This is a genomic window from Nocardiopsis alba DSM 43377, assembly GCF_000341225.1.
Taxonomy (GTDB): Bacteria; Actinomycetota; Actinomycetes; order Streptosporangiales; family Streptosporangiaceae; genus Nocardiopsis; species Nocardiopsis alba.
In genome coordinates this window covers 57672-114317 of sequence record NZ_ANAC01000015.1, presented here as the reverse complement: position 1 = coordinate 114317, position 56646 = coordinate 57672, and the positions used below count along the sequence as shown (strand labels likewise).

51 protein-coding genes, 1 tRNA gene and 1 other RNA gene (2 of these 53 running past the window's edge) are annotated in these 56646 nt (G+C 71.4%); 29 read left to right on the top strand and 24 right to left on the bottom strand.

Annotated elements, in window-relative coordinates:
- On the bottom strand, positions 1–2168 hold the 5' portion of the coding sequence (locus D451_RS0117450; RefSeq protein ID WP_017535394.1) for a hypothetical protein. It extends 169 nt beyond the left edge of the window; the window shows 2168 of its 2337 coding nt (coding positions 1–2168); it begins with the start codon at positions 2166–2168; the stop codon falls past the left edge of the window.
- A 700-nt stretch (positions 2169–2868) separates the two neighbouring features.
- Between D451_RS0117450 and D451_RS0117440 the strand changes: the two genes are divergently transcribed.
- Entirely contained in the window at positions 2869–3810 is a 942-nt protein-coding gene (locus D451_RS0117440; protein ID WP_051067474.1) for an SGNH/GDSL hydrolase family protein, read from the top strand.
- Between the two features lie 81 nt (positions 3811–3891).
- On the opposite strand, the gene D451_RS0117435 is transcribed toward D451_RS0117440, so the two are convergent.
- The 5 genes from D451_RS0117435 to D451_RS0117415 form a co-directional block, all read right to left on the bottom strand.
- The gene (locus D451_RS0117435; RefSeq protein ID WP_036568310.1) at positions 3892–5055 is read right to left on the bottom strand and encodes an EAL domain-containing protein; all 1164 of its coding nucleotides are present in this window, start codon (positions 5053–5055) and stop codon (positions 3892–3894) included.
- 177 nt (positions 5056–5232) lie between these two features.
- Positions 5233–6471 (bottom strand): beta-ketoacyl-ACP synthase II, encoded by a 1239-nt coding sequence (gene fabF, locus D451_RS0117430; RefSeq protein ID WP_014908356.1) that lies wholly within the window; start codon positions 6469–6471, stop codon positions 5233–5235.
- A gap of 125 nt (positions 6472–6596) precedes the next feature.
- Positions 6597–6842 (bottom strand): acyl carrier protein, encoded by a 246-nt coding sequence (locus tag D451_RS0117425; RefSeq protein WP_026125152.1) that lies wholly within the window; start codon positions 6840–6842, stop codon positions 6597–6599.
- Between the two features lie 74 nt (positions 6843–6916).
- On the bottom strand, positions 6917–7873 hold the full coding sequence (locus D451_RS0117420; RefSeq protein WP_017535390.1) for a beta-ketoacyl-ACP synthase III: 957 nt from the start codon (positions 7871–7873) through the stop codon (positions 6917–6919).
- Positions 7874–7875: 2 nt separating this feature from the next.
- A complete protein-coding gene (locus D451_RS0117415) occupies positions 7876–8760 on the bottom strand; it encodes an ACP S-malonyltransferase (RefSeq protein ID WP_026125151.1) in 885 nt (294 codons plus the stop codon).
- 329 nt (positions 8761–9089) lie between these two features.
- Here D451_RS0117415 and D451_RS0117410 point away from each other — a divergent pair, with 329 nt between their 5' ends.
- Together D451_RS0117410 and D451_RS0117405 are read left to right on the top strand one after the other, a co-directional pair.
- Complete coding sequence (locus D451_RS0117410; protein WP_017535388.1) at positions 9090–10343, top strand: PucR family transcriptional regulator; 1254 nt, start codon at positions 9090–9092, stop codon at positions 10341–10343.
- Between the two features lie 303 nt (positions 10344–10646).
- Positions 10647–11603 carry a hypothetical protein gene (locus tag D451_RS0117405; protein WP_026125150.1) on the top strand — a complete coding sequence of 319 codons (957 nt, stop codon included), beginning with the start codon at positions 10647–10649 and terminating at the stop codon, positions 11601–11603.
- 92 nt (positions 11604–11695) lie between these two features.
- Here the strand turns inward: D451_RS0117405 and D451_RS0117400 are convergent, their stop codons facing one another.
- Positions 11696–13369, bottom strand: coding sequence for an alkaline phosphatase D family protein (locus D451_RS0117400; protein WP_017535386.1), 1674 nt, complete (start codon positions 13367–13369; stop codon positions 11696–11698).
- Positions 13370–13499: 130 nt separating this feature from the next.
- Between D451_RS0117400 and D451_RS0117395 the strand changes: the two genes are divergently transcribed.
- The 3 genes from D451_RS0117395 to D451_RS0117385 all read left to right on the top strand — a co-directional run bounded on the left by D451_RS0117395 (position 13500) and on the right by D451_RS0117385 (position 15117).
- Entirely contained in the window at positions 13500–13910 is a 411-nt protein-coding gene (locus tag D451_RS0117395; RefSeq protein ID WP_014913142.1) for a secondary thiamine-phosphate synthase enzyme YjbQ, read from the top strand.
- Positions 13911–14104: 194 nt separating this feature from the next.
- Positions 14105–14530 carry a DUF3052 domain-containing protein gene (locus D451_RS0117390; RefSeq protein WP_014913212.1) on the top strand — a complete coding sequence of 142 codons (426 nt, stop codon included), beginning with the start codon at positions 14105–14107 and terminating at the stop codon, positions 14528–14530.
- Between the two features lie 122 nt (positions 14531–14652).
- Positions 14653–15117: a peroxiredoxin gene (locus tag D451_RS0117385; protein ID WP_017535385.1), complete on the top strand. Its 465-nt coding sequence runs from the start codon at positions 14653–14655 to the stop codon at positions 15115–15117.
- Between the two features lie 70 nt (positions 15118–15187).
- On the opposite strand, the gene D451_RS0117380 is transcribed toward D451_RS0117385, so the two are convergent.
- Both D451_RS0117380 and D451_RS0117375 read right to left on the bottom strand, forming a co-directional pair.
- On the bottom strand, positions 15188–17608 hold the full coding sequence (locus tag D451_RS0117380) for a M14 family metallopeptidase (RefSeq protein WP_017535384.1): 2421 nt from the start codon (positions 17606–17608) through the stop codon (positions 15188–15190).
- 311 nt (positions 17609–17919) lie between these two features.
- A complete protein-coding gene (locus D451_RS0117375) occupies positions 17920–18543 on the bottom strand; it encodes a DUF998 domain-containing protein (RefSeq protein ID WP_017535383.1) in 624 nt (207 codons plus the stop codon).
- Positions 18544–18697: 154 nt separating this feature from the next.
- On the opposite strand from D451_RS0117375, the gene D451_RS0117370 reads away from it, so the two are divergent.
- Positions 18698–18771 (top strand) — tRNA-Val (locus D451_RS0117370).
- Between the two features lie 57 nt (positions 18772–18828).
- On the opposite strand, the gene D451_RS0117365 is transcribed toward D451_RS0117370, so the two are convergent.
- Together D451_RS0117365 and D451_RS0117360 are read right to left on the bottom strand one after the other, a co-directional pair.
- The gene (locus D451_RS0117365; protein ID WP_017535382.1) at positions 18829–19467 is read right to left on the bottom strand and encodes a methylated-DNA--[protein]-cysteine S-methyltransferase; all 639 of its coding nucleotides are present in this window, start codon (positions 19465–19467) and stop codon (positions 18829–18831) included.
- The gene (locus tag D451_RS0117360; protein ID WP_036568307.1) at positions 19464–19961 is read right to left on the bottom strand and encodes an RNA polymerase sigma factor; all 498 of its coding nucleotides are present in this window, start codon (positions 19959–19961) and stop codon (positions 19464–19466) included. Before D451_RS0117360 ends, D451_RS0117365 begins: the two co-directional genes overlap by 4 nt.
- Positions 19962–20140: 179 nt before the next feature.
- Between D451_RS0117360 and D451_RS0117355 the strand changes: the two genes are divergently transcribed.
- The 4 genes from D451_RS0117355 to D451_RS0117340 all read left to right on the top strand — a co-directional run bounded on the left by D451_RS0117355 (position 20141) and on the right by D451_RS0117340 (position 24374).
- The gene (locus tag D451_RS0117355; RefSeq protein ID WP_017535380.1) at positions 20141–21214 is read left to right on the top strand and encodes an ArsO family NAD(P)H-dependent flavin-containing monooxygenase; all 1074 of its coding nucleotides are present in this window, start codon (positions 20141–20143) and stop codon (positions 21212–21214) included.
- An 87-nt stretch (positions 21215–21301) separates the two neighbouring features.
- Complete coding sequence (locus tag D451_RS0117350; RefSeq protein ID WP_017535379.1) at positions 21302–21898, top strand: dihydrofolate reductase family protein; 597 nt, start codon at positions 21302–21304, stop codon at positions 21896–21898.
- Positions 21899–22001: 103 nt separating this feature from the next.
- Positions 22002–23060 carry a TetR/AcrR family transcriptional regulator gene (locus D451_RS0117345; protein ID WP_017535378.1) on the top strand — a complete coding sequence of 353 codons (1059 nt, stop codon included), beginning with the start codon at positions 22002–22004 and terminating at the stop codon, positions 23058–23060.
- 99 nt (positions 23061–23159) lie between these two features.
- Positions 23160–24374 (top strand): PP2C family protein-serine/threonine phosphatase, encoded by a 1215-nt coding sequence (locus D451_RS0117340; RefSeq protein ID WP_017535377.1) that lies wholly within the window; start codon positions 23160–23162, stop codon positions 24372–24374.
- Positions 24375–24419: 45 nt separating this feature from the next.
- Here D451_RS0117340 and D451_RS0117335 read toward each other — a convergent pair whose 3' ends face one another.
- Positions 24420–25220: a cyclase family protein gene (locus D451_RS0117335; protein WP_017535376.1), complete on the bottom strand. Its 801-nt coding sequence runs from the start codon at positions 25218–25220 to the stop codon at positions 24420–24422.
- Positions 25221–25273: 53 nt separating this feature from the next.
- Positions 25274–26605 (bottom strand): MFS transporter, encoded by a 1332-nt coding sequence (locus tag D451_RS0117330; protein WP_017535375.1) that lies wholly within the window; start codon positions 26603–26605, stop codon positions 25274–25276.
- A 180-nt stretch (positions 26606–26785) separates the two neighbouring features.
- On the opposite strand from D451_RS0117330, the gene D451_RS0117325 reads away from it, so the two are divergent.
- The 7 genes from D451_RS0117325 (at position 26786) to D451_RS0117295 (ending at position 34738) form a co-directional block, all read left to right on the top strand.
- The gene (locus tag D451_RS0117325) at positions 26786–28459 is read left to right on the top strand and encodes a glycoside hydrolase family 13 protein (protein ID WP_017535374.1); all 1674 of its coding nucleotides are present in this window, start codon (positions 26786–26788) and stop codon (positions 28457–28459) included.
- A gap of 121 nt (positions 28460–28580) precedes the next feature.
- The gene (locus tag D451_RS0117320) at positions 28581–29729 is read left to right on the top strand and encodes an FAD-dependent monooxygenase (RefSeq protein WP_026125149.1); all 1149 of its coding nucleotides are present in this window, start codon (positions 28581–28583) and stop codon (positions 29727–29729) included.
- Between the two features lie 274 nt (positions 29730–30003).
- On the top strand, positions 30004–31029 hold the full coding sequence (locus D451_RS0117315; protein ID WP_014908721.1) for an iron-siderophore ABC transporter substrate-binding protein: 1026 nt from the start codon (positions 30004–30006) through the stop codon (positions 31027–31029).
- A 62-nt stretch (positions 31030–31091) separates the two neighbouring features.
- Positions 31092–32057 carry a FecCD family ABC transporter permease gene (locus D451_RS0117310; protein ID WP_187294612.1) on the top strand — a complete coding sequence of 322 codons (966 nt, stop codon included), beginning with the start codon at positions 31092–31094 and terminating at the stop codon, positions 32055–32057.
- The gene (locus D451_RS0117305) at positions 32054–33148 is read left to right on the top strand and encodes a FecCD family ABC transporter permease (RefSeq protein ID WP_014910462.1); all 1095 of its coding nucleotides are present in this window, start codon (positions 32054–32056) and stop codon (positions 33146–33148) included. The genes D451_RS0117310 and D451_RS0117305 overlap by 4 nt, the downstream gene beginning before the upstream one ends.
- Positions 33127–34005, top strand: a complete 879-nt coding sequence (locus tag D451_RS0117300) for an ABC transporter ATP-binding protein (RefSeq protein WP_051067473.1) — start codon at positions 33127–33129, stop codon at positions 34003–34005. The genes D451_RS0117305 and D451_RS0117300 overlap by 22 nt, the downstream gene beginning before the upstream one ends.
- Before the next feature lie 172 nt (positions 34006–34177).
- Entirely contained in the window at positions 34178–34738 is a 561-nt protein-coding gene (locus D451_RS0117295) for a TetR/AcrR family transcriptional regulator (RefSeq protein WP_014913263.1), read from the top strand.
- 55 nt (positions 34739–34793) lie between these two features.
- On the opposite strand, the gene D451_RS0117290 is transcribed toward D451_RS0117295, so the two are convergent.
- The 3 genes from D451_RS0117290 to D451_RS0117280 all read right to left on the bottom strand — a co-directional run bounded on the left by D451_RS0117290 (position 34794) and on the right by D451_RS0117280 (position 37877).
- On the bottom strand, positions 34794–36005 hold the full coding sequence (locus D451_RS0117290; RefSeq protein WP_017535371.1) for an acyl-CoA dehydrogenase family protein: 1212 nt from the start codon (positions 36003–36005) through the stop codon (positions 34794–34796).
- 2 nt (positions 36006–36007) lie between these two features.
- Positions 36008–37021, bottom strand: coding sequence for a phosphotransferase family protein (locus D451_RS0117285; RefSeq protein ID WP_017535370.1), 1014 nt, complete (start codon positions 37019–37021; stop codon positions 36008–36010).
- Between the two features lie 100 nt (positions 37022–37121).
- Complete coding sequence (locus D451_RS0117280) at positions 37122–37877, bottom strand: SDR family oxidoreductase (RefSeq protein WP_014908622.1); 756 nt, start codon at positions 37875–37877, stop codon at positions 37122–37124.
- A 141-nt stretch (positions 37878–38018) separates the two neighbouring features.
- On the opposite strand from D451_RS0117280, the gene D451_RS0117275 reads away from it, so the two are divergent.
- Together D451_RS0117275 and D451_RS0117270 are read left to right on the top strand one after the other, a co-directional pair.
- Positions 38019–38312: a GNAT family N-acetyltransferase gene (locus D451_RS0117275; protein WP_014911861.1), complete on the top strand. Its 294-nt coding sequence runs from the start codon at positions 38019–38021 to the stop codon at positions 38310–38312.
- Positions 38313–38369: 57 nt separating this feature from the next.
- The gene (locus tag D451_RS0117270) at positions 38370–39269 is read left to right on the top strand and encodes an LLM class flavin-dependent oxidoreductase (protein ID WP_152472909.1); all 900 of its coding nucleotides are present in this window, start codon (positions 38370–38372) and stop codon (positions 39267–39269) included.
- A gap of 152 nt (positions 39270–39421) precedes the next feature.
- Here the strand turns inward: D451_RS0117270 and D451_RS0117265 are convergent, their stop codons facing one another.
- On the bottom strand, positions 39422–40825 hold the full coding sequence (locus tag D451_RS0117265) for an LURP-one-related/scramblase family protein (RefSeq protein WP_017535368.1): 1404 nt from the start codon (positions 40823–40825) through the stop codon (positions 39422–39424).
- A 425-nt stretch (positions 40826–41250) separates the two neighbouring features.
- On the opposite strand from D451_RS0117265, the gene D451_RS0117260 reads away from it, so the two are divergent.
- Entirely contained in the window at positions 41251–41934 is a 684-nt protein-coding gene (locus D451_RS0117260) for a GTP pyrophosphokinase (protein ID WP_081536586.1), read from the top strand.
- 19 nt (positions 41935–41953) lie between these two features.
- On the opposite strand, the gene D451_RS0117255 is transcribed toward D451_RS0117260, so the two are convergent.
- From D451_RS0117255 to D451_RS0117245, 3 genes are all read right to left on the bottom strand, one after another.
- A complete protein-coding gene (locus D451_RS0117255) occupies positions 41954–42688 on the bottom strand; it encodes a hypothetical protein (protein ID WP_234305840.1) in 735 nt (244 codons plus the stop codon).
- A 115-nt stretch (positions 42689–42803) separates the two neighbouring features.
- Entirely contained in the window at positions 42804–45188 is a 2385-nt protein-coding gene (locus D451_RS0117250) for a Tex family protein (RefSeq protein WP_026125145.1), read from the bottom strand.
- A 148-nt stretch (positions 45189–45336) separates the two neighbouring features.
- Positions 45337–45681: a hypothetical protein gene (locus D451_RS0117245; protein WP_014910924.1), complete on the bottom strand. Its 345-nt coding sequence runs from the start codon at positions 45679–45681 to the stop codon at positions 45337–45339.
- Between the two features lie 179 nt (positions 45682–45860).
- On the opposite strand from D451_RS0117245, the gene D451_RS0117240 reads away from it, so the two are divergent.
- Positions 45861–46520 carry an ArsR/SmtB family transcription factor gene (locus D451_RS0117240; RefSeq protein ID WP_014910607.1) on the top strand — a complete coding sequence of 220 codons (660 nt, stop codon included), beginning with the start codon at positions 45861–45863 and terminating at the stop codon, positions 46518–46520.
- 34 nt (positions 46521–46554) lie between these two features.
- Positions 46555–47895: an MFS transporter gene (locus D451_RS26615; protein ID WP_394296798.1), complete on the top strand. Its 1341-nt coding sequence runs from the start codon at positions 46555–46557 to the stop codon at positions 47893–47895.
- Here D451_RS26615 and D451_RS0117230 read toward each other — a convergent pair.
- A complete protein-coding gene (locus D451_RS0117230) occupies positions 47870–48733 on the bottom strand; it encodes a deoxyribonuclease IV (RefSeq protein WP_017535364.1) in 864 nt (287 codons plus the stop codon). The genes D451_RS26615 and D451_RS0117230 overlap by 26 nt on opposite strands.
- A gap of 80 nt (positions 48734–48813) precedes the next feature.
- On the bottom strand, positions 48814–50211 hold the full coding sequence (locus D451_RS0117225; protein ID WP_017535363.1) for an FAD-binding oxidoreductase: 1398 nt from the start codon (positions 50209–50211) through the stop codon (positions 48814–48816).
- A 62-nt stretch (positions 50212–50273) separates the two neighbouring features.
- Here D451_RS0117225 and D451_RS0117220 point away from each other — a divergent pair, with 62 nt between their 5' ends.
- From D451_RS0117220 to rnpB, 5 genes are all read left to right on the top strand, one after another.
- On the top strand, positions 50274–51254 hold the full coding sequence (locus D451_RS0117220; RefSeq protein WP_026125144.1) for a helix-turn-helix transcriptional regulator: 981 nt from the start codon (positions 50274–50276) through the stop codon (positions 51252–51254).
- Positions 51255–51292: 38 nt separating this feature from the next.
- Complete coding sequence (locus tag D451_RS0117215; protein WP_014912365.1) at positions 51293–52165, top strand: Nif3-like dinuclear metal center hexameric protein; 873 nt, start codon at positions 51293–51295, stop codon at positions 52163–52165.
- A gap of 81 nt (positions 52166–52246) precedes the next feature.
- Complete coding sequence (locus D451_RS0117210; protein ID WP_014912588.1) at positions 52247–53008, top strand: zinc ribbon domain-containing protein; 762 nt, start codon at positions 52247–52249, stop codon at positions 53006–53008.
- Positions 53005–53652: a histidine phosphatase family protein gene (locus tag D451_RS0117205; RefSeq protein WP_017535361.1), complete on the top strand. Its 648-nt coding sequence runs from the start codon at positions 53005–53007 to the stop codon at positions 53650–53652. The genes D451_RS0117210 and D451_RS0117205 overlap by 4 nt, the downstream gene beginning before the upstream one ends.
- A gap of 10 nt (positions 53653–53662) precedes the next feature.
- An RNA gene (gene rnpB / locus D451_RS27050) (RNase P RNA component class A) lies at positions 53663–54046 on the top strand.
- A 93-nt stretch (positions 54047–54139) separates the two neighbouring features.
- Here the strand turns inward: rnpB and D451_RS0117200 are convergent.
- Positions 54140–55114 carry a peptidoglycan DD-metalloendopeptidase family protein gene (locus tag D451_RS0117200; protein WP_017535360.1) on the bottom strand — a complete coding sequence of 325 codons (975 nt, stop codon included), beginning with the start codon at positions 55112–55114 and terminating at the stop codon, positions 54140–54142.
- 368 nt (positions 55115–55482) lie between these two features.
- On the opposite strand from D451_RS0117200, the gene D451_RS28305 reads away from it, so the two are divergent.
- Positions 55483–55632 (top strand): hypothetical protein, encoded by a 150-nt coding sequence (locus tag D451_RS28305; protein ID WP_017535359.1) that lies wholly within the window; start codon positions 55483–55485, stop codon positions 55630–55632.
- Here D451_RS28305 and D451_RS0117190 read toward each other — a convergent pair.
- Positions 55581–56646 carry the 3' end of a SulP family inorganic anion transporter gene (locus tag D451_RS0117190; protein ID WP_017535358.1) on the bottom strand. The gene runs 1286 nt beyond the window's last position, so the window shows 1066 of its 2352 coding nt (coding positions 1287–2352); its start codon lies off the right edge, out of view; it ends in the stop codon at positions 55581–55583. The two genes, D451_RS28305 and D451_RS0117190, sit on opposite strands and share 52 nt — an antisense overlap.

Below are 56646 nucleotides of genomic sequence, written 5' to 3'. Positions count from 1 at the left end.
TAGCCGATCAGGTGCAGGGCCCGGGCGGCGGGGGAGTGGCCGCTCAGATCGCTCACCGGCAGCTTGCGCGCGTCCAACCGATCCCCGGTCACCGTGATGAAGATACGGTCGCCGGGCTGGGCCGCCTGCCGACGCAGGAGCGGACGCAACGAGTCGAAGGCCGGTTGGTCGCGCCAGACCAGCACCAACAGATCGGCGCCCGGGGCGGTCAGACACAGCAGACGACCCGGCTGGAGACCCAGGTGGGTGGCGTACCCGGGGGGCACCGCCACCGGGGCCCCGTTGAGGTGATCGGCGGTGATGTCGATGCGGTGCCACCAACGCCCGTCCGGGGCGCGGAAACAGCGGGCCGACAGGGCCGGTTCACTGGCTCCGCGCGGCGGCGGGTCGTGGACGAGCCCCACCGGAGGGACCGGAGCGGGCGGGGCCATCGTGTTCGCGCGCAGCGGCGGGGCCGTCCCCTGGATCTGGTCGGGTCTTTGCGGGGGCCCGGTCCGTACGGGCGGAGGGAAAGCGGGCTCGGGGGCCGGGGCCTCCGGGCGGCGGCGGATCGGCAGCCCGTTCTCGGTGGTGGCCCCGGACCCGTCCGGGGAGTGGTCGCCACCGGGGGCCTCCACGGGCACGGAGGTGTCCACGTGTACACGGCCCTCGCGCAGGCTCACCCCCGGCGTGCTCAACAGCCAGGCGCGCAGCTCCTGTTGGCGGACACCGATCCGACCCAACCGGATACCGGCCTCGGTGAGGTCGGGGGCGTCCCCCAACAGCTCACGGGTCTGAAGGCGCAGACGGTTGGGGTCGTCGGCGATGAGCCACCCGTTGTGCATCCGCCGATCGGTGAACAGGGTGATGATCACGCGCCACAACGGGGTGTGCAGCGTGGGCACGTCCACCGGATGATCGGGGTGGGCGTTGATGAGCCGGTCGATGGTGGTGGCGGCGCCCAACTGTTCGGACAACTCGCGCAGGTGTTTGGTGATGGCCGCGCCCTCGGGAGAGGCGAGCCAGCGCAACAGCCGCTCCTCCACCTTGCGCTGGGCGCCGCGGATCTCGGTGACGTCCACCGAGATCTGCTCGGACAGGACGCGGATGCTGATGGGGTCGGTGGCGAAGAGCCGTTCGGCCGCCACCGTCCGCTCCAACTCGGGCCAGGAACGGACCATCTCCTCGACCAGGTCCACCAGTGGGTGGCGTCCCAGGACGGGTGCGGGCGGCTGTTCCTCGGGCTGGTCGCGCATGGCCTTGGGCGGGCCGAAGCTGGGCCGGCGCAGGGTGCGTCCGGGGCCGAGCAGGGAGCTGCGGAACTGGGAGCGCAGGTCGCCCAGGCCCGAACCGGAGGGCTTCTCGGGTTCGGGTGCCGGGGTGGTGCCGGGGATCATCGCCGCCGAGCTCACCATGCCGCCGCCGACCCGATTCGGGGAGGGCGGAACGGTGTCGCTCGAGGAGGGCATGGTCTCGGCCGCGGAGCCGGACACCTCCTCGGGGGACCGCTCCCGCTCGCGCTGGTCGCGATGGGCCCGGAGCGCGCGAAGGGTGCGGATCGCCCGGGTGGCCGGGCTCTGCGGCGGGTTCGACCCCTCCGCGCCCTCCTCGGGCGAGTCCGGGACACCGCTCGCCCCGGTGGCCGCGTCGAGGTAGTCGAGGGCGCTGCGCACGTGTTCGGGCGCGGTGTCGGGGAGCCAGTTCGAGATGGTGCGCACGGCCTCCAGCATCAGGGCGGGAGAGGGCGTGGGGCCGCTCGGCAGTTCACAGCAGGGTTGGAGGGCACGCCAGGCGACGGTGCTGACGATGTCGAGGACACCGCATTCGTCCAGAGACCAGCCGGAGATCTCCTGAGGGGTGGCGGAGATCAGGTGGTCCCAGTCGCCGGCGGTGGCCACGACCGCGCCGCGTACGGGTTCGGAGAGTTCGGAGCAGTCCACGGGTCTGCTGCGCAGACTCGGGAGGAACTCCTCTAGGGGGACGTGCTCCCACTGCTCGACGGCGAGCCTGGCCAGGCCGTGGGCCAACCAGGGAGGACCGGCGATGTCCAGGACGCGGGTGACCGGAAGGGAGCGCCACCAACCGTCGATGAGCCGGTCGTGTCGGAGCAGGGGTGCCACGTCCGGCGACCTCGACCAGCGCAGTGCCGGAGCGAGGTCGACGAGGCAGATCGGAGAGACGGCGTTCATCCGCTGGGGACCTCGACCTCCTGGTGTCTGCACGTGAATTGGGGAGGAACCGCACGGGCCTTCGGTTCGATGCACCACAGTACGCGCCCTGAGCCCTGAGGGGGGACGGGCCGGTGAGTGCTCCGAGCGGGTCGCGTGGGGGAACAGCGGGTCGGAGTCGACGGTGCCGTGAGTGCTTCACGAGATCGTACGTGCCCGGGACGCACATGGGTAGTCCCGGGGGACCCGGTCGACGGAAGATGGATCGTGACCACGGTGTGCGGTCTCCGTGACGGAGGGGATCCACGATGAGAGCTCAACGAAATGTCGAAAAGGTATGTGAGCTACCCCATAGGCGTCCTGAGGCTCTTCACGTGTCCTTCGTCCGTTGCCCGTACAGAGAGACCCCGCTTCTCCGACACGACGCCCGGAACGAGTACGGGCGCGTGCCGAGAACCAGGGCGAACAGGGCGGTCCAGTGGTCTCCGACACGCACGAATCCGGCTCGCCGATGTCGAGCGAGGGTATGCTGGATGGGCACTTTCCTCGCCCGAGCGCCGTTCGGTTCCGGTGTCCACGGCCGGTCCCGGACCGACGGCGCTCGGACACGCACGGGGCAGCGGCAGACCGCGACCCGCCACGACTTCCGCTCCCTCGCCCCGGTGCTCGACAGGCGTGGGGCGGTCGATCCGGATGATTGGTTGACGTGACAGACCTTGAGATGAATCCCCCCGCTGCCGGTGCCGTGGACAGACCGCAGGTCATTCGGTCCTACGTCGCCATCGGCGACAGCCTCACCGAGGGGATGGAGGACGACAGCGGACCGGGCGGCGAGTACCGGGGTTTCGCGGACCGTCTCGCCGAGCACCTCGGCACCCTGACCCCGGATTTCCGTTACGCGAACCTGGGCGTACGCGGCCGGCGGATGCGCCACATCTTCGGCGAACAGCTCGAACAGACCCTGGAGTGGAAGCCCGACCTGGTCACCGTGCTGGCCGGGGGCAACGACGTCCTGCGGCCCGGCAACGACCTGGACGAATTGGCCGAACAGTTCGAGCAGGGCGTACGCCGTCTGCGCGACGCGGGGATCCGTGTCGTGATCCTGGCCGGACACGACACCGGTTGGATCCCCGTCCTGCGCCTGTACCGGGGGCGTATCGCGGTCTTCAGCATGCACATGCGCGCGGTCGCCGAACGCACCGGCACCGAGATCGTCGACCTGTGGGCCCTCAACGCCCTCAACGACCCTCGTGCCTGGGGCGACGACCGCCTGCACCCCAACGGCGCCGGCCATCAGATCGTCGCCGCCCGGGTCGCCGACCTGCTCGGACACCCGATGGGACCGCGCGAGTCCTGGACCGACCCCTGGGCCACGCCGCCCCGCCAGCTTCCGCGCATCCTGCGTCGTCGGGAGAACCGCCGCTGGGCACGCCAGTACCTGGTGCCGTGGTTGCGTCGTCGCGCCATGGGCCGCTCCTCCGGAGACGGTCTGCTTCCCCGCCGCCCCGAGCTGGACTACCTCTACGACGAGGAGACCCGCGAGCGACTGCGCCGGGAGCTGGAGCGGGCCGAGGCCCTTCCCCGACAGGACGATCGCACCGTCGAGGACGCGCGGCCCACGATCAGCCCCTCGGGGGTCAAGGGGCCCGAACCCCTGCGCTGAACGCCTCACCACGGCCGACCGACGGGTCCCGTGTCCCACCGGGCACGGGACCCGCGCGCGGTCGTGGGTCGGAGCGGCCGTTCAACGTCGGGACAGGGACTGGATGAGGTCGCTGACGTGCACGACCCCCAGGCACTGGCCGTAGGGGTTGGTCACGATCAGGTCGTCGTAGACACGCTCACGGTCCTGGCCCGCCACCCGGAGGGCGGCGATCGCCGAGGTCCAGGCGGGAACGGTCCGAGGGGACTCGGCCAGACGCAGGGCCGGGCGCTTGGCGTGCAGCGCGTGGCCGTACCGTCCGGTCACCGACAGCAGGAACCGCGTCCGGTCGATCACCCCGATCGGTTTGTCCTGGTGGTCGATCAGCACCACGCTGTTGAGCGCGGTGTCGCCGGTGAAGGCCTCCAACACCTGCCCACCGGTGGACTCGGCGTCGAAGTCGACCGGGGGGACCATGAACTCGGTGACCCGGGGCCCGGCGTCGGAGTCGTCCAGGGCGGCGGCCGTCGGCTCGGGCACCGGCGTCACCTTCTCGCCGGGGCGCCAACCCGGATCGGCGAAGAAGTCGCCGCTCCCCAAGCGGACCCCGCACGCGCGCAGACGCACGACCTCCTCGCTCCGGGACACCTCGGCGGCCAGGGCGTACACTCCGCCACTGCGGCCGATCCGGGTCAGCCCCTCCACGATCCCGCCGTTGCGCTGATCGCCGTCGATCCCCGACACGAGTCGCGGGTCCAACCGGATCAGGAAGGGAGCGGCCTCCACCACCAGATCCGGCCGAGCCATCGCGGTGCCGAAACCGCACCGGAACCCCCGGGCGCGCAGCCCGACGACCCCGGCCAGGATCCGTCCACGGGGCAGGTCGACCAGGTCGGGTGTGAGCATCAGGGTGACGTCGCGCGGACGACGACCGGCCCGGCGCAACGCGCTCTCGGCCAGGGAGGGCAGATCGGCCCGGTCGGCGAGGGCCGCCGAGGGCAACGGCAGGATCAGCGGGAGGGGACTCTCGGCCCCGACACCGGATCTGACCAGGGAGGAGAGCCATTCGGCCGAGAGCGAGGCCACGCGCCCGCTCCCGTCGGCCCGTTCCAACCCTCGCGGTACGGGGACCACGATCTCCACCGCCACGACGGCGCCGGAGTCCAGATCCACGATGGGGCGGAAGGAAGGGCCGCGGCCGGACCCCGCTCCGCGTTCCACGGCGTCGGGCCCCGGGCGTGTGTGCTGGTTGCGCAGGGTGGACACACCACCATCGTGGCCCGAGGACGGCACCGACCTGAAGCCCTGTTCGCGGCTGTTCAACGGTTCTTGGCCCGCGGGGCCACACCCGTTCACCGCCCGAGGGGAGGACCGGTGGGATACGACGATGGGCGCCACCGGTGAGGGTGACGCCCATCGGGTCGCCGTGGATCGCGCGCGGGGTCAGGCGCGGCGGAAGGCCAGGGCGATGTTGTGTCCACCGAATCCGAAGGACTCGTTGACGGCGGCCACGTCGCCGCCGGGCATCTCCCGGGGCTTGTCGCGGACGATGTCCACGACCACCTCGGGGTCGAGTTCGGAGATGTTGATCGTCGGCGGGATCAGACCGTCGTGCAGGGCCAGGATCGTGGCGATCGACTCCACCGCGCCCGCGCCGCCCAGCAGGTGGCCGGTCATGGACTTGGTGGAGGTCACCGAGACCCGGTCCGCCACGGAGTCGCCCAGGGCCGCGCGGATCGCGCGGGTCTCACCGACGTCGCCGGCCGGGGTGGACGTGGCGTGCGCGTTGACGTGCACGATGTCCTCGGCCTTGAGGTCGGCGTCGGCGAGCGCCTGGGTGATGGCCCGGGCCTGACCGGCGCCCTCGGGGTCGGGCTGGACGATGTCGAACGCGTCGTCGGTGTACCCGACACCGGCGGCGTGCGCGTAGACGCGGGCACCGCGCTTGGCCGCGTGCTCGGCCGACTCCAGGACCAGGATGCCGGCGCCCTCGCCCATGACGAAGCCGTCGCGGTCCTTGTCCCAGGGGCGGGACGCGGTCTGCGGGTCGTCGTTGCGCGTGGACAGCGCCCGCATGGAGGCGAAGGAGGCGATGTTCAGCGGGTGGATCGCCGCCTCGGTGCCGCCCGCGATGACGATGTCGGCCCGCCCGGCGCGGATCATGTCCACGGCGTTGCCGATGGCCTCGGCGCTGGAGGCGCAGGCGCTGACCGGGGCGTGGGCGCCGGCGCGCGCGGTGAACTCCAGGGCCACGGCGGCCGAGGGGCTGTTGGGCATGAGCATGGGCACGGTGAACGGGGAGACCCGCTTCCAGCCCTTCTCGCGGAAGGTGTCGTACTGCTCCAGGATGGTGAGGATCCCACCGATACCGCTGGAGACCACCACACCCAGACGCAGAGGGTCCACCTCGGGGGCGCCCGCGTCGTCCCAGGCCTCCTGGGCGGCGATGAGGGCGAACTGCTGGGTACGGTCGAGTCGACGCAGCCGGGGGCGCGGGAGCTTCTCGGAGGGCTCCTGCGCGATCTGCCCGGCGAAGTGCACCGGAAGCTTCTCGTGCCACTCCTCCGGCAGCGAGCTGATACCGGACCGGCCGTCGAGGAGCGCGGACCATGTGGTCGAGACGTCACCCCCGAGGGGGGTGGTGGCGCCGAGGCCGGTGACGACGACATCGGTCTTTGGCATGATCCGATCGCCCTTCTCGTGGGTCGTTCCCGGGCGGGGCCGGGAGTCGTGGCGGATGAGGTCGCCCCGGGTCGGGGCTGTGGGGCCGCCGTGACCCGGTAGGGGTCGGCGGCGGCCCGGACAGGCTACTTCTGGATGAAGGTGACGACGTCCTGGACCGTCTTGAGGTCCTTGAGCTGGTCGTCGGGGATCTCGACGTCGAACTTGTCCTGGGCGGCGACGGCGATCTCCACCATGGACAGCGAGTCGATGTCCAGGTCGTCGACGAAGTTCTTCTCCGGGGTGACCTCGGAGGCCTCGGTGCCGACGATCTCCTCGATGATCTCGCCGAGGCCCTTGAGGATGTCCTGCTCGCTGTATTCGGTGGCCATGTCTTGTTCTCCTTGCTTGACGAGTTCGATGTCGGGAACGGGCCCGTGCGCCACGGGGACCCCGTTTCCTCGGGTCAGGGGACGCGAATCACCTGAGCGGCGTAGACCAGGCCCGCGCCGAAGCCGAGGGTGAGCACGATGCTCCCCGACGGCAGCTCTCCACGCTCGACCATGCGCGAGAGCGCGAGAGGGATCGACGCGGAGGAGGTGTTGCCAGCGGTGACGATATCGCGGGCCACGAGTGCTCGGGGCGCGCCCAGCTTGCGGGCGATGGACTCGACGATCCGCAGGTTGGCCTGATGGGGGACGAAGGCGGTGAGCTCGGAGGGCTCCACGCCCGCCCGCTCCAGGGCCTCCAGGGCGACCTTGTACAACTCGGTGGTGGTCCACCGGAAGACGGCCTGCCCCTCCTGGTAGAGGTACTTGCCCTCGCGCAGGAAGATCTTGTCGGCGCGCTCGCCGGACGAGCCCCACACCACCGGCCCGATCCCGTGCTCCTCGGAGGCCGAGACCACCGCGGCGCCGGCGCCGTCGGCGAAGATCACACAGGTGGAGCGGTCGTCCCAGTCCACCCACTCGCTGAGCTTCTCGGAACCGATGACCAGGACGTTGCGGGCGCTGCCCGCCCGAACCGCGTCGGAGGCCAGCCCCAGCGCGTAGCAGAAGCCCGCGCAGGCGGCGTTGACGTCGAAGGCGCCCGGGGCGGAGATGCCCAGCGCGGCGGCGACGGTGGCCGCGGTGTTGGGGATCTGGTCCTGGACGGTGCAGGTGGCGACGATCACCAGGTCGATGTCCTCGGGGGACATCCCGCCGGTGGCCAGGGCCTTGCCGCCGGCGGCGATCGCCATGCTCGCCACGGTGTCGTCGGGGCCGGCGATCCGGCGTTCCCTGATACCCACGCGGCTCTGGATCCACTCGTCGCTGGTCTCGACGCGCTTCTCCAGGTCGGCGTTGGTCACCACGTTGGAGGGCTGGTACTCGCCGAAGGCGCGGATCGAGGCGCCGCCCGGGGTGCTCGGGACGTGGAACATGGTCAGCCTTCCTGGGTGGTGCCCGCGGCGGGGGCGCCCGCGTGCTCCTTGATGAGGGCGCCGGCGCGCTCGAGGTCGTCGGGCGTCTTCACCGCGAGGAGCTCGATGCCGCGCAGCGCGCGCTTGGCCAGACCGGTGAGCGTGCCGGCGGGGGTGAGCTCGATGAGCGCGGTCACCCCGAGGTCGGACAGCGTCCGCGTGCACGCGTCCCAACGCACCGGAGAGGAGATCTGGGAGACCAGCCGGTCCAGGTACTCGGCCCCGCTGTCGACCACGGCGCCGTCGGCGTTGGAGAGCAGCCGGACGGTGGGGTCGGAGGGCGTCGTCGCCTCGGCGGCGCTTCGCACCCGCTCCACGGCCGGGGCCATGTGCTCGGTGTGGAAGGCGCCGGCGACGGACAGGGGGCGCAGGCGGGCCCTGGCGGGCGGGTTCTGGGCGAACGCGGCCAGTCGCTCGGCGGTGCCGGCCGCCACGATCTGGCCGGAACCGTTGTCGTTGGCGGGGGTCAGCCCGGCGGCCTCGATGGCGGCCAGGACCTCCTCGCGGTCGCCGCCCAGGATCGCGGTCATACCGGTCTCGGTACGGGCGGCGGCGTCGGCCATGCCTTGACCGCGCTCGGCGACCAGGGACAGCGCCTCCTCGGGGGAGAGGACACCGGCGAGGGCCGCGGCGGTGAACTCGCCCACACTGTGGCCGGCGGTGGCGTCCACCTGGTGGGGGGCGGCGGGCAGGGATCCGAGCAGGGCGGAGGCCGCGGCGAGGCCGGCGCCGACCAACAGGGGCTGGGCGACGGCGGTGTCGCGGATCTCGTCCGCGTCCGCGGTGGTGCCGTAGCGCACCAGGTCCAGACCGGTCACCTCCGACCAGGAGGCGAACGTCTCGGTCATGCCGGGAAGTTCGAGCCACGGGGAGAGGAAGCCGGGCACCTGGGCGCCTTGGCCGGGAGCAACGATTACAAGCACGACATCAACCTTGCCCTGTAGGAGATCACCAGTTGGATGGGGAGGGACACGAAGTTCGCACGACCCCGTTTGTAGAGGATCCACAAAACATGGTCATGAGCCGGTTCGTTCCCTCGAAACCGGTGGAAGAGGTCACTTCTCGACGTTACGCCCCCCGCGCGGGTCCCGATGGAGTCCTCGCGCCCGACGCGGGTGACGGTCGACACGTACGGAGGGGGAGGAGGCGGGACCTCGAGGGATGCGAACCTAGGACGGTGAACACCGAATCCGAACAGCCCGAGGCCCGTGGGCCCGAGGACGGGGCGGACGAGCCGGTCGGGGGAGCCCCCGAGGACGAGATCCGCGCGGAGACCGTACGCCGTCTGGAACGCTCCATGGGGACTCTGGGCACCGCCGCCGTCGCCCGTATGGAGGAACGGCTCTCCTGGTTCCGACGGATGTCGGCCCAGGACCGGTCCTGGATCGGGTTGGTGGCCCAGTCCGGTGTGGCGGCCTTCGTGGACTGGTTCCGCGACCCGAGCCGGGGGCGTCCCGCGATCACCGTGGAGGTGTTCGGCACCGCCCCCCGCGAACTCACCCGGTCGGTCTCCCTTCAACAGACCGTCGACATGATCAGGGTGGTCATCGAGGTCGTGGAGGGTCAGGTCGACGATCTGGCCGCCCCGGGGGGCGCGCAACAGCTCCGTGAGGCCATGCTGCGCTATACCCGGGAGGTGGCGTTCAGCTCCGCGAAGGTCTACGCCCGCGCGGCCGAGGCCCGGGGTGCCTGGGACGCCCGGCTGGAGGCGTTGATCGTCGACGCGCTCCTGCACGGGGACCGTGAGGACGGTCTCCAGACCTGGGGGTCGGCCCTGGGGTGGTCGCACACGCCCGTGATCGCGATGGCCGGCGACATCGGCGACGAGGACGGGAACAAGGTCCTGGACGACCTGCGCGCCGCCGCCCGACGCCTGGGGCACGACGTGCTCGCCGGACTCCAGGGACGCCGTGTGGTCATGGTGGTGGGGGTGGGGGACCGCTATCCGGCCGAGGACCTGCCCGCGGCCGCCGCCGAGCCGCTGGCGGGGCTCTTCGGGCCCGGGGCGGTGGTGGTCGGGCCGGCCGTGGCCGACCTGCGTTCGGCGGGCACCTCGGTCAGCGCGGCCGTCAACGGGTTGCGCTCCGCGGTGGCCTGGCCGGACGCGCCCAGGCCGGTCCTGGCCGACGACCTGTTGCCCGAACGCGCTCTGGAGGGGGACGTCGAGGCCCGGCGCCAGTTGGTGGAGGAGGTCTATCTGCCGTTGCGGGGGGCCGGCTCTCCACTGTTGGACACGCTCTCGGTGTACCTGGAGCACGCCTCCTCGCTGGAGGCCACCGCGCGGATGCTCTTCGTCCACCCCAACACGGTGCGCTATCGCCTCAGCCGCATCGCCGAGCTCACGGGGCACCCGCCCTCGGACGGTCGGGGGTCCTTCGTGCTCCGCGTCGCGGTGGCGCTCGGGAGGTTGTCCGAAACCCGCAATGAATGACTCGAATGACCGATATCAGCCAAAAGCGCGACAACCGAAAAGATCCGTCGTAACCTGATCGTTGTCTGTCAGAACAGCGCCCTTGAGGAAGTTTCACCGGCGTCGGGTATGTCTGTGACTGCCCGTGTGCGCCCGGGGACTACGCGAAAAGGGATAGCTTTGATACAGGCGGGTCGCAGGAGGAGCCGCGGAGACGACGAGGATACTCGGGCGCCGCTCCCCTCCCCGCTTCGTCACGACGTTCTTGGGGGGTCCAACGCTGTGGTCGAGCGACCGAGGAAGAGGTTCCGGGTACTGCGCCCGGTGATCGATTACGTTCTTCAGCCCACTCAGGAGGGGGAGCTCCGCAGAAGGGTCCTGTTCTGGATCCCGGCGCCGCTCCCGGTGGTCGGGCTGGTCTACTTCCTGGTGGGCGGTGACCTCTCCGCCCCCGGATGGACGATACTGCTCGCCGGAAGCGTGGGCGTGGGGACCCTGGTCATGGCCATGGTCGTTCCCCCCACACCGCTGCCGGAGGGGCTGGCCCCGCCGGTCTCGGCCCGCAGGTCGTTGCACCGGTACCGACAGTTCGTCCAGTTCAGGGTCGCGCTGGCCCTGGTGCCGATGGTGGTCGGAGCGCTCGCCGCGCTCTCCGGCGGCGGGATGTACCCGCTGTTCGTCGCGCTGGCCCTGGCCTGGCCGCAACTGCTGCTGGCCCTGCCCACCTTCTTCACCATCACCCGGGCCCGCCGGGCCATGGAATCCCGGGGCACCACCGCCTACCTCTGGCACGCCCTGTCCCGCCCGGCCAAGGTCACCTGGCCGATCGCCACGCCGCTGGCGCGCTCCTACCGCTCCTGGCGGGTCGAGCGGGCCCGTCGCCTGGCCCAGGAGAAGGAACAGGACATCGAGCGGGACCGGGCCTGGAAGGAGGCCGTCGACTCCGAACGCGCCGCCCCGACCGAGCCGGTCGTCCCCTCCGCCGAAGAGGCCGAGGCGGAGAACGGCGGACTTCGACGCACCCGCAGACTGCACGCACTGCCGGAGGAGAACGCCGACGCCGACAACGAGCCCACGGCGCTGATCCCGCAGCCCGAGCACCTCGGCGAGGAGGGAAAGGGAGCAGAGGGTGAGGACACCTCCTCCCGGACCTTCGGGGCGGGCTCCACGGTGCACCGCGCGGCGAGCCGGCTCCTGGAACAGGGCGGTGCCCTGAGCCTGAGGGTGCGCGACCGGCGTCGCGGCCAGGCCAACCGCCGTCCGCCCTCGCACAAGCCCTGAGGCGGACCGGCCTCGGACTTCGACCCCGTCCGATGGTCATCGCGGCGGCGCCCCGATCCGGGGCGCCGCCGTTCGCGTGTTCGGGGCCCGTCTCACAACTCCAGGACCGACCGGACCCGGGGCGGGGCGCCGTTCTCTCCCCCGGGGCAGTGGTACCAGCGGGCGTGGGCCCCGCGACCGTCGAAGTCCACCTCCCCGATGGTGTTGTCGAAGTAGGGACGATCGGTCAGCCGCCAGGTCAGAGAAGGACGGCGTACCCCCGCGGCCCGGGACATGATCGCGCCCGCCAGGTGGAACGGCGCGCCCGCCGACAGCGCGGCCACCCTTCGCATGACAGGGGAGAGCCGGTTGCACAACGCGGAGGAGACCAACTGGGTCACCCGGGAACCGTCCTCACCCGCCGTTCGGAGCCGGACCCGCGCGGCGTAGGAGAAGTGCACGTCCCCGCTCAGGATCAGGACGGTGGCGGGCGCCGGCCCGCGCTCGCCCCGGGCGACCTCGGAGATCGTGTCGGAGAGACGGTGGAGGGAGTACTGGAAGGCGCCCCAGTGCTCCAGGTCCAGGGCCTGCCGCAGCCGCTCCCCGGGGCCGCGGGCCGCCCGACCCCAGGCGCCCGCGCACACGGCCTCGTTCCAGGCCTCCAGATGCTGCACGGCCGGCGGCAGCAGCACGGGGACGGTGGAGGCGACGACCACGTGTTCGGGACCGCCGGTGAGGTGCTCGTCCAGCCAGTCGTGCCCCTCGGCTCCCAGGATGGAGCGTGAGCCGTCGGAGGGGTCCCCCTCGCCCAGAGCCCGTCCGCAACGCGTGTCGAGCATCAGGACGCGCACACCGCCCACGTCGTACCGGTGGCTCCAACGGTAGGAGGAGGGGTCGTCGTGGGCCCTCGAAGCGAAGGAGTCGAGGGTGTCGGCGGCGTCGGTGCCCCGGTCACGGTGCTCGCACAGGGCCGCCCACAGGGGGTCCTCGGCACGGGCCGCGGGGGAGAGATTCCCCACGTGCTGGTAGATCCAATAGGCGCCCAGACCGGAGGTCGCCCTCGTCCGCCACCAGGGGAGGGCGTCCATGGACCGGCGCCAGGCGGCCGAGGTGTTCCAGTCGTCGCGGACGTCGTGGTCGTCGAAGACCATCAGGGTGGGGACCGTCGCGAGCAGTCGGCGGACCAGGGGGTCGGACCAGGCCTGGTGGTACAGCTCGGCGTACTCGTCGTAGTGCACCACCTCGTCCTCGGGCGCGCCGTCCCGGTCCCGCTCGCGTACACGCCGCAGGAAGGCGCGCATGGGCTCTCGGAGCTCGTCGGCGTAGACCTGGTCGCCGATGAGCAGCAGTACCAGGTTGCCCTCGACCTCCTCACGGGCGAGCCGTCGGGCGGTGGCCCGGAGCAGATCGGGGCCGTGGCGCTCCGCCTCCTCGGCGGAGCCCTCCTCCGTGGGGGTGCGGCAGGAGCCGTACAGCAGCCGGGTGGGCGCCTTCTCGTCCAGGGTGCGCAGGACGGCGGGCGGGAGGTCGTCGTCGGAATCGGCCTCGGGCCAGACCCGGATCCCATCGAGGAGGACCTCGTAGGGCAGGGTCGCGCCCGGCCGAAGATCCTCGATTTCGCAGACGGCGTAGTGGTGGCCGTGGACCGTGAGGGTGCGGGAGGTCCGGACCCCGCAGCCGGACACGCGAATCCCTACGTCACAAGGGGCGTCCGTCTCCACCCACACCGTCGCCGTGCTGGTCCCCACGTGTCGGAGCAAGGGGCCCAGACGTAACGAGGCGGTCATCCTCTCCCCTTCGTTTCGCCTGATTTCTCACATGTTGTCGATGAGTATGGCCCCCATCGGGAGCGTCCGTCATCCACGGGTTTCCCCCGGGATGGTTGCACCGGGGGCCCGGCTGCGCGAAGGTGGCGCTATGCGGACACAGATCCTTGAGCTGCACACCGGTGGATCGGAGAGCATCACCGATATCACCGGGGCATGCGGCGACTTCGTGGCCGAGAGCGGAGGCGACGGACTGCTCAACGTCTTCGTCCCGCACGCGACGGCGGGCGTGGCGATCATCGAACTGGGGGCGGGGTCGGACGACGACCTCCTGGCCTCCCTCGACGACCTACTGCCCGCCGACGACCGATGGCGCCACAAGCACGGATCCCAGGGGCATGGACGCTCACACGTCATGCCCGCCTACGTCGCGCCCCAGACGACGGTCCCGGTCATCTCCGGGCGGCTCGAACTGGGGACCTGGCAGTCCATCGCCATCGTCGACCTGAACGTGGACAATCCGGACCGCAGGGTCCGGCTGTCCTATCTCAGGTCCGGGTAGCGCCTTCGAGGCACACCCCATCCCGTGCCCACGGAGTTCGTACACGCGTTGACGGGGAAAGGCACTAGCGTGTGAACTAGGCCATCAGCGATGGTTACGGACCCACGCGACGGGCGGTGAAGAGCCCGACATCGTTGTGACAACTGCTTCGTGCAGGCAAAATTGAGAAAACCCATCTGTGGAGGAGAACTTTCGTGAGCGCGACCGCGGGCCAGGCACAGAGCGAACGCGGCTTGGCTGACCGACTCGGATTCAAGCCGGGTCAGGTGGTGCAGGAATTCGGCTTCGACGACGACGTCGACGAGGGACTGCGCGCATCCATCGCCGAACTCACGGGCGAGGCGCTGGTCGACGAGGACTATGACGGCGATGTCGACGCCGCGCTGCTGTGGTGGCGGTCCGATGAGGAAGACGACCTCACCGACGCGCTGATGGACACGGTGACCACCATCGCCGACGGGGGGACCATCCTGGTCCTGACCCCGAAGGCCGGGCGTGAGCTGCACGTGTCCCCCAACGACGTCGCCGAGGCGGCCACCACCTCGGGGCTGTCGCAGACCAGTGCCGTCAGCATCGGAGCGGACTGGTCGGGTACCCGACTGGTCGTCCCCAAGCGGTGACGGACCTCGCCCGCATCGGGTGAGAGCGGCGTCGCGCGCCCCCATGGGCGCGCGGCGCGTACGGGGCGCCCGCCGAGCGGCGGGCGCCGAATCCGGCCTGCTCCGACCAGAACGAAACGGACATGACCGTCATCAGCACGGGCGCGACCGCGCCCGATTTCACGCTTCAGGATCAGTACGGCCGGGACACCACCCTGTCGGCGTCGAACGAGGGCCCGACCCTGGTGGTCTTCTATCCGTTGGCCTTCTCCGGAATCTGTTCCGGAGAACTCTCCGAACTGCGCGAGCGTCACTCCGAGTTCGTCGAACTCGGGGCCACGATCCTGGCGGTGTCGGTGGACTCCACCTTCGCCCTGCGCACCTGGTCGGATCGTGAGGACTTCCCCTTCGCCCTGCTGTCGGACTTCTGGCCGCACGGTGAGGTGGCCCGGCTCTACGGGGTCTTCGACACCGAACGAGGCGTGGCCCGTCGAGGCACCTTCCTCATCGACACCGAGGGGAACGTGCGCTGGTCGACCCTGACCCCCATCTCGGAGCCCCGGAACGTGGACGAGTACCTGGAACGGATCCGCGCCCTGGCGGGGTGAGCCCCGCACGGCGGACGGCCCCACGAGAAGGATCCTCCGCCCTCCCCGCGGGGCCGTCGCCCCGGAGGCCCTACTCGATCGTCCAGGTGCCCCTGCGGTGGTTCCTGGCGTTACCGTCGGGGTCGTAGCCGCCCTCGACGTTGCCCGCGACGTCCACCGCGAACCAGTGGACGGTGGTGGTCTCCTCGATGGTCAGGCTCTCCGGCCCTCCGCGCACGCCCGTCAGCTCCAGCCGGGGCGAATCGAAGGTCGGGCGGCCACCGTCGAGCGTGTAGTAGATCTCGGCGGTCTCGTTGGTCCCGAAGGAGATCTCCACCGGACCGTCGTACCCGCCCGGACGCGGCGTGACCTCCGAACGCGGCCGATAGCGGTCGTTCTGGTGCTCCAGCGCGACCTCCAACATCCCGTACAGCCCGTCGGCGTACTCCATGCCCTGGGCGTGGGCCTCCTCCCACGGAGGCTGGAAGCCGGCCTGGCCCAGCTCGAAGTTCCAGGCGAAGACGTCGTGCTCGTACCAGAGGTGGTCGCCGGAGTTGCCGGCCGCCGAGTACATCACGTCGATGATCGGTCCGGTGCGCGCCGGGGTCACCACCGTGCCCCGGTGCCCCTTGATCGCGCCCAGGATGCTCTCCGAGGCCTCCCAGAAGTAGGTCTCCTCCATGGCCGAGGGCCGAGGCGTGGAAACGCGTCCATCGGCGATGTAGGCGCCCGGGGACCACATGAAGTAGTCGCCCGAGGAGTGGATGTTCATCGAGAACGCGATGTTGTCGTGGGTGTCGACCAGCCAGTCCAGGTTCCGGCTCTCCGGCTGCGACAGCGGCCCCTCCTCCTCGGGGCCGGCGAAGGTGCCGCCGGTGCAGTCGAAGGACGCCCCGGCGTAGCCGTCCCACAGGGTGTAGGTGCCGTAGTTGCGGTTGATGTCCACACCCCACTGGCCGCCGCCCTGGACGGCCCACTGGTCACGGGGGCCGTCGGTCGGGCAGTGGTTGACCATGTTCTTGCGCTGCATCGGGGAGTCGTAGAACGAGTGCTTCGCGCCGTCGGGGTTGACCGAGGGCAGCAGGAAGATGTCCAGCTCGTCCACCAGCTCGGTGGTGGTCTCGTGGACGCCGTAGTTGCGCACCAGGCGTTCGGCGGTCTCCAGGGTCACCAGCGGGGTCTGCCACTCGCGGGCGTGTTCCTGGGAGTAGCCCAGGACCCCGGTCTTGGAGCCGTCCCGGGTGGCGCCGATACGCAGTCCGTACACCGTGGCCGGTTCGCGGGAGACCTCCTCGGGCGCGCCGAGACGGTCGTCGGCCCGGACCCGCTCGGCCTCCACGACCCCCTCACCGGCGTCGCCCCGGAAGGTGAAGGCACGGACCAGATCGCCGGCCTCGGCGTTGACCGCCGCCACGACCTCGGCCGCCGTGGTGGTGATCGCGCCGGTCCCGTCCGTGGCCGGCCGGACGACGATCTCGTCGCCCTCCACGTCCACCGACAGGGCCGCGTCGGGCTCACCGTGGTCGATCAGGTCGACGACGATGTCGTTGCCGCCCTCGTGCCCGTAGGCGAGAGACTCCACGATCACACCGCGCTCGGCGCCCCGCCCGTCGGGCCGCACACCGAGGATCGCCTGGGCGTGCCGCCGGTAGCCGTCGGTCAGGTGAGGGAGCTCGACGACCTCGGCGATGTCGGGGTACTCGTCGGCGATCCGGTGGATCCGGTCGTAGAGCTCGTCCGGGGTCATGTACGCGTTGACGAAGTCGGTGTAGGGCAGCGGGTCCCCGGGGGTCTCGGGGTCCGGTAGCCAATCGGTGACCTCGGCCTCGGCGGTGGCCCCCGAGGGGTCGGTGACCCGGATCCGTTCCGGGCGTTCCTCCACCTCGGCCTGGCCGCGGTGGTACAGGTACACGCCGACGTCGACGAAGGGGGCCAGGGTCTGGGAGCCGCCGTCCCCGGGTTCGGTGCCCGGACCGGCGTCCCGCTCCACGGTCAGCCGGAAGTCCTCGTCCTGGCCGAGGGCGGAACGGACCTCCACCGACAGGAAGTCGCCGGCGCGCCCCTCGAAGTAGTCGGCCCTCAGGATCTCCAGGTCCTCGCCGGTGGACCTGATCCCCACCTCGCCGTCGGAGTCGCCCTCCGACCGCAGCCGCTCGATGGTCGCCTCGCGTTCGGCGAGACGCTCCTCGGCGTCGGACTCGGTGTGGACCACGTCTCCGAAGGTGAAGTCGGCGTAGACGTCCTGGTCGTAGGGGCCGACGACGGTCCGGGCGACGAAGCCGCCCCCGTCCACCGGATCCAACTGGGCGATGTCGCCGCCCAGTTCGACGAGTCGCTCCAGCTCGTCGCGGTCCTCCAACAGGATCTCCACCACCGACGTCTCGTCGAGGTCGAGCGTGGGCTCGGCGGCCACGGGCACAGCGGTCGGCAGCAGCAGGGCCGCGGCCGCTCCGAAGACGAGCCCGGTCCGGCGCGCACGCCGGGTCCCGGTCGATGTCACAGGCAGTCCCATCCGGGTCCTTCCCGCTCGGCGCGGAGTGGACGTGGCGCCCCTCCGCGAGATGTGACGCCCCCGCCGTTCGGGCGGGGGCGGAGGGGTACGGACGGACCCGGCCGCGGCACCACGGGACTGCGCTCACACCATGGACGGGGGCGAAGGGGCTCGGGAGGGGAACGGGGGAACGGGGGGACGTGGGGGAGCGTCCGGGTGACGGCGCGGCCGCCGTCGTGTACCCGAGAACGGCTGTGCGTTCGAGGCTGCCGTGCCGTCAGGGGTACGTCAAGACCGGTGAACGCGAAAAGTCGCCCCGGATCCTCGCGCGGTCAGAGCGCGCCCAGGGCACCCGCGCCGAGGAGGAGACCGAGCCATCCCAGACCGATGATCAGGGTGACCCGCTGGATCAGCCCCGCGTTCGGCGCCTCCTCCTCCCAGGCGTTCGCGAAGACGAGGGTGCCCGCGCCCACGACCACCCCGGTGACCCCCGAACCCCAACGCCAGACCGGATCCTGGAGGGCGAACGCCGCGATGAGCGCCGCCGCCGGCAGTGAGAAGAAGACCACGGCGCCCAGATTGTCGTGGATACGATGCGCGCGCCCGGTCTCCTCCGGGGTCCCCTCGGGCGCACCCGGCGGGTAACCCCACATCGGATCCATCCGGAACACCCCGGACAGCAGCAGCCCGACCCCGAACAGGCCGATCGCCGCGGAGAGCGGCCAGACCGCCCAAGAGCCGGAGCTCACGGCCCAGGGCACCGCCACCGAGGACACCGCCACGAGCAGACCACAGACCAGGAAGTCGACCGTCTGGATCCATCCGCGCGGCCCCAGCGCCAGGGCGCTGACCGGGTGACGGAGGGGGTCGTAGCCCGGACGGGTGAGCCCGTCCACGAGGAAGACCACCACGAAAAGGAGACAGCCGGCGGCTCCGGCCCAGAGCATCGGGATCATAGGGCCGCCTCCGAGCGGGCATGAGCGGGGGAGGGACGCGACGGGGGGTCGGTGCGCATGGCGGGATCCTACCCGGGCTCCGTCCACTCGGCCGGGCGGGAGGGAACCGGGCACAACGGGCGCCGCGAAGGGGTATGATCACTCGCGACGCATCGGGCGCGTAGCTCAGTTGGTCAGAGCAATTGCCTTACAAGCAATAGGCCAGGGGTTCGAGTCCCTTCGCGCCCACCGAACGCACGAGGCCCGGGTCACCACCACGGTGGCCCGGGCCTCGGTCGTTTCCGGTCAGGCCGCCCTCTCCAGGTCCAGAAGGGTCCGCTTCGCGTCCAGGCCGCCGATGTAGCCGCCCAGACCCCCGTCGGTGCGCAGGACCCGATGGCAGGGCACCACGACGGGCAGCGGGTTCGTCGCGCAGGCGGTGCCCACGGCGCGGACCGCCCTCGGGTTGCCGACGAGCTCGGCGACCTGCTTGTAGGAGCGGGTGCGGCCATAGTCGATGTGCGGCAGCCGGCGTTGCACCTCCCGGCGGAAACCGGACGACAGCGCGAAGTCCAACGGCACGTCGAACACGTGCCGTCCGCCCGCGAAGTACTCCTCCAGTTCCCTCGCCACCGTGTCCAACCGGCGTGGCGCCTCCAGCACCCGTGGGCCGACCCGCTCCGCCAGGGTCTCCAGGGCCGCGTCGAACCCCTCGCTCTCGAACGCGACCCGTACCAGGCCCCTCTCGGTCGCCGCGAGCAGCAGCGGCCCGATGGGGGTGTCGAGGGTGCGGTAGGCGACGTCGAGCAGACCGAGGTCCTCGGCCGCCCCGGACAGGCGGGCCCGCAGCCGGGCCAGATCGCCGTCGGCCACCGGGAACAGGGTCCGCGTGTCCGCTCCGGTACCGGTCGTCCGAGGCCCGTCGTCGTTCGTCATGCCGGTCATCGGGATGCCCCCTTCGTTCGTTCCGCCGCGCGGTAGGTCCGTCTCAGGCTCTTGACGCCGTCCGCCGCCGCGCGACGTACGGCGTCGGCGCCGCCGCCGATCAGCGCGGCCGTCTCCGCGTGGGGGAGGCCGCCCAGGTAGTGGTAGGCGACGGCGAGCCGCTGCCGCTCGGGAAGGGCGGCGACCGCCTCCCACAACCCGTACTCGTCGCCGTCGGCGGGATCCGGGGCCGAGGGAGGTTCCGGTGGCTCGTCGGTGGGGATCGCCCGCCGCTCCCGGGCACGGACGACGTCGACCGCCCTGCGGTGGGCGACGCGCACCAGCCAGGCCTCCACGTTCGTGTCCTCGTCCAGATCGGGCCAGGCCCGCAGCGCGGCCAGGAAGGTCTCGGACCAGGCGTCCTCCGCGTCCGGCCCCGGCCCCAGGACGGCACGGCACACCCGCAGCACGGTCGTGCCATACCGCTCCACGGCCACCTCGAACGGAGTTCTCATCCTCACCGCACCCCAGGTCGTGTCTTCTGGACCATTCCTCCACGGCCTCCTTCTTCGTTCCTCACCCTGCAGTCGTCTCCGGGCGCCGGAACGTGAGACGGGATCGTCGGGTTCTCTCGGGAACAACTCCGTGTCGGCCGTCGCTGTGGCGATCGCGGGCATCGAGAGGAAGGACCCGGATGGCAACCCCCGAACACGAGGTCGACGTCGTGGTGATCGGCGCCGGCCAGGCCGGACTGGCCGCCGGCTACTTCCTGAGGCGGGTCGCGCGCCGTGAGGATCTCGACTTCGTCGTCCTGGACGCCGGGGCCTCCCCGGGCGGCTCCTGGACGCACTACTGGGACTCGCTGCGGCTGTTCTCCCCGGCCGAGCACAGCATGCTCCCCGGATGGTGGATGCCCCCGGAGGAGGGGCACGAATACCCTTCCGCACGTCATGTGGCCCGCTACCTGGCCGAGTACGAGAGGCGTTACGATCTGCCGGTCCGACGCCCGGTGCGGGTGGGGCGTGTGGAGCGCTCGGGGGAGCGGCTCGCCGTGGTCTCGGAGCGGGGGACCTGGCGGGCCCGTCGGGTGATCAGCGCGACCGGGAGTTGGAGCGCGCCCCACGTCCCCGCCCTGCCGGGCCGTGAGCTCTTCGAAGGGGAACAGGCGCACACCGTCGACTACCGGAACCCGGATCGGTTCGCCGGACTCCGCGTCGCCGTGGTCGGCGGCGGCAACTCCGCGGCGCAGATCCTCGCCGAACTCTCCCTGGTCGCCCAGACCACCTGGATCGCCTCCCGGCCGCCGCGTCTTCTGCCGGACGACGTCGACGGCCGGGAACTGTTCTCCATCGCGACCCGGCGTCAGCGCGCGGCGGAGGAGGGGCGAAGGGTCGAGGGGGTCGAGGACCTGGGCGACGTCGTCGCCGTGCCGAGCGTGCGCGAGGCCCGTGACCGGGGCGTTCTCGAGGCCGAGCCGATGTTCGAGAGGTTCACGCCCACCGGCCTCCTCTGGGCCGACGGCACCGAGCGGAGGTTCGACGCGGTGCTCTGGTGCACCGGCTTCCGCCCCTCCCTGGGCCACCTGGCCCCGCTCGGTGTGCTCGACGCCGACGGCCGGGTGGCGGTCGAGGGCACCCGATCGGTCCTCGAACCCCGGCTGCACCTGCTCGGATACGGGGACTGGACCGGCGCCGCCTCGGCCACGATCATCGGCGCCGGACGCACCGCCAAGGGCGCCGTCGCCGAGGCCACCGACCCCCTGGTCTGAGATCGACGGTCGGCGTGTGGTCGTCGAGAACGTCTCAGGCCCTCGCTAGCCTCCGAAGCGTTCGTGGAACGCAACGGGAGGTCTTCGATGTCCATCGTCACCACCGATATGGCCATGTCCCTCGACGGGTACGCCGCCGGGCCCCGGCAACGGCGTGAGGCCCCCTTCGGAGACGGTCCGAGCGGCGAGATCACGCGCTGGATGTTCGACGCGGCCGAGGCGAACTCGGCGGAGCTGGAGGCGGTGACCGGCGCCGCGGCGTACATCATGGGGCGCAACATGTTCGGGCCCGACCGGGGCGAGTACGACCTCGACTGGCGGGGCTGGTGGGGGCCGGAACCGCCCTACCACGCGCCGGTCTTCGTGCTGGGACACCATGAGCGGGAGCCGCTCACGCTCTCCGACACCACGTTCACGTTCGTCACCGGGGGGATCCACGAGGCGCTCGATCTGGCCCGAGAGGCGGCCGAAGGAGGGCGTATCGACATCGCGGGCGGTGCGCGGACCGTGAACCAGTACCTCGCCGCCGGTCTGATCGACGAGATCCGCGTCCACGTGACCCCCGTGATCATGGGCGAGGGCACCCGGTTGTTCGAGGGGGTGCGCGGTGTACGCCTCGAGCAGGTCGCCGCCCGCGGCTCCGATCTGGTCTCCCACATCACCTACCGGGTCCTGCGGGACTGAGCGCCCGGCCTCGGCCACATGGCGTCGTCATGCGGATGTCCCGCGCATCCGGGAGCCGTGGCCGGGCGGCGTAGGATGGGCCCGAGAACGTGGCGAGGAGGACATGGTGCCGCTCAGCAGGGCCCGACGACAGGAGCTCAACCGGGCCAAGGTGCTCGCCGCCGCGCGGGAGGAGTTCTCCGAGCGCGGGTTCCGCGACGCCGGCATCGACCGCATCGCACGACGGGCCGACCTGACCCGAGGGGCCGTCTACTCCAACTTCCCGGGCAAGCGCGCCCTGTACTTCGCGGCCCTGGCCGAGGCGGCCGAACAGGTCCCCTCCGGGCGGGCCGGGGCCACAACCGAGACCGAGGCGCTCGGCGCCTACGCCCGGGCCTGGGTCACCCGGCTGCCGATCGGGGGCACCGACGAGCGGGCCGGGGCCGAGTTCATGTCCCAGATCACCGCGGATCCTCGGTTGGGAAAGGTGTTCGCTCAGCTCGTCGCGGTGGAATCGGTGCTCCTGGGCACGGCCCTGGAACGGTTGGGTCCCGGCGGCCGGCGGGTCCGATTGGCGCGGAGCGTGCTCACCACCCTGCACGGGGCCGGACGCCTGGCCGTCGCGGCGCCGGGGTTCACCGACCCGTTCACCGTCATCCGCGCATGTGAGCACCTCGCCGAACTCGACTTCGAGGACGAGCGTCCGCTGCCGCACCTGGCCCACGTCCCGGACGCCCGGTCGGTCGACGAACCGTGGGATCCGTGGACCGTCCCCGACCTTCTGACGAGGAGGCGGGCGAAGGTGGCCGAGGGCGTCCTCCTGGTGTTGGGGCTGCACCGGCTGGAGGCGTTGGAGGACGCCTTGAGCGCCGTGCCCGAGGGCACCCCCGTCACGTTGGTCCCGGTGACCTCCGAACCGGGCGAACTCCTCCCTCTGGTCCGTCTCTCCCTGGCCGAGATCCGGGTCCGACTGTCCCGCTCCGTCCCGGCCTCCGCCCGACCGGCCCCGCGCATCACGCTCGACCAGGACCTGGCGGCCTTCGCCGGGGTGGTCGCACCCGACGACGAGACGGAGGAGGCCCTGCTGCTGCGCGGCGGCCGGGTGGTGGCCCGGGCCTCGGGGCGGGGCGCGGGCCACGCGGTGGCGGTGTTCCGCGACGGTCTCGTCCCGGCCGGACGCTGAAGGGGTGCGCCGCTCGCTCGTCTCCTCCGAATGACACGCCGAGGGGAACACGGTCTTCCTGCGGTCTCAATGTGAGACTGGGGTCCGGGAGGTGGCGGTATGGACGGGGCTACCCCGCTCAGCGAGAGCGAACTCCTCTTCGAGGAGCTCGTCAGGTCCGTGCACGCCTGCGAACCCATCGAGGTCCTGGAGGCCGCGGACCGCTACGGCAGGGCGATCGGTCTGGGCAAGATCACCGTCCACCTCGTCGACCTGCAACAGCACCTGTTGGTGCCGCTCACCGGCGGGCCCATACTCGACATCGCGACCACCGTCGCGGGGGAGGCCTACCGGTACGACGCCCTCAGGTTGGTCGAGGGCGGCGCCGAGGAGCTCAGTCTGTGGCTGCCGCTCAAGGACGGGGCCGACCGCATGGGCGTCCTGCACATCCGTACCCCGTCCCTGGACGAGCCGACCCTGCGTCGCTGCCAGACGCTCGCCGCGCTCCTGGCCCTGGTCATCACGTCCAAACGCGCCTACAGCGACACCTACGTGCGCCGTACCCGTGCCCGTTCGGTGCGGCTGCGCACCGAGATGCTGCGGGCCTTCCTGCCGCCGCGCACCCTCGGCACGGCCCGCGGGGTCTCCACCGCGGTCCTCGAACCCGCCTACGAGCTCGGCGGCGACGCCTTCGACCATTCGGTCACCCGCGACGAGCTGCACGTCGTCATCCTCGACGCGATGGGGCACGATCTGGCCTCGGGGCTGACCGCCTCGGTGGCCATGGCCGGGGCCCGGGGCGCCCGCCGTAACGGAGCCGACCTGTCGCAGTTGACCGACAGCGTGGAGCAGGCCCTGGTCACCTGGTTGCCCGAGCGTTTCTGCACGGCGGTCTTCGCGACCCTGAACCTGGCCGACGGCCTGTTCTCGTGGGCCAATTGTGGGCACCCCGAACCTCTCCTGATCCGCGGTGGCTCCCTGGTCGACGGGGCGATGTGCCGTCCGCCCGAGCTCCCACTGGGTCTGGGCGGCATCGTCCCGGACACCCCGCCTCGTACCGTCCACCGGCTCCGGCTGGAGCCCGGGGACCGGGTCCTGCTCTACACCGACGGTGTCACCGAGGCGCACGACCGGGAGGGGCGGATGTTCGGCCTGGAGCGTTTCGCGGACTTCGTGATCCGCGCCGCGGCCGCCGAGGAGCCACCGCCCGAGACCCTGCGCCGTCTCATCCACTCGATCCGTGACCACCAGGGGGAGAGCTTCACCGACGACGCCACGACCATGCTGGTGGAGTGGCCCCCGGAACGGCGGGTACCGCCGCCTCGGAGCGTGTGAACGGACCCCGGACGGCGGTACCCGCCGTCCGGGGCGTGGGGGTCTTCACCAGAGGGCGAGGACCCGGCTGGGTCCGCCCGAGGCGTCCAGCCCGGGCAGCACGCCCACGGTGAGCAGGGCGCCGAGCGGCGGCAACCGGTCCAGCCCGGTCAGCGCCTCCAGCCCCCAGCGGTCCGCGCGCCCGATCACCTCGTGCGCGGGGAAGTCGGTCGAGACGCCGGGGTCGGAGCTGAGGGTGTCGACGCCGAACCCCCTCACGCCCCGACGTTGGATCAGGTACTCGCAGGCCTCGGGGGAGAACCCGGGGAAGTGCCAGACGCCGTTCTCGTCCACACCGCGGACCGCGTCGTCGCCCTCGGACCAGCGCTCGCTCCATCCCGAGCACATGAGCACCGCCGAGCCCTCGGGGATCCGTCCGTGCAGACGCTCGAACGCCGTCACGTCGTTCACGCCCACCGTCGTGTCGGGGTCCTCGGCGACGCGTTCGCGAACGTCGATCACGACCGCGGGGACGACCAGTTCGGCCGGGTCGATGTCGGGGACCAGTCGCCCGCCGCCGATCACGTGCCCCGGGGCGTCCAGGTGGGTGCCGCTGTGCTCGGTCAGGGTCCACTTCTGGACGTAGAACCCGAACTCCCCGTCGGTGGGCGGAGGGGAGAGGGTCTCCCGCACGGGCTTGTTCTCGTCCCAGGAGGGCATGCCCGGGGCGAGGGTGTGGCTCAGGTCGGCCACGTGACCGAAGCCGCGGTGCGGGGGCCGGGCGCCGAGCCGGGGCGGTGACGTCTCACCGGGTGCGGCGTCACCGGTGCGCGAACGTACGGTCTCACCTGTTCCGTGCAGACACATGGCTCTTCCTGTCTCTCGTGTGCTCTCGGGGCGCTCCGGCCGAGCCGTGTCCGTCAACCCGACGGGGACGACGATCGATCGGAGGGGTCGGGATCGCGTGGCCTCGGTGGGGGCGGGGACACCGCGGTCAGGTCGCGCGCGGGCCGCAGCGCCAACAGCGCCGTTCCCACCAGCAGGGTCGCCACTCCGCCCGCCAACAGCACCGTCCGCGTTCCGAGCACCGCGGCGACGGGGCCGGCCAGGGCCTGGCCCACCGGGAGCATCGCCACCGAGCCGGCCACCTCGTAGGCGTGGATGCGTCCCAGGACCGGCCCCGGGACCTGCGTCTGCACGCTGGTCATCCACATCACCCCCCAGAAACCCATGGCGGCGCCGCTCACCACCGCGCCCAGGGCCAACCACGGGGCACCCAGTCCCAGGCCCACCGTCACCGAGTACACACCGGCCCCGAAGAGCCCGATGGTCCCGGCGCGCAACGGATGGCGCGGGCGGATCCGCATGGCGAGGACCCCGCCCAGAGCGGTGCCTCCGCCCAGGGCGGCGCTCACCAGACCGTACACCTGTGCCCCGTGCCCGAGGATGATCTCCGAGGAGGTCAACGGGATCTGTGGCCCCCACAAGGTCACCATGAGCACCATCCACAGCAGGATCACCGACCACATCCAGGTCCGTGATCGGAACTCGTGCCACCCCTCCACCAGGTCGGCGAGGTACCCGGGTCCCTCTCCACGCCGTCGCGCGGGCTCGCGCAGCCGGATCAGACCGAGCAGGAGAGCGCCCACCGCGTAGGTGCCCGCGTGCACCGCGAAGACCCCGGCCGCCGACACCGTCGCCACCAGGACCCCCGCCACCGCCGGGCCGATCAGCATCGCCAGCGCCTCGGCGGTGCGGATCGCGCCGTTGGCCCCCTGCACGTCCCGGACCACCCTCGGCACCACCGAGGCCACCCCCGGCTGGAAGGCGCCGGCCGCGATCCCGTTGACCGCGCCGATCAGACAGATCTGCCACAGGACGACGTGACCGGTCAGGAACAGTACGGCCGCCGTCCCCTGGGTCACCACGCGCACCAGGTCGGCGGCGACCATCATCCAGCGCGCGCCCCAGCGGTCGGAGAACACCCCGCCGAAGATCACGAACCCCACGAAGAACACGGTGAAGGTGGCCATCGCCAGACCGACCCCGCTCGCCCCCATCCCGTGCGCGAGCAGGCCCGCGGCCAACGCCACCGGGAGCATGCCGTCCCCGGTCTTGGCCACCGCCCGTGCGGCGAAGAAGAGGGAGAAGTTCCGCGACCACACGCGCGGACCGGTCTCCTCGAGCGGTTCGCGAACCCGGGGGACGTCCCGGTCCGGCTCTTTCCCGGCTTCGGCTCCGCCGTGCTCCATGGGCGCCTCTCCGTCGCCCCCGCGTCGGTCGTGAGGGCCCGTGCACCCTACCGGTCCAGACCGGTCCACTCCAGGGATTTACGACCTCGGCGATCACCGCGCGGAGCCGCCGCGATTCCCTTCCCCAACGGGTGCCCGGAGCGATTGAATGGGGGCCGACCACGAGAAGAGAAGGAACCCATGCCCGAACCCAGCGCCGAATGGTGGAAGTCCGGAGTCGTCTACCAGATCTATCCGAGCAGCTTCAGCGACAGTGACGGCGACGGTTTCGGGGATCTGCCCGGGATCATCGAGAGGTTGGACCACCTGGAGCGCCTGGGCGTAAGCGTGGTGTGGCTGTCGCCGGTCTACCCCTCGCCGTGGGACGACAATGGCTACGACATCAGCGATTACACCGACATCGACCCCCGCTTCGGGACCCTGGACGACTGGGACCGGCTGCGGGACGGGCTGCACGAACGCGGCATACGTCTGGTGATGGACCTGGTGGTCAACCACACCAGCGATCGGCACCCGTGGTTCACCGCCTCGCGGGCGGGGGAGGACGACAGACGCGACTTCTACTTCTGGCGCCCCGGCCGTGAGGACGGACCGCCCAACAACTGGGGCGCGGTCTTCTCCGGGCCGGCCTGGAGCCGGAGCGAGGGCGACGACGAGTACCACCTGCACCTGTTCAGCCCCTCCCAGCCCGACCTGAACTGGGAGAACCCCGATGTGCGTCACGCGGTGCACGATGTGGCCCGGTGGTGGCTGGACCGGGGCGCGGACGGTTTCCGGATGGACGTCATCAACTTCATCTCCAAGAACCCGGCCCTGCCGGACGGGCCGGTCGTCGGCGACCACGGGCTCTTCACCGAGCACTCCATCAACGGCCCGCGCCTGCACGAGTTCCTGCACGAGATGCACCGGGAGGTCTTCACCGGACGGGACACGCTCACCGTGGGGGAGATGCCCGGGGTGAGCGTGGAACAGGCCCGGATCCATACGAACCCGGCCAACCGGGAGCTGGACATGGTGTTCCAGTTCGAGCACGTGGACCTGGATCACGGTCCGGGCGGCAAGTTCGACCCCCGCCCGCTGGATCTGGTGGAGTTCAAGGCCTCGATGAACCGGTGGCAGAAGGGGTTGGGCGAGGTGGGCTGGAACAGCCTCTACCTGAACAACCACGACCAGCCCCGATCGGTGTCGCGTTACGGCGACGACGGCCGGTACCGGGTGGAGTCGGCCAAGACCCTGGCCACCACGCTCCACATGATGAAGGGCACACCCTACGTCTACCAGGGGGAGGAGATCGGCATGACCAACGCCCACATGGACGACATCGCCGACTACCGGGACCTGGAGACCCTGAACCATTACCGCACCATGGTGGCGACCGGGCGGGTCGACCACGAGACCGCCATGGCCGGGATCTCCCGGATGAGCCGGGACAACGCGCGCACCCCCATGCAGTGGGACGCCTCGGAGCAGGCGGGCTTCACCTCCGGTACCCCCTGGATCAAGGTGAATCCGAACCACACCGAGATCAACGCCGAGGCAGCGGTGGCCGACCCGGACTCGGTCTTCCACCACTATCGGCGTCTGATCGAACTGCGCCGCGAGGACCCGATCGTGGTGTACGGGCGCTACTCGCCGCTGATGGAGGACGACCCCCGGGTCTTCGCCTACACCCGTGAGTGGGAGGGACGGCGCCTTCTGGTGCTGGCCAACTGGAGTGATCGGGAGGCCTCGGTGGAGGAGGTCGAGGACGTGGTGCGACCGGAGGGCCGGATGCTGCTGGGCACCCATCCCGAGCCCGAACGGGTGCTCGCCCCGCTCCGCCCCTGGGAGTCCCGCGTCCACCTGTTCGACTGATCCTCGGGGCCGCCGTCGGGCCGTGCCCGGCGGCGGCCTCCCCGATCCTCCGTGGAACCGGCACGCGGAGCCGGTCCGTCAGTACGGTGTCGGTATCAGGACGAACGTGGAGGGAACCGTCATGAGGGTCGTCATCGTCGGAGCGGGGGTGGGCGGTCTCGCCCTGGCCCGAGGGCTGGTCGGGGCCGGGCACGAGGTGGAGGTCCACGAACGCGAGGGCGGACCGCCGGCCGTCGAGGTCGGGATCGGGTTGCGGCCGAACGGAGTCGCGGCCCTGGACGCCCTGGGAGTGGACGTGTCCGGCCTCGGCCGTCGCCTGGACGGGATCGAGGTCAGGGACCCCTCCGGGCGGGTGCGGCACACGCTCGACACGGACGCGATCGGCGCGCGTTTCGGGCACGCGTGGCGCGCGATGCCCCGCCGGGACCTGTTGGAGACGATCGCCGACGGTCTTCCCGAGGGCACCGTGCGCTCCGGTCGGATCTGCACGCGGGTGCGGGAGAACCCCGACGGTACGGTGAGCGCCCTGTTCGGGGATGGCAGCGCCGCCACCGGCGACGTCGTGGTCGGGGCCGACGGTGTGCGCTCGGCGGCCCGGCGCGACCTGTGGGACGGAGACCCCTCCCGTCCGACCGGTCGGGCCGGCTGGCACGGGCTGACCGCCGTACCCGGCGAGATGGCGTCGGGGACGGTCGCCGCCGTGGTCCGGGGGCGTCAGGGCGAGTGCGGGATCATGCCGGCCGGGGACGGTCTGGTCCGATGGTGGTTCGACGTGCGCTGGCGTCCCGGGCTCCGGGCGCCCCGTTCTCCGATGGGCGTGCTGCGCAGGCTGTTCGCCGACTGGGACGACCCGTGGACGCGCGCGGTCCTGGACCAGGGCGACGGCGTCGAGCCGGCGCTGTTCGAGTACGTGCGGCAACGGGTGCCGAAGGTGTGGGGGAAGGGCGGGGCCACCCTCCTGGGCGACGCGGCGCACCCCTTCTCCTCTGCGGACTCGCCCGGTCCGGATCAGGCGTTGGAGGACGCCTGGGCGCTCACCGAGGTCCTCGGCGCGGCCGGGGCCGGGGACGATCCGGCCGAGGCGCTGCGCCGGTACGAGCGTGACCGTCGAGGCCGGGTGACGCGCGCGGCGGCGTCGGGTGCGGAGTTCCTGCTGGAGCTGCCCCCGGCGCGGGCCCTGGGGCCGGAACGTTCGGGGGCCCTGGTCACCCGTCGGCACATCGACCTTCTGGAGAGGACGAGCGGCGTGCTCACCGGCCGCCGTCCCTGAGGTCGGGCGCGGAGGGACACGGGGCCGGTGCGGTGGGGTCGTGCCGGCCCCGTCCTCGTGCGAGGGGTCCTTCGAGGGAGGGCAGGGGGCCTCGTTCTGTCCGGGGGAGGATATTGAAATCTCTTGGGGTTAGGTTAGACTAACCTACATTCCTGTCGGGTTCAGCACGATATGTGCGTCTTTCAGTGCTGCCCGAACATGGGTGTCCCCCCTACGCGGCAACGGTCCACCGGTCATGGTGCGACCCGTCCCCATGACGAAGAGAGCAGTGAGCATGAACCCCACCCTGCGCCGCGTCGGCGGCCTCGGACTCACCGCGGCCCTGGCCCTCGGCCTCGCCGCCTGCGGACCCGAGAGCGACGACGACCGGGCCCCCGCCTCCGCCGACGGTACCTTCCCCGTCGAGATCGAGAGCGCCCTGGGCACCGCCGAGATCCCCGAGCGGCCCGAGCGGGTCGTCACTCTCGGACAGGGGTCGGCCGAGACCGCCATCGCGCTGGGCACCGTGCCGGTCGGCATCGAGAGCTACGAGTGGGGCAGCGACGACACCGGCTACCTCCCCTGGATCCACGAGGCCGTCACCGAGGCCGGCGAGGAACTCCCCGAACAGTTCACCGGCGCCGACGACATCGACTTCGAGGCCGTCATCGAACTCGCCCCCGACGTCATCCTCGCCCCCTGGTCCGGGATCACCCAGGAGCAGTACGACGTCCTGTCCGACATCGCCCCCACGGTCGCCTACCCCGACCTGCCCTGGAGCACCGACTGGGACCAGCAGATCCGGACGATCGGCGAGGCGCTCGGCCAGTCGGAGGAGGCCGAGGTCCTCATCACCGAGATCGAGGACCGCTTCGAACAGGCCGCCGAGGACAACCCCGAGTTCGCCGACCTGACCTTCTCCTACATCTACACCGACGGTCCCGGAACGCTCGGCGTCTTCCTCCCCGACGAACAGCGCGTGGCCATGGTCCGCGGCCTCGGCCTGGAGGTCGACCCGGCCGTGGAGACCTTCCCCGAGACCGAGGGCACCGACTCCGCCCTCATCGGGCTGGAGAACGCCGCCGACCTCTCCGACAGCGACCTGATCTTCACCTTCTACACCGACCCCGAGACCCGGGCCGAGATCGAGGCCCAGGACCTGTACGCGGCCATCCCCGCGATCGAGCGGGGCGCCGTGGTCGCGGCCGAGGACAACTCCTTCGTCACGGCCTCCTCGCTGATCAACCCGCTCACCGTCCCCTGGGTCATCGACCGCTACGTGCCTCTCATCGAGGAGGCCGCCGCCCGTCTCGACGACTGAACGTGTCCTCGGTGAATCTCAGGACACGCCCGCGCCGGATCGCCCCGACCCGCACCGCGCTCATGTTCGTCGCGGCCACCGCGGCCCTGGCGGGGGCGGTCCTCCTCAGCCTGGTCGCCGGCAGCAGGCCCACCCCGCCCGCGGAGGTCTGGAAGGTCTTCGCCGGCGGGGCCGACCCCTACACCGTCACCGTGGTGGAGAGCCGGATCCCCCGGACCCTCGCGGGGATGGTGGCCGGGGCGGCCCTGGCCCTGGCCGGAACCCTCATGCAGGGCATCACCCGTAACCCGCTGGCCGACCCGGGCCTGCTCGGGGTGAACGCCGGCGCGGCCGCCGCGGTGGTCACCGCCACCGCCGTCCTCGGCCCGACCTCGGTCACCGGCACGGTCTGGTGGGCTCTGCCCGGGGCCCTCCTGGCCGGGCTGGCCGCCTACACGGTGGGCACCCGGGGCGGCGACGGCGGCATGGTCCGTCTGCTCCTGGCCGGAGCGGTCGTCTCGGCCGTGCTCACCGCCTATGTGCAGGCGGTGGCGCTGAGCCTGCCCGACGTCTTCGACAGCTACCGCTACTGGGTGGTGGGCTCGCTGGCCGGGCGCGGCACCGAGGTCGTCGTCGCGGTGCTGCCGGTGATCGTCCCCGGCCTCCTCATCGCCCTGGCCGTCATGGGCGGGCTGAACGCGCTGGCCCTGGGCGAGGAGGCGGCCGTGGCCACCGGGGCCGACGTCACGCTCACGCGCGGGGGCGGACTGGTCGCCGGGGTCCTGCTGGCCTCGGGGGCCACGGCGCTGGCCGGACCCATCGCCTTCGTCGGTCTGGCCGTACCCCACGTGGTGCGCGCCCTGGTGGGGGTGGACTTCCGTCTCCAGGTGCCCTTCGCGGTCCTGGTGGGCCCGACGCTGCTCCTGGTCGCCGACGTCGTGGGCCGCACCATCGTGCGCCCCACGGAACTCATGGTCGGGGTGGTCACCGCCTTCGTCGGCGCCCCGGTGCTGTTGTACGTACTGCGCAGGACGAAGGGGAACACGTGAGCCGCACGATCCCGACGGGGCCGCGCCCCGACGTCGCGCCACCCGGCCCGGACGAACGTCCCACCGGCCGGATCCTGCGCCTGGGGCGACACGTCGCGCTGCCCGTCCACACCCGATCGCTCGTGACGTCCGCCCTCCTTCTGGCGGTCCTGCTCGTGGCCGCCGCGGCAACCCTGAGCCTGGGCCGCCTCGGGATCCCCCTCACCCGGCTTCCCGCCGCGCTGTTCGGCGAGGGCGAGACCACCCACCTGTTCGTCCTCGAACGCCTGCGCGGCCCTCGACTGGCCGTCGCGGCCGGGACGGGGGTCGCCCTGGGCCTGGCCGGGGCGCTCTTCCAATCGGTCACCCGCAACCCCTTGGGCAGCCCCGACGTGATCGGCCTGGGGGCCGGAGCCGGGGCGGGCGCGGCGGTGGCCGCCCTCATGCTGCCGGGCGTCGTCCCCGTGCCCCTGGGCGCGTTGGCCGGCGCGACCCTGGCGATCGTCGTGGTCGCTCTGGTGACCGGGACCGGCCTGCGCCACCCCGGGCGACTCATCGTCGCAGGGATCGGGGTGGCCGCCATGGCCCAGGCCTTCACCCACTTCGTGGTCTCGGTGATGGCCCGCGACCAGGCCGGGGTCCTGTCGGCCTATATCAACGGCAGCCTGGGCGCGCGCTCCTGGGAGCACGCCGCCACCATCTGGCTCGTCGTCCTCCTGGCGGTACCGTTCGTCCTCGCCCTGGCCGGGCCGATCACCGTCAACGAGATGGGCGACGAGCTCGCCGAGGCCCTGGGCACCCGCGCCACCACCACGCGTACCGGCGCGGTCGTCCTCTCCGTGGTGCTGTCGGCCGCCGCCGTGAGCGTGGCCGGACCGATCGCCTTCATCTCCCTGACCGCGCCCCAGATCGCCCGTCGGCTGAGCGCCGCACAGGGGCCGAACCTGGTGCTCTCCGGCCTGGTGGGGGCCCTGTTGTTGGTCTGCGCCGACCTGGCCGTGCAACAGTCGCCCATCGGCGAACGGCTGCCGGTGGGGATCTTCACCCTGGCCCTGGGCGGCGTGTACCTGGGATATCTGCTGATCCGCGAATGGCGAAAGGGAAGTCTGTGAGCGTCGAGGACGTGCGCGGGACCACCGCACCGGTACTGGCGGCAGAGGGGCTCACCCTGGGATACGGGGGCGATCCGATCGTCCGCGACCTGGACCTGGAGATCGACGAGGGCGGCTTCACCGTGATCGTCGGCCCCAACGGCTGCGGAAAGTCCACCCTCCTCAAGGCCCTGGGGCGGGTGAACAGGCCGGTCCGCGGACGGGTGCTGCTGCACGGGACGGACGTGCGCTCCCAACGTCCCAAGGCGGTCGCCCGACGGCTGGCGCTGCTCCCGCAGAACCCGCTGGCCCCCGAGGGCATCACGGTCCGGGCGTTGGCCGCGCGGGGACGCTTCCCCCACCACACCCTGCTGCGCCAGTGGAGCCCCGAGGACGAGGAGGCCATCGCCCGCGCCCTGGAGCTGACCGGTCTGTCGGACCTGGCCGAGACGCACGTCGGATCGCTCTCCGGAGGACAGCGCCAACGCGCGTGGGTGGCGATGGTGCTCGCCCAGGACAGCCCCCTCCTGCTCCTGGACGAGCCCACCACCTTCCTGGACATCGCCCACCAGTACGACCTCCTGGAACTCTTCGCCGAACTGCACCGGGAAGGACGCACGGTCGTCGCGGTCCTGCACGACCTGGCGCAGGCGGCGCGGTTCGCGACCCGTCTGGTGATGATGCGCGGGGGAGCGGTGGTCGCCGACGGGCCGCCCGAGGAGGTGGTCACCGCCGACCGGGTGCGCGCGGTGTTCGGCCTGGACTGCGACGTGATCCCCGACCCCCGCACCGGCACCCCGCTGGTCGTCCCGCACGAACGCGCGGTCGCCCGGAAGGCCGCGGAGCGTCCCGGGGTCGAGACGGCCCGGTCGAGCTGACACCGCGGGCCGGACGGCCGGCCGAGGCTCCCGCCGCCGCGTACGCGTGCCGGGTACCATCCGGTCGGTATGCTGTCCCGGTCGATGGTCGACCACCGCCGGGGGGCGGGACACGGGGGTGAGCGTGGAGAAGGGGAGAGGGGCCGACAGAACGGGGTCCCCGAACGGTTCGGTGCCCGAACGGCTCTTGAGCGCCGCCACCCGCCTGTTCGCCGAGCGGGGGTACGAGAGCACCTCGGTCCAGGAGGTCGTCTCCGCCGCCGGCGTCACCAAGGGCGCCATGTACCACTACTTCGGCTCCAAGGACGATCTGCTCTACGAGATCTACGCCCGCGTGCTGCGGATGCAGACCGAACACCTCCGTGAGATCGCCTCGCGCGACGAACCGGTCGCCGACCTGGTGCACGCGGCCGCCGTCGACGTCATCGTCACCAGCGTGGACAACCTCGACGACAGCACGATCTTCTTCCGATCGATGCACCAGCTCCCTCCGGAGAAGCAGCGCGGCGTGCGCGCCGAACGCCGGGAGTACCACGAGCTCTTCCGCGCCATGATCGAACGGGGCCGGGCCGAGGGCGTCTTCCGGGACGACGTGCCCGCCGACCTGGTCGTGGACTACTTCTTCGGCTCGGTGCACCACCTGAGCACCTGGTATCGCCACGACGGACCGCTCACGGGCCGGGACGTGGGTCGCCACTTCGCCGATCTGCTGTTGGCCGGTCTGCGCCCCTGACCGGAGGCCGGCCGGTCCGGGGCGGAGGGCCGAACGCACCCCCGCCCCCGGAACCTCACGCGTACTTGCGCAGCTCCGCCCGGGCCAGTGAGCGAAGGTGCACCTCGTCGGGTCCGTCCGCCAGGCGCAGCGAACGCACCCCCGCCTGCCAGGCGGCCAACGGCAGGTCCTGGCTCAGGCCGGCGGCCCCGTGCGCCTGGACGCACTTGTCCAGGATCCACTCCACCGTGCGCGGGGTGGCGATCTTGATCGCCTGGATCTCGGTATGGGCCCCCTTGTTGCCGACCGTGTCCATGAGGTAGGCGGTCTTGAGGACCAGGAGCCGTAGCTGCTCGATCCGGACCCGGGCTTCGGCGATCCACTCGCGGACCACGCCCTGCGCCGCCAACGGACGTCCGAACGCCTCCCGCTCCAGCACCCGCCGGCAGGTCAGTTCGAGGGCCCGCTCGGCCATGCCGATGGAACGCATGCAGTGGTGGATACGGCCCGGCCCCAGACGGGCCTGGGCGATCGCGAACCCCTCGCCCTCGCCGCCGACGAGGTTCTCGACCGGCACACGCACGTTCTCGAACCGGATCTCCGCGTGCCCGCCGTGGTCGCCGTCGTCGTAACCGAACACGGTCATCCCGCGTTCGATGGTCAGCCCCGGGGTGTCGCGCGGTACCAGCACCATGCTCTGCTGCCGGTGGCGGTCGGCCTCGGGATCGGTCTTGCCCATCACGATGAGGATCTCGCACGCCGGATCCAGGGCCCCGGTGATGAACCACTTTCGGCCGTCGATCACGTACTCGTCGCCCTCGCGGACGATCCGGGTGGTGATGTTGGTGGCGTCGGAGGAGGCGACGTCGGGTTCGGTCATGGCGAAGGCCGAGCGGATCCGCCCGTCCAGGAGAGGCTCGAGCCATCGCCGTCGCTGTTCGGGGGTGCCGAACATCGTCAGCACCTCCATGTTGCCGGTGTCGGGGGCCGCGCAGTTGAGGGCCACGGGGGCCAGAGCGGGGCTGCGCCCTGTGATCTCCGCCAGGGGCGCGTAGCGCAGGTTGGGCAGTCCTCCGTGTTCGGGATGTCCGGCCAGGAAGAGGTTCCACAGCCCCCGCTCGCGGGCCTCGGCCTGGAGCTCCTTCACGATGGGCGGGGCGGACCAACGGTCCTCGCGTTCGGCGAGCTGGGCGCGGAACACCTCCTCGGCGGGGTGGACGTGCTCGTCCATGAACTCCAGGAGCCGCCGTCGCAGCTCCTCGGTCTCGGCGTCGTGGGCGAAGTCCATGCCTAGTCCTCCTCCAGTACCCTGTGCGCGCGTGCCACCAGTGGGGCGACGACGTCGCCGATCCCGTCGAACCCCTGGCCGACGGTCAGTCCTTGTGTGTGCCGCAGATGGATGCCCTCGGCGATCACCGCGAGTTTGAAGCAGCCGAAGGCCACGTACCAGCCCAGGCGGGAGACGTCGCGACCGGTGGCGTCGGCGTACATACGGACCAGCTCGGACGAGGCGGGGAACCCCTCGGCGGAGGTGGCGGCCGCCCGACCTCCGGTGACCGGCTGCTCCCGATAGACGAGCATCAGCCCCAGGTCCACGAGCGGATCGCCCAGGGTGGCCATCTCCCAGTCGAGGACCGCGGACGGCCGTCCGTCCTCGGTGATCAGCACGTTGTCCAGCCGGTAGTCGCCGTGCACGATGGCGGGCGCCGACTGCTCGGGAAGGCCGGTCGCCAGCCGGTCGCGCAGTTCGTCGATGCCGGGCAGCTCACGGCTGCGGGAGGCCTCCAACTGTCGGCTCCAGCGCCGCACCTGACGTTCCAGGAAACCCTCGGGGCGACCGAAGTCGCCCAGCCCGACCTCCTCCGGGTCGACGGCGTGCAGGTCTCCCAGGGTGGTGATCAGGTGTTCGGCGACCGCGCGGACCCCGTCGGCCCCCAGCGGGGCGATCTCGTCGAGGGTGCGGAAGGGCGTCCCCGCCACGTGTTCCATGACGTAGAAGGGGGCGCCCAGCACCTCGGTGTCCTCGCACAGGAGGTGGGTGCGCGGTACCGGGACGTCGGTGGGGGCCAGGGCGGTCATCACCCGGTACTCGCGGGACATGTCGTGCGCCGTGGCCAGGACGTGTCCCAGCGGAGGCCGGCGCACCACCCAGGATCCGTCGCCGTCGGTGACCACGTAGGTCAGGTTGGACTTGCCGCCGGTGATCATCCGGGCGGTGAGCGGCCCCGAGACCAGACCGGGGGCCGCGCGGTCCAGGTGGGCGCGCAGCCGTTCGGTGTCCAGGCCGGGGGTCTCCTCGCTCATGTGCTCTCCTCGTTCGTGGGAGTCCGGGAGGGGCGTCGGTGCGCGCTCCATCCGGGCGTGGTCGTGGGGTGATGCCCTTCCGGTGGGGGAGGGGCGGGGCTCACATGCCCCCGGTGAGGGTCACTCCGCCGTCGAGGACGAGGGTGCGTCCGGTGATCCAGGAGGCGTCGTCGGACAGGAGGAAGGCGGCGGCGCCCGCGACGTCCTCGGGGGCGCCCAGCCGGCCCAGGGGGTACCGGGCGGCGACCTTCTCCTCCCGGCCCTCGTACAGCGCCTCGGCGAAACGCGTCTTGACCACGGCCGGGGCGACGCCGTTCACCCGGATGTCCGGGCCGAGTTCGACGGCGAGCTCCTCGGTGATGTGGGTGAGCATGGCCTTGGTGGCCCCGTAGAACCCGATCCCGGGGGCGGGCTTGACCCCGGCGATGGAGGAGACGTTGAGGATGGCGCCCCCGTGTTCGGCCATCCAGGCCCGGTGGACCTTCTGCACCCAGGAGATCGCGGAGAGGGCGTTGACCTCGAAGATCTTGCGCGCGGCGTTCAGGTCGAGGTCGACCATGCGGCCGTAGACCGGGTTGATGCCGGTGTTGTTGACGAACAGGTCGACACCGCCGAAGGCCTCCAGGGTGGCGGCGATCGCGGTGTCCTGGTGCTCGGTGTCGTCGGCGCGGCCGGGGACGCCGATGGCGTGCTCGGGACCGCCCAGGGCCTCGACCGCCTTCTCCAGGGATTCGGGGCCGCGCGCGGTCACGCAGACACGGGCCCCCTCGGAGACGAGGCGCCGGGCGATGGCCAGACCGATGCCGCGACTGGCGCCGGTGATGATGGCGGTGCGTCCGCCGAACCGCGAGGACATGCGTACTCCTTAAACCGACCGGTCGGTATGTCAGGGAGACCCTATGCCCACCGGACGCGTGCCGCAAGGGGGAGGCGGTGCCTCGGGCGGGGACAATGGCTCTGCGCGGAGGCCTCCGCGCGTGACGAGAGAAGGGCCGCCATGGCGACAGAGGTCACCGACGTACCGGACCGTCGGCGTTACGAGATCACCTCCGACGGGGAGCTCGCCGGGTTCGCCGAGTACATCCCGACCGGCGACATGCTCACCTTCACCCACACCGAGATCGATCCCGCCTTCGAGGGGAAGGGCCTGGGCGGCACCCTGGTCCGTGAAGCGCTGGACGACGTACGCGCGCGAGGGCTCTCCATCCTGCCGATGTGCCCCTTCGTCAGGGACTGGATCGGCCGTCACCGCGACTACGTCGATCTGGTCTACCGCTCCTCCGGAGAGTGAGGACGGCTTGGGGCCCGCGCGGTCGGGGAAGGACCTTCGGAACCGGGAGGTATGACGATGGGCATCGACTACGGACGTGAGATCGGCTTCGGGGTCTTCCCCACGCCGGAGGCCTCGGCCCTGGAGCGGACCTGGGCCGTCGTCGACGCCGCCGAGCGCGGCGGCCTCGACTTCGTCGGCATCCAGGACCATCCCTATCAGCGCCGACACCTGGACACCTGGGCGCTGATGGCCACCGTGCTGGCCCGTACCGAGCGGCTACGGGTCTTCCCCGACGTGGCCAACCTGCCCCTGCGACCGCCCGCCCTCATCGCGAAGAACGCGGCGAGCCTGGACGTGCTGTCCGGCGGGCGCTTCGAGCTGGGGCTGGGAGCGGGAGGGTTCTGGGAGGCGATCGAGGCGATGGGCGGCCCTCGGCGGGCTCCGCGCGAGGCGGCCGACGCCCTGCTGGAGGCGATCGAGGTGATCCGCCTGTTGTGGTCCGATCGACGTTCGGTGCGCTTCGAGGGCGAGTACTACCGACTGGCCGGGGTCAAGCCCGGCCCGACGCCCGTCCACGACATGGGGATCTGGCTGGGGGTGCTGGGTCCCCGTCTCCTCAAGGAGGTCGGGAGGGTGGCCGACGGCTGGGTGCCCTCGCACGCGTACGCGGGTCCGGAACGTCTGCCCGAGATGCACCGGAGGATCGACGAGGGGGCCGCCGAGGCGGGTCGCGATCCCGCCTCGATCCGTCGTGTCTACAACCTGTGGGGCACGATCGGCGGATCCGGTACGGAGGGCGAGCCGATGAGCGGTCCCGTGTCCGCCTGGGTGGAGCGGATCACCGGGTTCGTCCTGGAGTCCGGGATGGACACGTTCGTCCTCGGTCCCGCGGGGGAGTCGGCCCGGCAGGTGGAGCTGTTCGCCGAGGAGGTCGCCCCGGCGGTGCGGGAGGCGGTGCGCGAGGCCCGTTCCTGACCTTCGAGGTCGCGTCGGAGCCTTGCACCTTATGTCCGATATGTAATCTACGTCGTCAAGGTGGCCTTCGGGAGAAAACCACGATTTCCGAGGACCTTCGGCCGGCCGTCGACCATGGGTGCCCGGCCGTCGACCGGGCACCCGTGGGAGCGTCAGCGGTTACGACGCGAGGAACCACCGGAGGAACGACCCCCCGAGGAGCGGCCGCCACCCGAGGAACGACCGGAGGAACGCGAACTCCGCGAGGCGCCTCCGGAGGAACGGCCGCCGGACGAACGGGAGGAGAACCCGCCCGACCGCTTCGAAGCCGCCTTGGAGAAGGAGGAACGGGACGCGCCCCCACGGGAGGAGGACGAACGCGCACTCGAACCCGACGAGGAGCGCGAACCCGACGAACCCCCGCCGAACAGGCCGCCCACCCGACTCGAGGAGCCTCCACGGCGCGGAGAACCGGCGCTCTTGGCCGCCGCGCCCTGCCTGCCGGCCCCCGCCCTCTTACCGGTGGCGCTCTGCCGCGCCGCGCCGCTACGACGCTGCCGCTCCCGGCGGGCGGCGGCCCCCGACGCCGGACTCTCGGAACGTGAGGCACCGCTCGTACGGTCACGACGGGGAGCGGCGGCCGCCTCCGAACGCGACGCGAAACCGCTCGAACGGCGGGGTGCGGCCTCCGAACGCGACGCGAAACCGCCCCCACCTCGACGGTCGACGCGCGGTGTCGCCGCACGGCCCGCTCCGGCGGAACGTGACGGGGCCTCCGACCGGGAGGAGAAGGTGCGGTAGCCCCCTCGCGGCTCGACCGCACGTTCGCGGACGGGGACGTACCCCCTCCGTCGGACCGGTTGGAAGGTGTGGTGGACGAGCAGGGGAGGACGGCGGCGATGGGACACCATGTAGCCGCGCCTGGGGTGGTGCCAGTGATGACGAGGCCGGTAACCGTACTCGGGGTAGCGCCGGAAGTCGGCGTAGTGGGAGTGGTAGAACTCCGGTTCGCGCTCGTGGAGCAGCACGTCGATGGTGAGGGCGGCGGCGAGCACCAGTCGACGTAGCGGCCAGGGCAGGTCGTAGGCGAACTCCAGCGCGTAACGGTCCTCGGTGGTGAAGAAACCGCCGAGCAGTCCGGGGTGCTCCTTGCCCACCCGGGCGATCTCGATCCCGGCCCGGTCCAGGAGGGTGAAGTCCCAGCCCTTCCAGTCGCCGCGGATCTCGGCGATCGTGTGGCCGCGCGGGTCGCAGAGCCGGAATCGGGAACCCGCGAAGGCCCGATCCTGGACGATGCCTCCGTAGGGTTCCCCGTGCGGCCCGGTCACCTGGATGTGGGGGCGGCCCCGGTCCCAGGGCTTGTCCAGGGTGAGCAGGGGGTGTCCACCGGTGTCGTAGACGGTGAAGCGGTGGGGGCGGTGCGGTCCCCGCCGGTGGGACCGGGCGTTCATGTGCTCGTTCACGTAGGCCAGTGGCCGCCCGGATTCATCGAGGACCTCGTAGTGCCCTTCGGTGGCGTACAGATGCCGGGGCTGCTCGATGAGGAGCACGGGGGCCGTGAACAGGGGTGCGTGCATATGGGGGCCTTTCCTGCGCCGCCGCCCGGGAGAGGCGGCGGGGTCGGCGTGGGCAGGCGGAGGATTCGGGAGAATCCTGGTGAAACCTATCTTCCGCGTTCGACGCCCGAAGCGCGTGCCCGGTTCCTGGCGGGGTTCTCGAGGGTGTTCACACTGGTGGTGAGGGGCTCGATCGGGCTTCTTCGGGCCCGGCTCCCGTCTTCGAAGCCCCCCTGGACTTCGGTAACCTCGAAAGTGACCTCGCGGTCCTCCTGTGCGGCGATGGGCCCGGGAGGGGCGGGATCTTTCCGGCGCGGTCCCGTGGTCCGCGCCTCGCGAGGGTGGACGACGTCCGGCCGTGGGGCCGGTGGTGCGGGGGAACTGCTGTGGTGGACGACGTTTCCGAGGTGTTGCTGGAGACACGTGACGACGTCGCGCGTTTCCTCATGGCGTACAAGTTCGCCATCGACACGGTGATGGCGAAGGTGAACATCCTCAACGAGGAGTTCCGCTACACGCACGACCACAACCCGATCGAACACGTCGGATCCCGCCTCAAGACCCCGGCGAGCATTCTGGAGAAGGCCCGTCGACGCGGTGTGCCGCTGGACCTGGAGAGCATCGCCGAGTCGATACTCGACATCGCGGGGATCAGGGTGACGTGCAGTTTCGTCTCCGACACCTACGCCATACGCGACATGCTCGCCGGGCACGAGGACATCCGGGTGACGGAGGAGAAGGACTACATCCGCGCGCCCAAGCCCAACGGCTATCGGAGCCTGCACCTGCTGGTGTCCACCACCGTGCGGATGTCGGATCGGAGCGTGGAGGTCCCGGTGGAGATCCAGATCCGCACGATCGCGATGGACTTCTGGGCCAGCCTGGAGCACAAGATCTACTACAAGTACGCCAAGGCGGTGCCTCAGGACCTGCTGGACGAACTGCGGGAGGCGGCGGAGACGGCCCACCGCCTGGACGAGACCATGGAGCGGTTGCACGGTGAGGTCCGTGAGCTGGGGGACCGGGAGCGGTTGCCCCTGCCGGGCCCGGACGACCTGCGCCGGATCCCCCTGGCGGAGGGGTTGTTGCAGGTCCTGGCGGATCGGGTCAACTCCCGTCGCACCGACTGAACCGGGCTCTCCGGGAAGATCAGGCCTCGGTGCGCGAGGTGACCTTCGAGGAGAGCAGGATCCGTTTCTCCCGGGTGTCGGCGGTGAGCACGGTGAGGAACTGGCTTCCGTTCTGGACGACGTAGGCGTGGAGCACCTCGTCGCCCATCTCGATGCGCTCCTCGGGTACCCACACCTCGTCCACGAGGGCGGCGCCGAGCATGACCGCGCCCATGGCGAGGATCCCGATCCGGGCGAGGAGGCGGTGGACGAAGACGCGGACGGGGCCCTCCCGCAGGTCGACGGCGACCAGGAACGCGAGCCAGACCAGGGCCGCGACCAGGGCGGGCCAGGCGGAGAAGGAGAGCACGGCCGCCGCGAAGACGACCGTCAGGGCCAGGACGACGAGAAGCGATCCGGGGGAACGTCGTCCCTGACGGAAGTGGCGCAGGTGTCCGGCCGCGCTCAGCGGTAGGAAGAAGGCCAACAGCCACAGGGTGAACAGCTCCGCGCCGAGGAAGGTGCCCACGACGATGGTGATGGCGTCGCCGAAGTCGATCGCGTCGGCCAGCCCGAACGCGGTCGGCCAGTCGTAGTGGGTGACCGCCATGAGGCGCAGCAGGATGAACATGAGGGCGGCGCCCGCGGCCGTGATGCCGGCGGACCATACGTGGCCGCCGTCGCTCTCCTCGGTGGTTCCGCCGCCGGTGTCGGTCTCGGTCGTCTCGCCCATGGGTCCCCCGTGCTCGGTCGAGCGGACGGCGGGTCCGCTCACGGCGCTCACGCTAGCGAGAGCGGCTCCGACGTGTGTGGACGCCGCACCGGGGAGAGGCAGGACGCACCTCGGGCGGCGGGGTGCGCACCCCGCCGCCCGAGGTTCGAGGGGTCGGTCAGCGGCTCAGGCCGGCGCGGCGCAGCGCGTCGGCCATGGCACCCGAGGGGGCCGGGGCGTCGCCGCGTCCGCCGCGACGTCCGCCGCCGCGGTTGTCCCCGCCGCGTCCGTTGCCGCCCTTGTCGCGACGGCGCTCACCGCCGCGTCCGTTGTTCCGGTCGCCGCGCTCGCCGCGACCTTCGCCCCGCTTGGGGGCCTCGTCGTCCAGACGCATGGTCAGCGAGATGCGCTTGCGCGGGATGTCCACGTCCTGGACCTTGACCTTGACGATGTCGCCGGGCTTGACGATCTCGCGCGGGTCCTCCACGAACTTGTGGGAGAGGGCCGACACGTGGACGAGGCCGTCCTGGTGCACGCCCACGTCCACGAAGGCGCCGAAGGCGGCCACGTTGGTGACCACGCCCTCCAGGATCATGCCCTGTTCCAGGTCGTCCAGCTTCTCCACGCCCTCCTTGAAGGTGGCGGTGGTGAAGGCCGGGCGGGGGTCGCGGCCGGGCTTGTCGAGCTCGCCGAGGATGTCGGTGACGGTCGGCAGTCCGAAGCGGTCGTCGACGAAGTCCTGGGGGCGGATGCCCGCCAGGGCCTTCTTATCGCCGATCAGGGAGGGCAGGTCGGTGCCGACGGTGTCGAGGATGCGTCGGACCACGGGGTAGGCCTCGGGGTGGACGGCCGAGGAGTCCAACGGGTCGTCTCCGCCCGGGACGCGGAGAAAGCCCGCGCACTGTTCGAAGGCCTTGGGGCCCAGCCGTGGCACCGATCGCAGCGCCTCACGGGTGCGGAAGGGGCCGTTGGCGTCGCGGTGGGCGACGATGTTGCGGGCCAGGGAGGAGGTCACGCCGGAGACCCGGGTCAGGAGGGGGACCGAGGCGGTGTTGACGTCCACGCCCACACCGTTCACACAGTCCTCGACCACCGCGTCCAGGGAGCGGGAGAGCTTGGCCTCGGCCAGGTCGTGCTGGTACTGGCCGACGCCGATCGACTTGGGGTCGATCTTGACCAGCTCGGCGAGCGGGTCCTGGAGGCGACGGGCGATGGAGGCCGCACCGCGCAGGGACACGTCCAGGTCGGGCAGTTCCTCCGAGGCGTAGGCGGAGGCCGAGTACACCGAGGCGCCGGCCTCGGAGACCATCACCTTGGTGAGCTTCAGTTCCGGGTGGCGCTTGATCAGGTCGCCCGCCAGCTTGTCGGTCTCGCGGGAGGCGGTGCCGTTGCCGATGGCGACCAGTTCGACGGAGTGGGCGGCGCACAGCCTGGCGAGCCGGTCGATGGAGCCGTCCCAGTCCCGGCGCGGGGCGTGCGGGAAGACGGTGTCGGTGGCCACGACCTTGCCGGTGGGGTCGGTGACGGCGACCTTCACACCGGTGCGCAGGCCGGGGTCCAGACCCAGGGTGGCGCGGCTGCCGGCGGGCGCGGCCAGGAGCAGGTCGCGCAGGTTGGCGGCGAAGACGTTGACGCCGTCGTCCTCGGCCTGCTGCCACAGGCGCATGCGCACGTCGATGTCGAGGCGGACCAGGATGCGGGTGCGCCAGGCCCAGCGGACGGTGTCCTGGAGCCAGCGGTCGGCGGGGCGGCCGCGGTCGACGATGCCGAAGTGGGAGGCGATGGCGTTCTCGAAGCCGCTGCGCGGCACGGTGCCGTCGGGGCCGGGTTCGGGGGTCTCCTCCGGCTCCAGGGCGAGGGTGAGGATCTCCTCCTTCTCACCCCGGTACATAGCCAGGACCCGGTGCGAGGGCAGGGCGGTGAGGGGTTCGGAGAAGTCGAAGTAGTCGGCGAACTTGGCGCCGGCCTCCTCCTTGCCCTCACGGACGGTCGAGCCGAGACGGCCCTTCTCCCACAGGCGTTCGCGCAGACGGCCGGTGAGGTCGGCGTCCTCGGCGAAGCGTTCGACCAGGATGGCGCGGGCACCGTCCAGGGCGGCCTTGGTGTCGGCGACGCCCTTGCCGGCGTCGACGTAGGCGGCGGCGACCTCCTGCGGGTCCTGTCCGGGGTCGTCGAACAGGCCGTCGGCCAGGGGTTCGAGGCCGGCCTCGCGGGCGATCTGGGCCTTGGTGCGGCGCTTGGGCTTGTAGGGGAGGTAGATGTCCTCCAGACGGGCCTTGGAGTCGGCCTCGTTGATCCGGGCCTCCAGCTCGTCGTCCAACTTGCCCTGGGAACGGATCGACTCCAGGATCGCGCCGCGTCGTTCGTCCAGTTCGCGCAGGTAGCGTAGGCGTTCTTCGAGCGCGCGCAGTTGGGCGTCGTCCAGTGCCCCGGTCACCTCCTTGCGGTAGCGGGCGATGAAGGGCACGGTCGATCCGCCGTCGAGCAGCTCGACGGCGGCACTGACCTGGTGCGCTCGGACGCCGAGCTCCTCGGCGATGCGCTGGTCGATCGTGGGTGTCACAGGGGTCGTCACTGGTTAACGTCCACTCTTAGGCTGTTCGGTGCGCGGACATTCTCGCCGTACGCAGGGGTGTTGTCACCCCGGCGCGTCGCCGTTCCGCACCTCCCAGGTTCCCGCACTCGGGGGCGTGGTCGGTCCCGTGGCCGGATCAGGGGTTGCCGTTGCCGTCGAGGTAGTCGGGGGCGTAGTACTCGTCGACGGGCATGGGGCCGCGGTAGCCCTGGCACATGCACTGCCGGTAGGTGGAGTCGGCCTGTCCGGTCCAGCGGCCGGGGATGACGACCTGGGTCCGGCAGAGCTTGGTCTCCTGGTCGTGGAAGACGAGGTTGTGGCCGCAGCCGCAGATGGGCTGGGGGGTCGACGGCCCGACGGCGCGGGGGTCGGCGCGGTGCTGTTGGAGTTCCTGTCTGGCGCGACGACCTGCGGTGTGGCGACCCACGAGGTATCCGCCGACCGCGATCGCCACCCCGATGACCATGGAGAACGGATCCATCTGGTGGTACGCCCCTTCCTTCGTCGATCACGCCCTGTCCGTAGAGGGCGTCGATGTCCATTGTCACTCATGCGGGGCACGGCCCGGCGGGGGTGTCGTCGGGATGAAAGTGGGCGGGTTCTTCGGGAAATAATCGCAAAGGTCTTTTTGCAAAGAACTCTTTGCGTTAATGTCGTCGCATGAGCGAGACACCCGAGGACCCGAACGAGGCCGGCCGGCGCCCCCTGGAGGTCGAGGGCGAGGCGCTGCGCGGCCTGGCCCACCCCCTGCGCGCCCGGATCCTGGACGAACTCCATATGCGCGGCCCCGCGACCGCCACCCTCTTGGGCGAACGGCTGGGGGAGAGCAGCGGCTCGACCAGCTACCACCTGCGCCAGCTCTTCCGCTACGGGTTCATCGAGAACGACCCCGAGCGTTCGGGGGGCCGTGAACGCTGGTGGCGTTTCCGCCCCGCGGGTTGGCGTATGCGCGGCGGTGAACTGCTGCGCGGCCCGTCCACCCGTGAGGCGACGGAGGGGATCCTGGCCCGCTACTACGGAGGTCGTCGGGAACGGCTCGACCGGTGGAACCGACTGGTCGATGAACGGCCGGACGATCCCGGGGTGCGGCGGTGGAGAAGGGCGGCCGAGGATTCGGTCGCCCACGTACGGATGACCCCGGAGGAGACCGAGGAGTTCGGCCGCGACCTCCAGGACTTCATCCGAGAACGGCTCCGCCCCTTCCAGGGACGCACCGCCGAGGACCGCCCCGGGGCCGAACCGGTCGAGTTGCAGACCGACCTGTTCCCCAACCTCACCGGAACGGACGCCGACCCCGAGGACGGGCCCTCCGCGCGGTAAGGCCCTCCACCCCCCCCATATCCAGGAGCCCCCCATGGTCGCCTCACCCCCCACGACCACCCGGCCCCCACGTCTGAGCGGCGACTTCCACCGCTTCTGGGCTGCGGGGACGTTCACCAACCTGGCCGACGGCATGGCCGCCGTCGCCCTGCCTTTGATCGCCGCCACCCTCACCCAGGACCCTCTCCTGGTGTCCGGGCTGATGGTGGCCCGCTTTCTGCCCTGGCTGCTGCTCGCCCCGCTGTCCGGGGCGCTCATCGACCGTGTGCACCGGATCCGCGCGATGATCGTGTCCAACACGGTCGCCACCCTGGCCACGGTCGGCCTGCTGGTGGTCCTGGCCACCGGGAACCTGTCGATCCAGGCCCTGTACGCGACGATGTTCGTGCTGATCTGCTGCGAGACCGTCACCGACCCGGCGAGTCGGATCGCCGTGGTCTCCCTGGTCCCGGCGCGGCTGTTGGACCGGGCCAACGGCCGATCGGAGGGCGGCCGGCTGGTCGCCCAGGACTGCCTGGGCCGGCCGGTGGCCGGCTTCCTGTTCGCCGCCGGAGCCGCCGCTCCCCTCCTGGGTATCGCGGGCTCCTACGCCCTGTGCGCGCTACTGCTGTGCGCCCTGCCGCTGGTGTGGCGTCGCCCGGTCCTCGAGGAGAGCGCGTCCACCGCCCCCGAGGGGTTCGGGCGTTCCACCCGTGAGGGGTTCCGACTGGTCTTCGAGGACCGTCTCCTGCGCGGCAACATGCTCTGCAACGCGGGCCTCATGATCGGTCTGAACATGGGCTCGGCCGTGCTGGTGCTCTACGTCCAGGAGGATCTGGGCGTTCCGCTCGCCCTCTTCGGCGTCTTCACCCTGTCGTCGGCGCTCGGCGGCGTCGTCGCCACGCTGGTGGTCGACCGGCTGATCCTCCGGCTCGGCCGGAACGCGGTCGTCTTCGGCGGCTACCTGGGGATGGCCGGCTGCTCGGTGGGCGTCGCCCTGGTGTCCGACCCCTACACGGCCTTCGTCCTCTTCACCGCGCTCGGCCTGTGCATCGTGGCCTCCAACATCGCGGCGAGCCCCTACCACCAGGTGGTGGTCCCCGACCGCGTGCGCGGCCGTGTCGCCGGTGTCTCCAGGATGATCGGCTGGGGCGTCACACCGGTGGGGCGCTGCTCGGTGGGCTTCTGGGCCGTGTCGACCTGGCGCTGCCGTTCCTGGTCGGCGGAGCGATCGTCGCCGTCACCGCGCTGCTCGCCCGCAGGGTCGTCGCCGAGACCGCGCTGCGGGCCGATCGTGCCCTGGCCGAGACGGCCGGGCCGTGAACGGACCGGGCCCGTCGGAGCGGAGGCTTCGACGGGCCCGGCTGTCGTCAGGCCTCGGAGCGCAGACGCTTGAGGGTGGCCACGTCCTCGGCGTGCGGACCCTCCGGCCCCGGGGTCTCCAGGGTGATGGGGATCCCGGCGGTCACCGGGTGTCGGAACAGCTCGGCGAACGGTTCGGCGCCGATGTGGCCCTTGCCGATGTTCTCGTGCCGGTCCTTGTTGCTGCCGCACGGAGCCTTGGAGTCGTTACCGTGGATGAGCTTGAGCCGGTCGGCGCCCACCACCTCGCCGAAACGGTCCAGCGCCTCGCGCATGCCCTCCACGGTGGAGATATCGTGCCCGGCCGCGAACATGTGCGCGGTGTCCAGACACACGCCCACGTTGGGGTGCCACTCCAGCGCCTCGAAGTAGGGCACCAGGTCGTCGATGGTGGCGCACAGGACCTGGCCCTGCCCGGCCATCGGCTCCAGCAGCAGCGGCGGTACGTCCTCGCCCAGCCGTTCCAGCATGGGGATCAGCCGCTCGTGGACCCGGGCCAGCCCGTCCTCGCGGGTCCCCGACACCGCCGAACCGGTGTGCATGACCACGCCCAGGGCGCCGATCTCGGCGCCGCGTCGCAGCGCGTGCTCCATCGAGGTGATCGACTTGCCGGCGGTCTCCTCGCTCGGGGTGCCGGGGTTGATCAGGTAGGGCGCGTGCACGAATTTGGGCAGGTCGGCGCGTTCGCGCATCATGGCGTCCTGCGCCGGGTCGCCGCCGTTGGTCGCCCAACCCCTGGGGTTGGACACGAAGACCTGGACGGTCTCGGCGCCGATCTTCTCCGCGTAGGCCAGACCCTTGGTGGCCATACCGCCCGCGACCGGAACATGCGCTCCGACCGGGGACGAGGGTCGCTCTTCGGTGTTGTTCATCGCCCACCGACTCTAGGGGATCGTGGCGTCGCGCACGGGCCGGCCCCGATCGAGTCGTCCGGCCCGTGCGCGTGGATCCCTCAGACCGTGGGCGGGAGCGGCCGGTTCGTGTGGATCCGCCGGTGCGGGTCCATCCGGTCGCGCAGTTCCACGAGCCGTCGCAGGGTGGCGGGTTCGTACATGCTCCTCACCCGCTCGGCCTCCACCGGGCCGAAGCTCAGGTTGGACGAGGTGCCCAGGGCATGGTCGGCGAAGAGCCCGGCGACGTCGGAGCGCAGGTCGGCCATGGCGGCGGTGTCGACGCCGTCGGGGCCGGTGAAGGTGAGGGCGCTCAGGGCGTGGGAGGCGTCCCGGTGGCCGACGGCCGACGGGGTCCGGGGTGGACGCGCCATGGCCCCGCCCAGGTGGCGCAGCCAGACCACGCTCATGAACGGCCGGTCGGCGAGGACCGTCCGGAGCAGGGCGGTCAGGGCCTCGGGCCCGGGGTCGCGCACCATGAGCCCCTCGCCGCGGAACCCGGCCCGGTCGTCGTGGTCGTCGAACACGGCCCCGGAATCGGCGTAGGGGAGTTCGCGCAGGGTGTCCATGAGAACGGGCGCCGCCGAACGCAGTGGCGACAGAAGGGCGGGGCCCCGTTCCGGAGGGCCGGACCAGGCGGCGGAGATCTGGACGATCGGCCGCCCGCGCAGGTGGTCGGGTACGCCCTCCATGTCCGGGTAGCGCAGGGCCGAGACCCCGGAGGTCATCTCCTCGGGGGTGTCGTCGGCCCAGCGTCGCCACAGGTCCAGGATGTCGGGGGTGTCGGTCGCGTCCAGGTACAGGCCGCCGCCGTACAGGCGCGCCACCGGGAACAGGTCGAACTCCACCCCGGTGACCAGACCGAACGAGGACCCTCCACCGCGCAGGGCCCAGAACGTCTCCGGTCCGGTGCGCTCGTCCACCCGCGTGTGCTTGCCGTCCGGGGTGACCAGCTCCAGACTCCGCACGTGGTCGGCGGCGTATCCGTGGCGGCGTCCCAGCAGGCTCAGACCTCCGCCGAGAAGGTAGGAGACCACGCCCACGTCGGGCGAGCTCCCCGACAGCGGGGCCAACCCGTGGGGGGAGGCGGCCTCGATCACGTCCCGCCAGGTGGCCCCGGCCTCGACGCGCGCGGTGCGCCGTTCGGGGTCGATCCGGACCCCGGACAGACGCCGGGTGTCCACCAGGATCCCCTCGTCCATCCCGACGCCGTGGCCGTGCCCGGTGCGCTGGGCCGCCACCGGGACCCCGTGCGCGGCGGCCACCGTCACCGCCGCACGCACGTCCTCGGCCGTGGCCGCCTCCACGACGGCGTCCGGTTCGTGTCGGTCCATCAGCTGTATCCCGGTCCGGCCCCTCTCATGGCCCTCGTCCCCGGGGGTGTGCACCGGTCCGACGGTCCGCGCACGGAGCGCGCCCGCCAGGTCCTTCGCCCTCATGACCTTCGTGTTCTCGCTCATAGGTCCACCGTAGGAAGCGATGCGGTCACATCGTGGCCGCGATGACCGTCAGTATGGGATCCATGAGCGAACGGACGGTCCGAGGCACCCTGCCCCAACGACTCCTGCGCCTGTTGTCCCTGCTCCAGGTCCGGCGCGAGTGGAGCGGGGCCGAACTCACCGAACGGCTCGGGGTCAGCGCCCGGACCCTGCGCCGCGACGTCGAACGGTTGCGCGATCTCGACTACCGGGTGGAGGGCACCCCCGGAACGGCGGGCGGCTACCGGCTGGTGTCCGGGCGTGATCTGCCGCCGTTGCTGCTGGACGACGAGGAGGCGATCGCGATCGCCCTGGCCCTGGCCACCGCCACGGAGGTCGAGGACAGCGCCCTGCGGGCCCTGGCCAAACTCGAACGGGTCCTGCCCGCGCGCCTGCGCCCGCGACTGGCCGCGGTCGCCGGCGCCGCCTCGATCGTGCCCTACCCCGACACCCCCGCCGTGGACCCCCTGGTGCTGGGCGTCCTGGCCGCCTGCCGGCACGAACGCGCGGTCACCGACTTCGTCTACCGCGATCGCTCCGGTGGTGAGAGCGAACGCCGCGTCGAACCCCACCACCTGGTCTCCCACGGCGGCCACTGGTACCTGATCGCCTACGACACCGACCGCGACGACTGGCGGACCTTCCGGCTGGACCGTCTGCGCGACCCACGCCCCACCCACGGCCGGTTCCCCCTTCGGGAGACGCCCGAGTCCGACCCGGCGACCTTCCTCACCAGCCGGTTCGCCCAGGGCACCTACCGGTACACGGTCACGATCACCCTGGAGCTGTCCGCGGAACGCGTCCGCGAGCGGCTGTACGGCCCTCTGCCCGGGCGGATCGAGGCCAGGGGGACCGACCGCTGTGAGGCCCGGATCAGCGCGGAATCCCTCGACCTGACCTGCCAGTACACGGCGGCGCTCCTGGCCCTGGGTGTCGACTCCGCCATGGAGGCCCCGCCCGAGGTCGCCGACCGTCTGGGGGCGATGGCCGCGCGTCTGGCCGACCGAACCGGCTCCGAGCGGTGAGGACGTTTTCACGCCCGGCACGGGAGAGCGTTAGTCTCGTGCCCGTGAACACCTCGACCACGCCCTCCGTCACCCTGTCCGACGTCACCGCCGCCTTCGAGGAGGTCTACCCCCTTCGGTGGGCCGCCTCCTGGGACGCGGTCGGCCTGGTCTGCGGAGACCCGGAGCAGCCGGTACGGCGGATACTGTTCGCCGTGGACCCGGTGGACGCCGTCGTCGACGAGGCCCTGACCGGGGACGCGGACCTGATCATCACCCACCATCCGCTGATGTTGCGCGGGGTCACGAGCGTGGCCGCGAACACCCCCAAGGGACGTATCGCGCACCGACTGATCCGGGCCGGGGTGGCCCTGTACACGGCGCACACCAACGCCGATACCGCCTCCCCCGGGGTCTCGGACGCCCTGGCGCGCGCGGTCGGGCTCACCGGGCCGCTCCGCCCGCTGGATCCCGACACCACCGACCCCGACGGCGCGCGCGGCATCGGCCGGATCGGTGAGCTCGCCTCCCCGCTCACCCTGCGCGACTTCGCCGACCGGGTCGCCCGCGCCCTGCCCGCCACCGCGGCCGGTATCCGGGTGGCCGGCGACCTCGACCGGCTCGTGACCGGGGTCGCGGTCTCCGGCGGTGCCGGCGACTCCCTGCTGGAGGCGGCCCGGGCCGCGGACGTGGACGTCTACGTCACCTCCGACCTGCGTCACCACCCGGCCTCGGAGTTCGTCGAGCGTCCCGGGAGCCCCGCCCTGATCGACACCGCCCACTTCGCGAGCGAATGGCCCTGGCTGGCCGACGGGGCGCGGCACCTGTCCGAGGCTCTCGTGCGCAGGGTCGGCCCGCAGGGGGCTAACGTGGAGATCCGCGTGTCGACCACCGTGACGGATGCCTGGTCACAGACCTTCCAGCACGTGTAGTACCCGCTTCACCGACCACAACTGCACAGGGCGCGGGTGGCCCTCCCCGGCCTCCCAACCGCGATTCTCAGGAGACCCCAAGTGAAAGCCGACCCCGCCGCTCAGGCCAGACTGCTCGACCTCCAGGAGCTCGACACCCGGCTTCAGCGTCTGGACCACCGCCTCCGGAGCCTGCCGGAGATCGCCGAGGCCGCCCGGCTCAAGGAGCGCGCCGACGCCTTGGACGCCGAGCTGATCACCGCCCAGACCAAGGCCTCCGACGTCGCCCGTCACCAGCGCAAGGCCGAGAGCGACGTCGACCAGGTGCGCTCCCGCGCCGAACGCGACGTCAAGCGCATGGAGTCGGGGACGATCACCAACGCCAAGGAGCTCCAGAACCTCCAGTCGGAGATCGAATCCCTGGGCCGCCGCCAGGCCGAACTGGAGGAGGTCGTCCTGGAGGTGATGGAGCAGGCCGAGGCGGCCGAGTCCGAGGTCGACCGCCTGACCCGGGAACGCGAGGCCGCGGTGGCCGAGGCCGCCGAGGTCACGGCGCGACGGGACACCGCCGCCGCCGAGATCCAGTGGGACCGTACCCGCCTGAACCAGGACCGGGAGCGGGTGGCCGCCGACATCCCCGAGGCCCTGCTGACGTTCTACGACAAGCTGCGTTCGCAGTACGACGGTCTGGCGGCCTCTCCGCTGCGCTACGGCCGCTGCAACGGCTGCAAGCTCGCGCTGAGCACCGTGGAGCTCAACGAGATCCGTGCCGCCGCGGCCGACGAGATCGTGCGCTGTGAGAACTGCCGCCGCATCCTGGTGCGCACCGAGGAGTCGGGGCTCAAAGAGCCGGCCGCCGAATGAGCCGGGGTTGGGGGGCTCCCGACACCGAGCCGACCCGCCTGACGCTGCTCCGCCACGGGCGGACGCCGCTGTCCGTCGAACGCCGTTTCGCCGGTCGCGGTGACATCCCTTTGACGGAGGAGGGTCACGCCCAGGCCGAGGCGGCCGCGCGCCGCCTGGCCGGGGCGGGGATCGACGCGGTGGTCTCCTCGCCGCTGCTGCGTACCCGGCAGACCGCCGGGTACGCGGCCGATCTGCTCGGTCTTCCCATCGAGGAGGACGAGGGGTTCGTGGAGACCGACTTCGGAGCGTGGGAGGGGCTCACCTTCGGCGAGGCCTCCGAACGCGATCCCGAGGCGGTGCGGCGTTGGCTGGCCGACCCGGAGACGGGCCCGCCCGGAGGGGAGTCCTTCGCCGAGGTCGCCCGCCGGGTCGGAGCGGCCCGCGACACCCTGCTCGAACGGCACCGGGGCCGTCGGGTTCTGGTGGTGTCCCATGTGACCCCGATCAAGATCGTCGTGCAGCGGGCGCTGCTCGCCCCGATCGAGGCGCTCTACCGGATGCATCTGGACACGGCCTGCGTGACCGAGGTGGATTGTTACGCGGATGGTCCCCAGGTGGTGCGCTCCCTCAACGACACCTCCCATCTGGACCGGCTAGACTGACCTTCGAGGGGGAGTCGGCCAGACGGTCGCGGATCCGCGCTCGACGCGGGTTCGAGGAAAGTCCGGACTCCACAGGGCAGGGTGGTCGGTAACACCGACCCGGGGCGACCCGCGGGACAGTGCCACAGAAAGCAGACCGCCACCGCTCGCGGTGGTAAGGGTGAAACGGTGGTGTAAGAGACCACCAGCGGCCGGAGTGATCCGGTCGGCTGGGTAAACCCCACCCGGAGCAAGGTCAAAAAGGGAACCTTCGGGTTCCCGCGCGGATGTTCGAGGGCGGCCCGCCCGAGTCCGCGGGTAGACCGCACCGAGGTCGCCGGCAACGGCGGCCCCAGATGGATGGCCGTCCGGTCCATCGGACCGACAGAATCCGGCTTATCGGCCGACTCCTCCTCTCTTCGATCCCCACCCCGCGCCGCCCGGGCCGGAAGAGGCGTACCCCTCCCGGCCCGTACGCACGGCCCCGGGTCCGGGCCGGGGCCGCGGGTCAGCCGACCAGGGCCCTCCAGGTGATCGCCCCGGCCTCACCGTCGACGACCAGGCGGTTGAGCCGCTGGTAGTCGCGTACGGCGGTGTTCATGACCGGTCCGAAGTTGCCGTCGACGGCCAGCCCGGCGCTGCGCTTGTTCATCGCGGTCTGAAGGGCGCGCACGTGGGAGCCGTCGCGGACCCCGCTCTTGAGTGTGTAGACCAGGTGCGGCCAGGTCTTGGGGCCGACCTGACCGTCGGCGACCAGACCCTTGCTCCGCTGGAAGGCCTTGACGGCGTTGACCGAGGTGGGACCGTAGTAGCCGTCGGCCACCAGCGAGGTGCCGCGCTGGGTCATCAGGTGCTGGATGACGGTGACCGTCGCGCCGCGGGCCTCCGGGTCGATGCTCGACCAGCCGCCGCCCAGGTCCACGCCCCGGTTGCGCATGAAGGGGACCGGGTCGGTGATGCCGTTCAGACGGCCGGTGTGGGTCTCGAAGTGCAGGTGGGGGCCGGTCACGTTGCCGGTGGCGCCCATGTCGCCGATGCGCTGACCGGCGCTGACCTTGGCGTTGAGCGAGACCCGGTAGGCGCTCAGGTGACCGTAGTAGGTGTACACGTTGTTGCCGTGGGAGATGACGATGGCCTCGCCGGTCCGGCCGGGGAAACCTCCTCCCCAGGCTCGACGGATCACGGTGCCCGCGGCGGCCGCGTAGACGGCGGTGCCGGTGCTGTTGGTGATGTCCTGGCCGGCGTGGGTGCTGCCGCCTCGGGGGGCGCCGTAGTGCCCGCCGGAGGGGAAATAGCCCAGGGCCGGGTTGCACCAGGCGGCGTTCATCGCCGAGGCGGCGTGGGCGGTGGCGTTGCCGCCTACGCCGGTCAGGGCCACGGCGGCTCCCAGACCGGTGCCGAAGAGCATGCGGCGGGACCAGGGGGAGGGGGGCTGTTCACAGGCGCGGGGGTCGGAGACGGGCGCCGTGCAGGACTCGCACATCTTTTCTCCTGTGAAGAAATATGCCGAAGAGGGGGGATGGAGAGGATGGTTTCCTTCAATCCCCTGGAGAGTAAGGCGCGCGGTCCGTTTCGTACAGGGGTGTTCACCGCTCTTTCGGGAAAGCCTCACCAGGGTGTAAGAGGGGATCATGGGGTGGTCCGACGGATGCGGATCAGGGGGAGCCGCCGGTTCGGAATGTGCGCCGGGGACACATTCCTGAGTCGCCGTGGTGATGGTCGGCTCGCCTTGTGGGGCGGTAGATTGACCCTTGCGCTCCGTACCCCGGGAGCCCCGGAGCGCGAACGTCCGTGGGCCGAACCGGGGTGGACGGCCCGACGGACATCCGCGTTCACGGGAATGGGTGACTCTTGTTCGACTCCACCGCCTTCTGGGTGGTCCTCTTCGGCCTGCCGATCGTGGCGATCGTGGCGATCATCCTGCTCGCCGCCTATCAGGCCTCAGGTGTTCAAGAGGACGGGCGCGACGACGCCCCCGACGACGATTCGGCCACCGGCTGATCCGGGCGGGGTGACGGTACCGGCTCTGGCACGTCCTGGACGTTCTGCACGGGGGTGAACTCCCCGGTCTCGGCGTCCAGGAGGTGGACCCTGGCCGTCTCCAGGTCGTAGTACATGCCCGACAGGGTGAGTTCGCCCGAGGCGACCCGTTCCCGGACGGTCGGGTATCCCATGAGGTTGCCGAGCTGCTCGATCACGTTGGCCTGGGAGAGTCGGCGCAGGGCCTCGGATTTGGGCAGGCCGTCCAGGACCCCCTGGTCCACGCCCGCCCGGTGCAGGCTTCCCTCGCCCCTGAGCAGCCAGCGGCGCAGGTGCGCGGTCTCCACGGCCTCGGGCTCCTCGTGGGCCTTGTCCAGCAGGGCCTGGAGCGCCCCGCAGTGGGAGTGGCCGCAGATCACGATCGAGGGCACCCGTAGGACGTTCACCGCGTATTCGATGGCGGCCCCGGCCGACCCGTCGGAGTCGTGGTGGGGCGGTACCAGGTTGCCGACGTTGCGCAGGGTGAACAGGTCGCCCGGCCCGCTCGCGGTGATCAGGTTGGGCACCACCCGGGAGTCGGCGCAGGTGATGAACAGCGAGGTGGGGTGTTGGCCGTTCGCCAGTCGGCTCATGAGCGAACGCATCCGGTCCGCGGTGCCCGAGTGGTATTCACGGGCGCCGGCGGTGAGCAGGCCCACCGGGTTGACCTCTCGACGGTCCCCGGCCTTCTTGCGCATCTCCCAGGGCGCCCACCAGCGGCCCTTGGGGACGGTCTTGGCCGCGGGGGCCGAACGTTCGGAGCTGCGGGCGTACCACTGTTCGTGGACCTCGTCGATGTCGACGCTGCCGCCGGTGCGCTCGTGGTCCACGCGCCACGCGTGGATGGCCTCGAAGGCGGCGTGGTCCATGAAGTCCACGTGCAGGTCGAGGTCGACCCGGGCCCCGGAGGGGATGGTGCGCAGCACGTGCGCCAGACGGGGCACCCCCAGGAAGGTGAGCGAGCCGTCCACGGAGACGTGGACCCGGCCGTCGCGC

Bases quoted from the DNA above. Each gene is read 5' to 3' on its own strand.
- D451_RS0117440 (WP_051067474.1), top strand. From the start codon at position 2,869: ATGAATCCCCCCGCTGCCGGTGCCGTGGACAGACCGCAGGTCATTCGG.
- fabF (WP_014908356.1), bottom strand. From the start codon at position 6,471: ATGCCAAAGACCGATGTCGTCGTCACCGGCCTCGGCGCCACCACCCCC.
- D451_RS0117425 (WP_026125152.1), bottom strand. From the start codon at position 6,842: ATGGCCACCGAATACAGCGAGCAGGACATCCTCAAGGGCCTCGGCGAG.
- D451_RS0117420 (WP_017535390.1), bottom strand. From the start codon at position 7,873: ATGTTCCACGTCCCGAGCACCCCGGGCGGCGCCTCGATCCGCGCCTTC.
- D451_RS0117415 (WP_026125151.1), bottom strand. From the start codon at position 8,760: ATGACCGAGACGTTCGCCTCCTGGTCGGAGGTGACCGGTCTGGACCTG.
- D451_RS0117400 (WP_017535386.1), bottom strand. From the start codon at position 13,369: ATGACCGCCTCGTTACGTCTGGGCCCCTTGCTCCGACACGTGGGGACC.
- D451_RS0117395 (WP_014913142.1), top strand. From the start codon at position 13,500: ATGCGGACACAGATCCTTGAGCTGCACACCGGTGGATCGGAGAGCATC.
- D451_RS0117385 (WP_017535385.1), top strand. From the start codon at position 14,653: ATGACCGTCATCAGCACGGGCGCGACCGCGCCCGATTTCACGCTTCAG.
- D451_RS0117380 (WP_017535384.1), bottom strand. From the start codon at position 17,608: ATGGGACTGCCTGTGACATCGACCGGGACCCGGCGTGCGCGCCGGACC.
- D451_RS0117375 (WP_017535383.1), bottom strand. From the start codon at position 18,543: ATGATCCCGATGCTCTGGGCCGGAGCCGCCGGCTGTCTCCTTTTCGTG.
- D451_RS0117365 (WP_017535382.1), bottom strand. From the start codon at position 19,467: ATGACCGGCATGACGAACGACGACGGGCCTCGGACGACCGGTACCGGA.
- D451_RS0117360 (WP_036568307.1), bottom strand. From the start codon at position 19,961: ATGAGAACTCCGTTCGAGGTGGCCGTGGAGCGGTATGGCACGACCGTG.
- D451_RS0117355 (WP_017535380.1), top strand. From the start codon at position 20,141: ATGGCAACCCCCGAACACGAGGTCGACGTCGTGGTGATCGGCGCCGGC.
- D451_RS0117350 (WP_017535379.1), top strand. From the start codon at position 21,302: ATGTCCATCGTCACCACCGATATGGCCATGTCCCTCGACGGGTACGCC.
- D451_RS0117345 (WP_017535378.1), top strand. From the start codon at position 22,002: ATGGTGCCGCTCAGCAGGGCCCGACGACAGGAGCTCAACCGGGCCAAG.
- D451_RS0117340 (WP_017535377.1), top strand. From the start codon at position 23,160: ATGGACGGGGCTACCCCGCTCAGCGAGAGCGAACTCCTCTTCGAGGAG.
- D451_RS0117335 (WP_017535376.1), bottom strand. From the start codon at position 25,220: ATGTGTCTGCACGGAACAGGTGAGACCGTACGTTCGCGCACCGGTGAC.
- D451_RS0117330 (WP_017535375.1), bottom strand. From the start codon at position 26,605: ATGGAGCACGGCGGAGCCGAAGCCGGGAAAGAGCCGGACCGGGACGTC.
- D451_RS0117325 (WP_017535374.1), top strand. From the start codon at position 26,786: ATGCCCGAACCCAGCGCCGAATGGTGGAAGTCCGGAGTCGTCTACCAG.
- D451_RS0117320 (WP_026125149.1), top strand. From the start codon at position 28,581: ATGAGGGTCGTCATCGTCGGAGCGGGGGTGGGCGGTCTCGCCCTGGCC.
- D451_RS0117315 (WP_014908721.1), top strand. From the start codon at position 30,004: ATGAACCCCACCCTGCGCCGCGTCGGCGGCCTCGGACTCACCGCGGCC.
- D451_RS0117310 (WP_187294612.1), top strand. From the start codon at position 31,092: ATGTTCGTCGCGGCCACCGCGGCCCTGGCGGGGGCGGTCCTCCTCAGC.
- D451_RS0117300 (WP_051067473.1), top strand. From the start codon at position 33,127: ATGGCGAAAGGGAAGTCTGTGAGCGTCGAGGACGTGCGCGGGACCACC.
- D451_RS0117290 (WP_017535371.1), bottom strand. From the start codon at position 36,005: ATGGACTTCGCCCACGACGCCGAGACCGAGGAGCTGCGACGGCGGCTC.
- D451_RS0117285 (WP_017535370.1), bottom strand. From the start codon at position 37,021: ATGAGCGAGGAGACCCCCGGCCTGGACACCGAACGGCTGCGCGCCCAC.
- D451_RS0117280 (WP_014908622.1), bottom strand. From the start codon at position 37,877: ATGTCCTCGCGGTTCGGCGGACGCACCGCCATCATCACCGGCGCCAGT.
- D451_RS0117275 (WP_014911861.1), top strand. From the start codon at position 38,019: ATGGCGACAGAGGTCACCGACGTACCGGACCGTCGGCGTTACGAGATC.
- D451_RS0117270 (WP_152472909.1), top strand. From the start codon at position 38,370: ATGGGCATCGACTACGGACGTGAGATCGGCTTCGGGGTCTTCCCCACG.
- D451_RS0117265 (WP_017535368.1), bottom strand. From the start codon at position 40,825: ATGCACGCACCCCTGTTCACGGCCCCCGTGCTCCTCATCGAGCAGCCC.
- D451_RS0117260 (WP_081536586.1), top strand. From the start codon at position 41,251: ATGGCGTACAAGTTCGCCATCGACACGGTGATGGCGAAGGTGAACATC.
- D451_RS0117245 (WP_014910924.1), bottom strand. From the start codon at position 45,681: ATGGATCCGTTCTCCATGGTCATCGGGGTGGCGATCGCGGTCGGCGGA.
- D451_RS0117240 (WP_014910607.1), top strand. From the start codon at position 45,861: ATGAGCGAGACACCCGAGGACCCGAACGAGGCCGGCCGGCGCCCCCTG.
- D451_RS26615 (WP_394296798.1), top strand. From the start codon at position 46,555: ATGGTCGCCTCACCCCCCACGACCACCCGGCCCCCACGTCTGAGCGGC.
- D451_RS0117230 (WP_017535364.1), bottom strand. From the start codon at position 48,733: ATGAACAACACCGAAGAGCGACCCTCGTCCCCGGTCGGAGCGCATGTT.
- D451_RS0117225 (WP_017535363.1), bottom strand. From the start codon at position 50,211: ATGAGCGAGAACACGAAGGTCATGAGGGCGAAGGACCTGGCGGGCGCG.
- D451_RS0117220 (WP_026125144.1), top strand. From the start codon at position 50,274: ATGAGCGAACGGACGGTCCGAGGCACCCTGCCCCAACGACTCCTGCGC.
- D451_RS0117205 (WP_017535361.1), top strand. From the start codon at position 53,005: ATGAGCCGGGGTTGGGGGGCTCCCGACACCGAGCCGACCCGCCTGACG.
- D451_RS0117200 (WP_017535360.1), bottom strand. From the start codon at position 55,114: ATGTGCGAGTCCTGCACGGCGCCCGTCTCCGACCCCCGCGCCTGTGAA.